Origin of the sequence: Hoeflea prorocentri (assembly GCF_027944115.1) — a bacterium.
Taxonomy (GTDB): Bacteria; Pseudomonadota; Alphaproteobacteria; order Rhizobiales; family Rhizobiaceae; genus Hoeflea_A; species Hoeflea_A prorocentri.
On record NZ_JAPJZI010000001.1, the window covers coordinates 4296728 to 4353895 of the forward strand.

Sequence of the window (57168 nt, forward strand, 5' to 3'; positions counted from 1 at the left end):
ATGACGGCGGCATCCAGGCCTTCGTCAAGTATCTCGACAGGAACAAGAAGCCTCTGGTCGAGGAGCCCATCGCCATTGACGGCGAAAAGGACGGCATCACGGTCGAGGTCGCCATGTGGTGGAACGACAGCTACCACGAGAACGTCTTGTGCTTTACCAACAATATCCCGCAGCGCGACGGCGGCACGCATATGGCCGGCTTCCGTGGCGCGCTGACGCGACAGATCGTTTCCTATGCCGACAGATCCGGCCTGACGAAAAAGGAAAAAGTGTCGCTGACCGGCGATGATTGCCGCGAGGGCCTGACGGCCGTCCTGTCGGTCAAGGTTCCTGATCCGAAGTTCTCTTCGCAGACGAAGGACAAACTCGTCTCCTCGGAAGTGCGGCCGGTGGTGGAAAGCCTCGTCAACGAGGCACTGAACCAGTGGCTTGAAGAGCATCCGCAGGAGGCAAAAATCCTTGTCGGCAAGGTGGTGGAAGCCGCCGCGGCGCGGGAAGCGGCCCGCAAGGCACGCGAACTGACCCGCCGAAAGGGTGCGCTGGATATCGCCTCGCTGCCCGGAAAGCTCGCAGACTGTTCGGAGCGCGACCCGGCGAAATCCGAAATCTTCCTCGTCGAGGGCGATTCAGCCGGCGGATCGGCCAAACAGGGCCGCTCTCGTGAGAACCAGGCCATCCTGCCGCTGCGCGGCAAGATCCTGAATGTCGAGCGCGCGCGCTTCGACAAGATGCTGTCCAGTCAGGAAATCGGTACTTTGATCACGGCGCTGGGCACCGGCATCGGCAAGGACGAATTCAACGCGGAAAAGCTGCGCTATCACAAGATCATTATCATGACGGACGCCGATGTCGACGGCGCCCATATCCGCACCCTGCTTCTGACCTTCTTCTTTCGTCAGATGCCGGACCTTCTGGAGCGCGGGCATCTCTATATCGCCCAGCCACCGCTCTACAAGGTGACGCGCGGCAAGTCCTCGCAATATCTGAAAGACGAAAAGGCGTTCGAGGACTATCTGATCGGCGTCGGACTGGAAGACTCGGCGCTTGAGCTCGACAATGGCGAGGTGCGCACGGGCGAGGATCTGCGCGGCGTAATCGGCGATGCGCTGAAACTGCGGCAACTCATCGAGGGTCTGCATTCGCGCTATGACCGGACGATCATCGAGCAGGCGGCAATTGTCGGCGCGCTTAATCTTGAGCTGATGAACGACGGCGCTCTGGCGCAGCAAAAGGCCGACGAGACGGCGAAGCGCCTCGATATGATTTCGGAAGAAACGGAACAGGGCTGGGCCGGCCATATTGGCGAGGACGGGGGTCTGCGCCTTGAGCGGACCGTGCGCGGCGTCAAGGAATCGCACCTGATCGACGCCAATCTGATTGCCTCGGCGGATGCGCGCCGGATCGATCAGATGACCGAGATTTTGCAGGATGTCTATTCCGGGCCCGCCAGGCTCATTCGCAAGGAAGAGGCTACGGCGATTACCGGGCCGAGCGCTTTGCTTGACACGATCTTCGCGACCGGCCGCAAGGGCCTGACCATGCAGCGCTACAAGGGCCTCGGCGAGATGAATGCCGATCAGCTCTGGGAAACGACGCTCGATCCCAATGCGCGCACGCTGCTGCAGGTTAAAATCAACGATGCGACCGATGCCGACGGCCTGTTTGCCCGCCTGATGGGTGACGAAGTTGAGCCGAGACGCGACTTTATCCAGGAAAACGCGCTGAACGTTGCAAATCTGGATATCTGACACGGCTCCGTCCGGTCTGTTGCATGATAAAGACACCTGCCAACCAAACCGCCTGCTGTGCTGTTGCGCCGCAGCAGAAAACTGCTAGGTTGTCCCACCGAACGCGTTGCGCTGCACAAAAACGTGATGATTCGGGGACTTGTGGGGACAAGCGGTGCCTCCATATGGGGAAGTCCCCGCGTTAGTATCAGGTCACAGGGGCACGGATAGATGTTTTACCAGATCTACGAACTCAGCCACGCTGCCATGTCGCCTTGGCGAGCAGCGGCCGATGCCATGCGCTTGGCCTATACCAACCCGCTCAATCCGATATCGCAAACACCCGCTGGCCGCACCATGGCCGCCGGTCTTGAAGTCTTCGAGCGCACGACACGGCGCTACGGCAAGCCGGAATTCGGCATCAGGGAAACGACTGTGGACGGGCAGATCGTGCCGGTCCATGAAGATATCGTCTGGGAAAAACCGTTCTGCAAACTGATCCATTTTCACCGGGGCCTGCCGCAAAAACACAAGCCGGACCCGAAAATCCTGATCGTTGCGCCGATGTCCGGACACTATGCGACCTTGCTGCGCGGCACGGTCGAAACTTTGCTGCCCAATGCCGATATCTACATCACCGACTGGGTTGATGCGCGCATGGTGCCGATGACCGACGGCTCTTTCGATCTTGACGACTTTGTCGATTACATCATCGACATGCTGCATCACCTGGGCAGCGACACGCATGTCATGGCGGTCTGCCAGCCATCCGTGCCAGTGCTGGCCGCCGTCGCGGTGATGGAAAAGCGCGGCGATCCGCTGGCGCCGCGATCCATGACACTGATGGGCGGACCGATCGACACGCGTATCAATCCGACCGCCGTGAATGCGCTGGCCGAAACCAAGCCCATTGAATGGTTCCGCGACAACGTGATCATGCGCGTACCTTGGCCGCAGCCGGGTTTCATGCGCGAGGTCTATCCGGGCTTCCTGCAACTCTCCGGCTTCATGTCGATGAACCTCGACAAACATGTGATCGCCCAAAAGGATTTCTTCCAGCATCTGGTGGAAAACGATGGCGATTCGGCCGAGAAGCACCGGGAGTTCTATGACGAATATCTGGCGGTTATGGATCTGACGGCGGAGTTTTATCTGCAGACGGTCGAAACGGTGTTCATCGAACACTCCCTGCCGAAAGGCGAGTTCATGCACCGCGACGAGCTCGTGGAGCCTTCGGCGATCAAAACCGTCGCGCTGCTGACGGTGGAAGGCGAGAACGACGATATCTCCGGTGTCGGCCAGACACAGGCGGCCCATCGCATCTGCGTGAATATTCCGGAAGACATGCGCGAGCATTACATGCAGCCACGCGTCGGCCACTACGGCGTCTTCAACGGGTCACGTTTCCGGTCTGAAATCGCCCCGCGCATTCTCGATTTCATCCGCACACATGATGCCGACAAAAAAGCCGCAAAACCCCGCGCAACAAGACGCAGGAAGCGCGGCTGACGTCCTTCTCTTTTTTCTACTTATACGCGAATTTTTTCTGCTATTATAGGTAGTGCTTGCGAGGCGGCTCAACGATTTTCGCACCGTTATATCTTTTATTTTCAAGATCTTAACAATTTTCTTGGCTGTGATTTCTTGAATCGCGCCGGTTTACCCCCACATCAAAAAGCGTAAGCGGCAATGTCTGCCGTTTCCTACTCAAAGGGCTTATCGATGACCAATACCACAATGCTGCGTCCTGCCTGGACTCCCTTGACCATCGGACTGATGGTGCTTGGCTTTGTCGTATTCTGGCCTCTGGGCCTTGCCATGCTTGCCTATATCATCTGGGGAGATCGGCTTGACGGTTTCAAACGGGATGTGAACAAGGCGACGGACGACATGTTTGCAGGCTGCAAACGTTCGCGCCACAGCTATCACGCCCGGACCGGAAATGTTGCCTTCGATGATTGGCGGGCGGCCGAGCTTGAACGTCTCGCTGAAGAGCGCCGCAAGCTTGACGAGGCACGCGAGGAATTCGACGAATATATGCGCGAGTTGCGGCGGGCCAAGGACCAGAAGGATTTCGACCGCTTTATGGCTAAACGCAAGAAAAGCCAGACTGTGGATCTCGATCCGGAAGAATAGTCTTCAACGACTATGCCTTGAAAAGACTGGCGCCCCTCAGGGGCGCCTTTTTTGTGTGGTGAGAATCGCTTAAAGAGCTTGTATGTTCGGCCTGAAGAGACGTTTGAAATCGGCTCAAGAACGACCGGAGCGTGGCCGTGATATTGCGGTTGCCGGGCGTCGCCTGCCGCTCAAAATCAATGAAAACGTGCGCGCGAAACGCATGACCCTGCGTATTGAACCCGGGGGCAGGGCGTTGCGCATGTCGGTGCCGGTGGGCTTGGCCGACACGGAGATCGACAATTTCCTTCACCGCCACCATGGCTGGCTCACCGCGCGGCTTGCCAAACTGCCGAAATCAAGCACCGTGACCGAGGGCGGCTCGATCGATATTCGCGGCGTTGCGCACAGGATTGTCAGAACCGGCAAGCCACGTGGCATCAGCCAGACCGGTGAGATTGATGGCGAGCCTGTGCTCTTTGTCGGCGGTGCGCCGGAACATCTGGGCCGCCGTACGGCGGATTTCCTGAAGAAACTGGCACGCGGCGAACTGGAAGAGGCCGTTGCACGCCATGCGGAGGCATTGGGAAAGACCGTTGCGGCCGTCAGCATGAAAGACACCAAAAGCCGTTGGGGTTCATGCACGGCGCAGGGCCGGCTCTCATTTTCCTGGCGGATCGTCATGGCGCCGGATCATGTGATCGATTATCTGGCCGCCCATGAGGTCGCGCATCTTGAGGAAATGAACCACGGGCCGCGTTTCTGGTCTCTATGCAAACGCCTGTGCCCCCGCACCGACGAAGCCAAATCCTGGCTGAAGCGCAACGGTTCGGCGCTGCATTCGATCGATTTCAAAGGCTGATCTCACCTTTACGGTCCTTCGGCCCGGTGTGAGCCTCTGTCGGGCGGCTAATTTCAGCCCAAAACGGCAAGCAAAATGCTCGACTCTGCAGAAAAATCATGCGACGAGCACCCCATGAGCGTTCCGGTTAAAATATGCGGGCTGAAAACGGAAGAAGCGGTCGATGCCGCCCTCAAGGGCGGCGCGGCCTATATCGGCTTCATTTTCTTCCCGAAAAGCCCACGCAACATAACGCCGCGCGATGCCGGACTTCTGGCAGAGCGGGCACGCGGGCGCGCCAGGACGGTTGCCGTTACGGTGAATGCGGACGATGCCCTGCTTGACGAGATCGTTGCCGGGGTCAAACCGGATTATCTGCAGCTTCACGGCAAAGAGAGCACTGAGCGGGTAGCGCAGATCAAGGAGCGCTTCGGCCTGCCTGTCATCAAGGCCTTCGCCATCCGTGAAGCTGCCGATCTTGCCGCTGTCAGGGACTATGTCGGCGTCGCGGACCAGTTGCTCTTCGATGCCAAACCGCCGCCCGGCGCCGAGCTGCCCGGCGGAAACGGCGTGGCCTTCGACTGGAGCATTCTGTCCGGCCTCGACGGCGGCATCGACTATCTGCTTTCCGGCGGCCTGAACGCCGGCAATATCAGCGAAGCAATCATCGGAACCGGCGCCCCCGCCATTGACGTGTCATCCGGCGTCGAAGGGGCTCCGGGTGAAAAGGACCCCGGCCTTATCGCCGGTTTTTTCGAAGCGGTCCGGCGCGCCGAGCAGCGCTTGCCCGCCTGAGGAGTGTGCATTGAACAAGCCAGCCAAACCCAATTCATTCCGAGCCGGCCCTGATGAAGACGGCCGTTTCGGCATTTTCGGCGGACGCTTCGTCGCCGAAACGCTGATGCCGCTGATCCTCGACCTTCAGGACGCGTGGGACAAGGCAAAGGAAGACCCGGAGTATCAGGCCGAGCTGACAAGCCTCAACACGCACTATACCGGCCGCCCAAGCCCGCTCTATTTCGCTGAACGGATGACGGAGGAACTGGGTGGCGCCAAGATCTATTTCAAACGCGACGAGCTCAATCACACCGGCTCGCACAAGATCAACAACTGCCTCGGACAGATTCTGCTGGCAAAGCGCATGGGCAAAACCCGCATCATTGCCGAAACGGGCGCCGGACAACACGGCGTCGCGGCGGCAACCGTCGCCGCACGCTTTGGCCTTCCCTGCGTTGTCTATATGGGCGCGACCGATGTCGAGCGACAGGCTCCCAACGTGTTCCGTATGAAGCTCCTGGGAGCAGAGGTCATTCCGGTAAGCGCCGGAAACGGAACGCTCAAGGATGCGATGAACGAGGCTCTGCGCGACTGGGTGACGAATGTCGAAAACACCTATTACCTGATCGGCACGGCAGCCGGCCCCCACCCTTACCCGGAAATGGTGCGCGATTTTCAGTCCGTGATCGGACAGGAAACCAAGGAACAGCTCATGGAGCGCGAAGGCCGCCTGCCCGACATGATCGTGGCGTCCGTCGGCGGCGGTTCCAATGCGATCGGTCTGTTCCACCCGTTCCTCGACGATGATTCCGTGCGGATCGTCGGTGTCGAAGCCGGCGGCAAGGGCCTCGACACCAATGAGCACTGTGCATCGCTGACGGCGGGCCGCCCGGGCGTATTGCACGGCAACCGCACCTATCTGCTTCAGGACGGAGACGGTCAGATCGAAGAAGGGCATTCGATTTCGGCGGGGCTCGATTATCCCGGTATCGGTCCGGAGCACTCCTGGCTGAAGGATAGCGGGCGCGTCGAATATGTACCCATTATGGACCACGAAGCCCTGGAGGCCTTCCAGCGATTGACGCGCGTGGAAGGCATTATTCCGGCACTGGAGCCGTCCCACGCCCTTGCCGAAGTGATCAAGCGGGCACCTTCGATGGGCAAGGACGACATCATTGTCATGAATCTGTGCGGACGGGGCGACAAGGATGTCTTTACCGCCGCCAAACACCTTGGAGTGGAGCTGTAACAATGACCACTCGAATGGACAAACGGTTTGCCAAACTGGCCGATGCGGGCCGCCCGGCTCTGGTGACCTATTTCATGGGCGGCGATCCGGACTATGCCTCGTCCCTTGATATCATGAAGGCGCTTCCGGGCGCCGGCGCTGATATTATCGAACTCGGCATGCCGTTCTCGGATCCGATGGCCGATGGGCCTGCGATCCAGGCCGCCGGCCTCCGGGCGCTCAAGGGTGGACAGACCCTTGCCAAGACGCTGCAGATGGCATCGGATTTCCGCAAGGACGACCCGGACACGCCGATCGTCATGATGGGCTACTACAACCCCATTTATATCTACGGTGTCGACCGCTTTCTCGACGACGCGGTTGCGGTCGGGATTGACGGGTTGATCGTCGTCGACCTGCCGCCCGAAATGGATGACGAACTGTGCCTTCCCGCACTGGAAAAAGGCATCAGCTTTATCCGCCTTGCCACGCCGACAACGGATGACAAGCGCCTTCCCACTGTGCTGCGGAACACGTCGGGCTTTGTTTATTATGTGTCCATGACCGGTATTACCGGCTCGGCACTGCCCGATACCGACAAGGTCGGCGCCGCCGTTGCGCGCATCAAAGGTCATACCGACCTTCCCGTCTGCGTCGGCTTCGGCGTGAAGACGGGCGAGCAGGCCCGGGCTATCGGCGCATCGGCGGATGGCGTTGTTGTCGGAACCGCAATCGTCAATGCGGTTGCCGATTCGCTGGATCAGTCGGGTGCAGCGACCGACGCGACCACCGAGCGTGTCGCCGAACTCGTGCGCTCGCTTGCCGAGGGTGTCCACACCGCGCGCCTTGCGGTCGCGGAGTAAAATGCCCACATTACCGGTTCGAACCTGTTGAAGACCTGGAGTACTGCGCCGTGAACTGGATTACCAGCTTTGTGCGTCCGAAGATAAACTCGATGCTTGGACGCCGGGATGTTCCGGAAAACCTTTGGATCAAATGCCCTGAAACCGGGGAAATGGTGTTCCATACGGATCTTGAAGAGAATCTGTGGGTCATTCCCGCCTCGGGCTATCACATGAAGATTTCCGCTGAGGCGCGGCTGAAATACTTGTTCGACAATGGCGCGTTCGAAGAAATCGAACGGCCGCAGGCGGTTCAGGATCCACTGAAGTTCCGCGATTCCAAAAAATATACCGACCGTCTGCGCGATGTGCGGGCCAAAACCGGGCTGGAAGACTCCATCATTGCCGGGGTCGGCACCATCAAGGGTGTGCGGGCCGTGGCCTGCGCGCACGATTTTTCCTTTATCGGCGGCTCGCTTGGCGTTGCGGCCGGAGAGGCGATCATCCGGGCCTTCGAGGTCGCGGTTGAACAGAATTGTCCCGTTGTCATGTTTGCAGCCTCAGGCGGCGCGCGCATGCAGGAGGGTATTTTGTCGCTGATGCAGTTGCCGCGCACGACAGTGGCGGTCGAAATGCTGAAAGAAGCCGGCCTGCCCTATATTGTTGTCCTGACCAATCCCACCACGGGCGGCGTGTCCGCATCCTACGCAATGCTGGGAGACATCCACATCGCCGAGCCCGGTGCGGAAATCTGTTTTGCCGGCAAGCGCGTGATCGAACAGACAATCCATGAAAAGCTTCCCGAAGGTTTCCAGACATCGGAATATCTGATGGAACACGGCATGGTCGACATGGTGGTCTCACGGCACGACCTTCCCGATACGCTGGCACGGCTTTTGAACATCATGATGAAGAAGCCCCCTCACCAGATCGACGCCGCCCCGTCGCCAGATGGTGCGGTTGAAGAGCCCGATGCGGTGATTGTCGAGAGCGAAACCGAGCCGATGCCCGCCGTCGAGGCGGCCGAGGCGGTGGCCAATGGACCGGAAAACCGTGACGCAAACAACAGCGGCTGATGAAATCGAACATCTGATGCGCCTGCATCCGAAAGGTTACGACCTTTCGCTCGGACGTGTCGAACGATTGCTGGAAAAACTCGGTAACCCTCAGGACAGGTTGCCACCCGTCATTCATATCGCCGGCACCAACGGCAAGGGGTCAGCCGGGGCATTCTGCCGTGCCATCCTCGAAGCCGAAGGCCTCGCGGTGCATGTTCACACGTCTCCACACCTGGTGCACTGGCATGAGCGCTTCCGCATTGGCGAGAAAGCCAGGCCGGGCCAGCTTGTGGACGATGCGGTGCTGGCCGAAGCGATCCGCCGCGTGGCAAAGGCCAATGACGGCGAGGCGATTACTGTCTTTGAAATCCTGACCGCGGTGGCTTTTTTGCTGTTTGCCGAACATCCGGCGGACGCAACCGTGATGGAGGTGGGGCTCGGTGGCCGTTTCGACGCCACCAATGTGATGAAGAAACCCGCTGTCAGCCTGATTATGCCCATATCGCTCGATCACCAGGCTTATCTTGGCGATCGCGTGGAACTGATCGCGGCGGAAAAAGCCGGAATCATCAAGGCTGGCGTTCCGGTTGTCGTCGGATTTCAGCAGGAAGACGCGGCCCGCGATACGGTGGTTGCCACAGCCGACCGGCTAGGCTGCACGCTCAGCGTCTATGGACAGGACTACCACGCCCATGAAGAACATGGCCGTCTTGTCTATCAGGATGAAATGGGTCTGTCGGACCTGACACTGCCGCAGCTTCCGGGCCGCCATCAGCTTTCAAATGCCGCCGCTGCGATCCGCGCCCTCAAGGCGGCGGGGTTCAATATTTCAGACAGGGCAATTGAAGAGGGCCTTCAACAGGCCAAATGGCCGGGCCGCATGCAACCGGTCACGGACGGACCGTTGATTGACGAGGCCGTTGCGGGCGCCGAAATATGGATCGACGGCGGGCACAATCCCGCAGCCGGCCATGCCATTGCAGAGATGCTCGCCGAGCTGGAAGAACGCAAGGAAAGACCGCTTTTCCTGGTGAGCGGTATGATCAACACCAAGGACCCGGTCGGTTATTTTGCGGCCTTTGCAGGTATGGCGCGCCACGTCTATACGGTTCCGGTTCAAGGTTCGGACGCCGGGATCGACCCGGTTGTTCTTGCCGAAGATGCCGCCAGCGCCGGCCTGTCGTCTCAACCGGCCTCCGATGTAATGCAGGCGCTCGCCATGATGCGCGAGGACTTCAAGGATATGGAAGCGCCGCCGCGTATCCTCATCGGCGGTTCGCTCTATCTGATCGGCGATATACTCGCCGAAAACGGCCTGGTGCCGTCCTGACAAGCAAAAACCGCACCGCCAATTGGCGGTGCGGTTCACATACAGCTATCGGGTCGGATCAGACCGAGCCGCTGATCCAGTTGGACAGGGCTGATTTCGGAGATGCACCGACCTTGATGTCGGCAACCTCACCGCCCTTGAACATGGCCAGCGTCGGGATCGAGCGCACGCCATACTGAGCGGCAATATCCGGATTCTCGTCGATATTGATCTTCGCGACCTTCACCTTGCCCGCCATTTCGGTGGAAATTTCCTCAAGGCTGGGTGCGATCATCTTGCATGGTCCACACCATTCTGCCCAGAAGTCCACAACGACAGGTTCCGCGGCTTCGAGAACCTCTGACTGGAAGTTGGATGTGTCGACCTTGACGGTGGCCATGGCTTAAGCTCCTTCGTTTTGCATTGTCCGCGGCCTGGCGCAAACATTTTAGTTGTTGCTAATATCTTGTACGCGGTCGCTGATTTCAAGGACCGGCATGTCACTTTGTTGTCAATCGGCGCAAAGTTCTTTTGAAAACCCGGCCGGGCTACGATTCTCGTTCCAGATCGGCAAGGGCGGCTTCAAGCATCTCGCCCGGCAAAGGCAGCAGGACCGGCGCTTCGGTGAAAAGCAGCGCCAATTCGACCGGGCGGTCCGGATAAAGCGGCTGAACGAGAGCACGGTAAAGGGCCATCTGAAGCACATAGAGGGGCGGGACATCCTCAAGGCGCATCACCGGTTGCCGGTTGGTCTTGTAGTCAACAATCAAAACCTTCTCCGGCGTGACGGCAATACGGTCGAGCCGGGCGGACACGGCCCTTTCCTGACCGGCCACGTCGAGCGTACCCATGATCGCCACCTCGGCCTGACTGCCCGGCGCAAAACAGCCTGAAAACCGGTCGTTCGACAGAATATTGAGGACAGATCCGGCAATGGACCGGCGCTCGTCTTCCGGCCAGTCCCGCACAGCGCGATGGAGATAACGCTCGGCGGCGGCGGCGCGGTCGTCCGGCGCAAGACCGGGCAACAGTTGCAGCAGACGGTGGATGATCCGGCCGCGTTCCATCGGTTTGTTCGAAGACGACATTGCTCCGAAGATCGGCGAGGCGGTGACGCCAGCCTGCGCACTGCCATCGATAATGACACCGGCGGCCGAAGGCGCGAGCGGCCGCGGCAGACGCTCTGTTGCCGCCAGCGGCCTGCTCAACCCGGGGGGCAGCGGCTCCCGTTCTCGGGTTTTTTCAGTTTCCTGCCTTTGTCTTTCCGGCAGATCATCTTCGGAAATGGAAAAATGCAGTCCGCCCCACTCCTGACCTGCGGCCCGATAAACCGTATCTTTTGCTTCCGTCCGCGCGCCAAGCGCCTCGGCCACCATTCGGTGCCAGTGCAGGTAGGCCGGCTGCCGCAAACCGTGATAACCGCAGACAATCAGCCGGTCGGCAGCCCGGGTCATGCCGACGTAAAGCAGCCGGCGGTATTCGTCTTCGGAAGCCTCCATGATCGAGGATTTCAGTGAATCCGCTGTGCTGTTGGAGGTTGCCTTTCCCGGAACCCAAAGGATGGCAGGCGGCAGCGGACCGACTGTCTTTTCAAGCGGCAGTGACCGCAATCTTGGAACATGCCGGCTGTCGGCGGGCTGGCCGCCTGAATCCACCAGGAAAACGACCGGCGCTTCCAGCCCCTTCGAGGCATGAACCGTCATGATGCGCACCTCGTCGCGGCCCTGTTCCAATTCGCGCTTAATCTCCGGCGAGCTGCTTTCCAGCGTAGTGAGGAAAGCCTGAAGGCCGGGCAGGGCGGCGGTCTCCTGTTCAAGCGCGAAATTCAGGAACTCATCAAGGACATCGCTGGCCTCATGGCCGAGCCGCGCCAGGAATTTCGCTCGCCCGCCGTCGCGCCCCAGAAGCCGGGCATAGAAGTCGAACACCGGCATGCGGTCAGCGCGCGAAAGCAGCTCGCCGATGCGTTTGTCGGCCTCGGCAAAGCGCCCGCCCCGCTCGGCGGCAAGATCGGCGAGCCTTGAATGAACATCCTGATTTTCAGCCCGGCGGGCCGCCAGTTCGAATATGTCTTCTTCGGAAAAATCGAACAGGGGGCTCTTCAACACCGCGCAGAGCGACAGATCATCGCCCGGGTTCAACATGACGCGGCCAAGCGCCATCAAATCCTCGACGGCAATGTGTTCGACGAGCTTGAGCCGGTCGGCGCCCGCCACCGCGATGCCATTTCGCTTCAGAGCCCGCATGAGCGCGGCGACAAAGCTGTCTCGTTTACGCACGAGGATGAGGATGTCACCGGCGCTGAGCGCCCGCCTTTCGCCATTGCGCGTGAGGGTTTCGCCATTCGCCAGCCAGTCGCGGATCGTTCCGGCAACGCGCGCGGCCAGCAGAGCCGGCGGGGCGGATTCCGGAGTGGCGTCGAAGGGCGCCCTCCAGTCTTCCTGATCGTCGCCTGCCTCCTTCCCGATCACCTCCCAGATATCCACGGAGCCGGGCTCACGCGCCCTGTTGGACGCATGGGTCACACCGTCGCCAGCCGATGTCAGGCCCTTGCTGTTTGCCTTCTCGGAAAAGACGGCGTCGACCGCGGCGAGGACATCGCCGGTCGAGCGGAAAGACAAGTAAAGGCTGAGCGCGTCAAAACGCTTTTCGGCTGCCAATGCCCTTTGGTTGATGTCGTGGCCGGTGGCGAGGAACAGTTCGGGCCGTGCGCCCTGAAAGGAATAGATCGACTGTTTTTCGTCACCGACGGCAAAAAGCGTCCGGTCGTCGTCGCGCGACCCTTTGCCGGCAAAGAATTCTTCCGCCAGCTTTGTGATCACCGCCCATTGTTCGGGGCTTGTGTCCTGGGCCTCGTCGACCAGGATATGATCGATGCCCTGATCGAGCTTGTAATGAACCCAGGGCCCAGCGCCCTCGCGTTCAAGCAGGATTGCCGTCCTTGACACCAGGTCCTCGAAATCGAGCCGTCCGCCGCGCCGCTTCAGGCTTTCATATTCTCGGTCCATACGACCGGCGAGAACCAGCGCCGCGCAGGTTGCCTCGACCATGCGCAGTGTGCGCTGGCGATCGATGAGTGCCTGCAGGTAAAGCGCCGCATCATTGAGCTTGTCCTCAATCTCAGGAAAGACCGCGCGAACGCCTGCGGATGCAGCCTTGGAAAAACTGCGCGGTTGACCGTCCTTCTTAAGAAACAACGCTATCAGGCGTTCAAATCTTTCATTGCTGTCTTTCAGTTCGGCAATGTCCGCCAGTCCGCCGGCCATGGTCATTGGCGTTTTTGCTTTCTGACTGGCCGCCGCGGCACCATAGACGGAGATGTCGCTTGGCGAGATCGAGGGCAGGGGCCATGCTCCGGCAATGATCCCCTCATCGGTTTCGTCGACGCCGAGACTGAGCGCCTTGCGCAATACCGGACCGGGACCGCCGAAGCGCTGCGCGGCGGAGATGAAATCACGCACCGGGCGGCGGCGGCGAACAAGTTCGGCGAGCAGCTCTTCAAGACCCCACTCGCCCGCCGCGTCGAGGACAATGCCGAATGCGTCCACCAGTTCGGCATCGTCACCGGAGGCAACTGTGGACAGCAGGGTCTCGCGCGCCTTGCCCAAAAGCCGCGCGGCATCCGCCTCGTCCATGACCTCAAAATGACCTGCAACATTGGCCTCCAGCGGGAACTGGTGCAGGACAGCTTCACAGAAGGCGTGGATTGTCTGGATTTTCAGGCCACCCGGCGTTTCCAGAGCACGGGCAAAAAGCTGGCGGGCAAAGGCAAGCCGGGCTGCATCGGGTTTTCGCCCCTCAAGTTCGCCAATCCTTTCGGCCAGCTCCGCGTCGGACAGCACTGTCCACTCGGCGAGGCGTTCGAAGACCCTGTTCGCCATTTCGGAGGCGGCAGCCTTTGTGTAGGTCAGACACAGGATGGCCGAGGGCCGACACCCGGCCAGAAGAAGGCGGATCACCCGTTGAGACAATACATGCGTCTTGCCGGAGCCTGCATTGGCCGAAACCCATGCCGACCGTGCGGGATCGGACGCCATGCTCTGCTGGCGCGTCGTCCAGTCGAGATCCCGTTCGACAAATTCTCCGGGATTGGGCGGTGTCTTGCGAGGCATCAGCTATCGCCTCCGCCATCATCACCGGCATCCGCGGAAGACCATTCCCGCAGCCGGGCAAGATGATCGTAATCACGCCCATAAATCGCAGTTGGATCGGGAATGACCTGCGAAGCAAATCCGACACTGCCGTCCGCCAGCGCCATTACAAGATCGCTCAGGCGTTCAATCGATTCCTCGGCCAGATCGGTCGCTGACTTCGTCTTGTCGCTGGACTGAACGGTTCCCTCGATTGCCTCGACCTTCAGCACGGGATCGGGTTTGAGCCTGATATAGGCAAGGCTTACCGGCTCCGGAGCATCAAGCCCTTCAAACGCTCCGGCGCGCAGCGCCGCAGCTTCAAGCGGAAGCTGCGGGTCGAGCAGCGTCCAGGCGACCTTGCGGCTTGGGGACGATCCGGTCTTGTAGTCGAAAATCTCGGCGCGGCCTTGCGGATCAAGATCAATACGGTCGGCCATGCCGGAGAGCGTAATGTTGCAGGCCGCGATGTCCATTTGGGCGCGGCTTTCTGTAAACCGCGCCGTAACGGCTCCGGAACGTCCCTGCTCCCAGTCAACAAAAGCCGTCGCCACCTTGTCGAAATGCGCCCGCCAGATCAAAGCCAAGTGGTCCGGAAGATTTTCGGTCGCAAATTCACGATCTGCAATGGCATTGAGGCCCTCAAGTGCATCCGATGCATCAAGATCGCCGGTTTCCTCGATGAACCGTTCAAGAATGCGGTGATAAAGCGTGCCCCTTTCCGCCGGACCCGGCTCGCGCAGCAAAGGTTCGGCCGGATCCAGCCGAAGCACTCGTTTGGCGTAGATCGCATAGGGGTCGCGTCTGAGGGTGCGCACCTCGGAAAAGGAATAGCGTTTGGGCTGCAGGTCCTTTGGCGGCTTTGGAGCCGGGCGCGTTGCAAGTGGACGGTCCTTGCCTTCATCGAGCATTGCCGCCCAGCGCAGATAGTTTTCGCCGCGCGCGCGCAGGCGACCGGTTTCTTCCTTGCCTAACACTGCCGACAGGCGTTGAAGCCAGCGCGAGGCGACCGTTGGGGCATTTGCGGCCCGGGCCGAACGGCTGAGCACGACGTGCTGAACGCCAAGGCCCATCTGAAAATCGTGAGCGGCAAGGCCGATGCGCCGCTCCGGCGGCTCAAGCCCAACCGCCGCCTTCATGGCCCGCGACAGGAACGGGTCGCCGGCAATGCTGCCCGGCCATGTCCCCTCGTTCAGGCCGGCAAGGATCAGTGTATCGACATGCTGCAATCGCGCCTCAAGGGCACCCCAGATGAAGATATGCGGATGGCCGCCTGCCCGCGGCTTGACCAGTTCACCGGCAATCACCGCCGGCGCAGCCTGCATCCATTCGGGTCCATTGCACGAAAATCCGGACCGGTCTTCCATGGCCGCCGATAACAGCGAGGCGAGCTTTTCACCGGCTTCATCGCCCCACAGACCGGTCAGATCGCCGTTTTGATCGCCTGCGATATGTTCGATAACATGAGCCGTTTCGCAGGCCCAATCGGCGACAGTGCCTTCCTTCAGCGATGCGAGCGGCTGAAACGCTGCGTCGACCGCCTCCGCCAAGTGCCGTGCCGCAGCGATATCCTCCTCGGACAGGCGGCGCTGCCAGTTCGGCGCATGCCGTTTTTCTGCAAGCCGTTCCCCTAACCGGCGCTCAAAAAGGTCAAGGAGGCCTCCCGGATCGGCCCCGCCGGTGCCGCCTCTCAGTGCAATGCGTTCCAAAGACCGAGCAGACCGACGCGCCGCGCCGGCGTTCATGCCAAACCGCGCGAGCGGATGTTTTAAAAGCCCGGCGAGGGCAACCGACCGATCAGGGGCAAAGACCGATTGCAGCAGCAGTTGCAGCAATGTGCCCTGAGGGCTGAGGGCCAGCGGCGTTCCGCCGGAATCATCCGCCTCGATGCCGAAACGCTGCAGTTCGGAAGCGACACGCCGGGCCAGGTTCCGATCGGGGGTGACCAGCGCAATCTGCGGCGGACTGCCTTCAGTGTCTGCCGGGCGATCGGCTGCGAGCCGGATCGCGGCGGCGACGGCCAGCGCTTCCTCCCGCTCGTTGGATGCCTCGATCAATTCAACATCGGTGAAGGCGGCAAGGGTATCCGGCTGTTCGAAGGATGCCCAATCCGCGGTTGCCTCCGCCGGCATCAGAGCACGGGAGACCAGCATATTACGCGAGGCGACAGCAGGTGCCGGTGCGCCGAGAGACAAGACATCTTCACGCGTTGCCCGCAGGCGGCGAAGCAACGCCGCCAGACCATATTGCGGATGCGCGCAAGTGGCCGGATGAAGGCGTTCGCCCTCCCTGGCTCCCTCAACGAGGGCCCACACATCTGCCTCCAACCCGGTATCGAGACCAGGAAGAACAACCGCGCCCAGCGGCAGGGACGCGACAACCTTCATCAGCTCCGCCGTAGCCGGTATCGATCCGGTCGATCCGGCAATAATAACGGGGCCATCCGGCGGATTGTCTGAAAGGCGTTCGGCCTCACGCAGCAAAACCGCATTGCGGTGCGCCGATGGGTCGGACCGCTTGAGTTCGCCTAGCCGGTCCGGCCAGAAGGCGGCGGCGATCTTGAGGAATTCAAGGGTAAGTTGCCACCAGACCGCATGATCTTCGCCAACCACATCACCGAGTGCCGACCAGGGCCTGTCCTCCGTTTCCATGGCCTCCAGCAATTCGGCGAGGCCGCGCGCCAGCCAGATGGCATCGGCGGGATTGGCCGGCGCGATCAGCCTGTTGTCACCATGAAATTCCGAGACGGCCTTCGGCAGGTTCCGCTTCCAGGCCATGATCAGCTGCGCCAGCTCAAGCAGTCTTTCGGTCGCGCCAACCGGCGGCGACAGATCAAAAAGCGCGGGATCGTTCTCTTCGAGGAATTCGGCGTCATCCTCGGCTTCGCCCAATGTCCTGACCGTTGGCAGGATCGCCGATTTATATCCGGCCGCATCGACGAATTCGGACCGCAGGGCGCGGGCCGCGCGACGGGTCGGAACGTAGATTGTCACTCCGGCCAGGGCGAGCGGATTATCCGTTGTCTGCGAGAACCCATCAATCAGTTCTCCATTACACAACGCTTCGGCCAGCCGGCCGAGGAACGGAATGCCCGGCGCGATGGTGAAGAGCCGGGGTCTGCTCATGGGTGCGGGCCTGCTGCCCGCTCGCTGCGAAATTCATCCATCGCTTCTTCTGCCTCGCCGATCGCCTCAGGCGTTCCAATGGTGAGCCAGAGCCCATCGCCGTGCAAGCCGAAAAGACGACCCCTGGCGATCGCTTCGTCATAACAGCGATTGAGAGAAAACGGTCCGGCAGGCGCGTGATCAAATATCGACGGGCTGACGATTGCAGCGCCCATGTTGACGAAGGGATCCCGCGACATGCCGTCATAGCGCGCGATACGATTTTCAGAATCCATCTGAAAATCGCCCTTGCCGCCATATCCGATGACATTGTCCATCGCCGCGACCGTCAAGAGCATGTCCATCCTTTGGGGATCCCAGGCCTCTGCAAGCGACGACAGATGCGGCCTTCCACCTGGACGGTCGAGCCAGAACGTGTCGGCATTGAGAATATAAAACGGCTCGGTTCCCAGCATCGGAAGCGCGCGCACCACGCCGCCACCCGATTCCAGCAACTCGGCGCGTTCGTCCGAAATAATGACGCTGTCGCCCATGCGTGCCGAGATATGCCCGACAAGCTGATCGGCAAGATAGTGGACGTTGACGACAATGCGCCGGACACCGGCCTCTTCAAGGCTGTCGAACAGATAATCGATCATGGGCCTGCCATCCACCGGCACCAGCGGCTTTGGCAGCGTGTCGGTGATGGGGCGCATTCTCTTGCCAAGCCCGGCGGCAAGGATCATGGCTGTATCCGGCATGGCGGTGCCTTCTTTTGGCTCTTGTTTATGATTCGCCTTCGATCAATCCAAGCTGTGCATAGCACGCCCTGAGTGAACTGAGGACAGGATGGGCGAGCGCCTGCCGCAGATAGGCCTCGATCCTCGGCAGATGCCGCATATAGCCGGGCTTCCCGTCGCGTTGCTTGAGACGGATGAAAAGACCGAGGATCTTGGTTGCCCGCTGGGCTTCCATGATGGCGAGAGCTTCGCGGAACCCGGCCGGGTCAAATCCCGTATCGCCCTGGCGGGCGGTTTCATAATGATCAACCAGACGGTCATGCAGCTCGGGTGCGACAGTGACGCGCGCATCCTGGACAAGCGATGCAACGTCATAGGCAGCCGGTCCGATCATCGCATCCTGGAAATCAATCAGCCCGACCCTTCGAATGCCCTCTTCATCGTCCTGCCAGAGAATGTTCGGCGAGTGGAAGTCGCGCAGAATCAGGCTCTTCTCTGCCTCGGAAAGACGCTTGATGAGGTCATCCCAGGCGGCATGAAAGGATGTTTCAAAAGCTGGAAGGGCAGCTTCCCCCAGACGGTGAGGCAGATACCAGCGTGGTAGAAGTTCCACCTCGATCAGCATGGCATCACGGTCAAATGGCGGGATGTCGTGAGCCGCTTCACCCGGCACGGGCAGCGATGCGGGAATTGTCAGACGATGCAGGGCGGCCAGACAGTCAATCGCCGCTTCCCACCGCTCAGCCAACGGTCTGCCTTCCTTGTCGGCTATCAGCGTGCTGCCAAGATCTTCCAGGACAAGAAGCCCGGCGTCGAGATCACCGGCTTTTATGGACGGTGCCCTGAAACCGCCGGAACTCAAAAACCCTGCAATGGCAACAAAGGGGCGAATGTCCTCGGCCACATGAGCGATTTGCGCATAGCGCTTGCCGTCCTTCAGAACCGGTCCGATCAGCCGCTCGGGCGCATTCATCAAAATATAATGCTCGCCGGCAGCGGTTCTGATCTGTTCATAAACACGGGTCGATGCGTCGCCGGAGAAAAAGACCCGGTCGGCATCGGCGAAGCCGGATTTATCAAGAAACGCCCGGATCAGCCGTGAGCGCCCAAACCGGTCCATGAAGGATTGCGGGCCGGTGACGGACACGCGCCGCGCATTGCCTTCTTCTTCCGTCAACGCGATTTCAGCCGTATCGGCCGGCAGTTGCCCGCCGGCCCGTTCGGGCCATTCGATCAGCGCGGCGCCATCTTCCAGGGCCTCATCAAGGCCGAGCTCTTCAAGCTCGTCGGGATCGGAAATCCGGTAAAGATCGAGATGAGAAACGGCAATGCGCAGCCCGTAGCTTTGAACCAGCGTGAAGGTCGGGCTCGGAACGTCCAGTGCATCATCGTCGGCCAAGCATCTTATGATTGCGCGGGCGAGGGTGGATTTGCCCGCCCCAAGATCACCACGCAAAGCCAGGCAGTCACCCGGTTGCAGCGCAAGGGCCAGATCCTGCCCAAGCCGCCGTGTGGCCTGCTCGTCGGTTAGTGAGATATCAATCGGCGGCACGGCCAATCTTGACGGTTTCCTGCTATTCGGCCGCCTGTGACGGAAGCGGCGGGCTTTCGGGCAAACGGCAGGCGACGCGGGTACCTGAACCCTCGTCGCTGCTGACGGTTACCTTACCGTTATGCAGGCTGACAAAACTGTCAACAATGGAAAGGCCAAGCCCCGCCCCGCCACGGCGTCCGGTGCCGTTATGGGCCTCAAAGCGATTGAAGACGGTTTTGAGAATATCGCCAGGGATTCCGGGTCCGCTGTCGCTGACGGCAATGACGATCTCGCCGCCATCGCGGCTGCATTCAAGGCTCACCGTGCTGCCTTCGGGCGCGTAGTTGGCGGCATTGCTCAAAAGCTTGAACAGAATCTGCTTCAGGCGCTGTGCATCCGCGGTGATCGTTTCCGCGCCCTCGCCGATGTCGATCTCAAGTTTTATGCCGTTTTCATTCAGACGGGCGTCGATCAGCTCGGCGACCTCGCCGGTCAGTTCCTTCAGATCGAGACGATGCATATCGAGCTCGATGATACCGGCATCCACCGTGGCGAGATCGAGAATGTCGTTGACGATCGTCAGCAGGAGAGCGGAAGATGTCGAGATGTGATCGACATATTCGGCCTGCTGCGGATTGAGTTCGCCGATCTGCGGTGTCTTCAGAAGATCGGTAAAGCCGATAATGTTGGTCAGTGGCGAGCGCAGTTCGTAGGACACGTGCTGGACAAAGTCGTTCTTCAATGCATCCGCCATGCGCAGGGCTTCGTTCTTGTCCGTCAGCGCCTTTTCGACCTTGGCGCTATCTGTAACATTGACGAATGTCAGCATTATCTGGGCATTGGGTAGCGGCACAACCGCATAATCAAGCACGATGCCGCTGTTGAGCTCCAGACGGCCCTCATAGGTTTCGCGCTCCTCATCGAAACCGGTGATGATGGCGGAGAAGTGTTCCCAGCCATCCGGCTGGTCATAGGACGGGCTGCAGATATCCTTGATTTGATTGATATGGGCGCCTGCCTCGGCCGATTTTTCCGGAATCGCCCAAAGCGCCCTGAAGGCCGGGTTGGACAGTTTCAGCAGGCCGTCGGCACCAAAAACACAAACGCCTTCGGCCAGATGGTCGATCGTCTCGCCCTGCACCTTGACCAGCGTGTTGTAGCGCGTCTCCAGGTCGTATTTTTCGGTCAGGTTTTCAAACACCCAGGTCACGCCGCCGCGCGGATGCACATTGGCAAAGACGTTGAGCGTTTGCCCGTCCGGCAGGTGCCACAGATCCGGCTGCGGATTGACCGACTGATAGACGGACAGGATCGTGTCCTTCCACTCGCGCCAGGCCGCCGGCTCCGGCAAACGGCCAGCCGTGCGCAACCGCTCGAGGAACTCGCCATTGGTGGGTTTTGATTCCAGATAGGGCGTGTCCAGCTCCCAAAGGCTCTGGAAGGCCTGATTGTAAAACTGCAGCCGCTGGTCGCTGTCGAAGATCGCAACCGGGGTTGCCAGATGATCCAGCGTTTCGGAATGGCTGTCGAGAGTGCGCTTGAGTTCCTCGCGCACGGCTTCGATTTCACTGACATCGTGGGCAAGGCCGGCCGACCCGGAAACACTAGTGCAATCGGTGACTTCAAAAAACTTGCGATGGCCGTGTACGACTGTCGAGACCATATCGATAAAGGGTCTGTCGGGCAGTCTTTCGGCCTCGACACGCGAACGGGTCTGCGTGCCAAGCAGTTCCAGATTGCGCTCGACGGCATCGGCTCCGTCCACCGCCTCGACCGCGCTGGCATAGGACTGGTTCACCCAGATCAGGCGGCCCTCTGAATCGCGGTGCCAGGCGGGCATGTCGAGCGAGTTGAGGAGCGTGCGCATTGTGTCTATGGCAGCGACCAGCCGATCGTGCTCGGCCTGCAGGCCGGCAAGTTCCGAGCGGGTGTTGGCCAGCGGTGAAAAGCGCACAAAGGCGCGTCCGCCGGATGTACGGCCCTGAGCCTCGAGGAAATGACCACGGCGGGTTTCGATTTCAATGTCAAACCCGTTGGCATGGCTGCGCAGCGAATCGATCGCATGATCGATACGGGCAGCACTGGCGGGATCAAGCCAGCGGCCAAAAGCCAGGAAGTCGGGATTGGAGGGCGGCGCGCCGGAGTGCATCGGCAAGCTGCCAAGGAACTGGACCGGAGACTGCCCGTCCCAGATCACGTAGCAGCGGTCTTTTTCAACCACCAGCGCGTCGAGGCGCGTCAACTGGGCCTTGGCCTCGCTGAGCGCCGCTGAAAGCCGCTCATTATGCAATGAAACCCGACCGCGTTCCCGGATGACCCAGATAGCGGAAATCATGGCTGCCGACACGGCGCCGAGCACGAGGGCAAAATTCATGACTTCAAATGAATTGACGAACAGGCCGTTGCTGTTTGAAACTGGACCCTCAACCAGGGTCTGCGCCGTGGCGGCGCCCGACAAAAAGGTCGACGCAGTCAGCGCGAGCCCGGCCATGGATTTACCCATCCAGCCTCGTGTGTCCTTTTTACATTCCCCGTACACCACCGATGTGGCGCCCGCCGTCCGAGACGATTCGGTCTCCGGCATGTCTTGTTCCTCTTTGCCGCATCCTGCCAAGACAGCCTGATCCGCAGGCCGGAACATGACAGCCAAGTCCGCGAATCATTGTGACTTTATAGTAACTTGTTCGCGAATCATGGTGAAGATGCGGGCCCAAAAAAGAAACCGCGCCCTTTGTCAAGAGCGCGGCTACTATATATTGTGGGTAAGATTTCGAAAATCAGTATCTGTAGTGTTCCGGCTTGAACGGACCCTCCTGGGTCACGCCGATATAGTCCGCCTGTTCTTCAGAAAGCTGACTGAGATTGGCGCCAAGTTTGTCCAGATGCAGCTTGGCGACCCGCTCATCCAGATGTTTGGGAAGCACGTAAACTTCATTGCCGTATTTCTCGCCTTTTCCGTACAGCTCGATCTGCGCCAGCACCTGATTGGTGAATGATGCCGACATGACAAAGGACGGATGGCCGGTGGCGTTTCCGAGGTTGAGCAGACGGCCTTCCGACAGAAGTATCATGCGCGTTTCATCGGGAAACTCGATCATGTCGACCTGCGGCTTGACGTTCTGCCATTTGAAATTGCGCAACGCCTGAACCTGGATCTCATTGTCGAAGTGACCAATGTTACCGACAATGGCCATGTCTTTCATGGCGCGCATATGCTCAATGCGGATCACGTCCTTGTTGCCGGTTGTGGTGATGAAGATGTCGCTTGTGGCGACAACATCCTCGAGCTGAACAACCTCATACCCGTCCATCGCGGCCTGAAGCGCACAGATCGGATCGATCTCGGTGACCTGGACACGGGCGCCCGCCCCGCGCAACGACGCTGCCGATCCCTTGCCGACATCGCCGTAGCCGCAGACCACGGCGACCTTGCCGGCCATCATCACATCGGTCGCCCGGCGAATGCCGTCGACAAGCGACTCGCGGCAGCCATATTTGTTGTCGAATTTCGACTTGGTGACCGAGTCGTTGACGTTGATGGCCGGGAACGGCAGCAGACCCTTCTGCTGCAACTGGTAGAGGCGGTTGACGCCGGTCGTTGTCTCCTCGGTCACGCCCTTGATGGCGTCTCGCTGACGGGTGAAGAAACCGGGAGACTGTTCCAGCCGCTTGCGGATTTGCGCGAACAGAACCTCTTCTTCTTCCGAGCCCGGATTCTTAAGCACGTCCTCTCCGGCCTCGGCGCGTGCGCCCAGCAGAATATACATGGTGGCGTCGCCACCATCATCGAGGATCATGTTCGATACGCCGCCATCGGCCCACTGAAAGATCTTGTCAGTGTAGGTCCAGTATTCTTCCAGCGTTTCACCCTTGACGGCAAAGACCGGAGTACCGGTTTTGGCGATTGCGGCAGCCGCATGGTCCTGTGTCGAAAAGATGTTGCAAGAGGCCCAGCGAACCTCAGCGCCAAGCGCCTGGAGCGTTTCGATCAGAACCGCTGTCTGGATGGTCATATGCAATGACCCAGAAATACGCGCGCCCTTCAGCGGCTGGCTGGCCCCGAATTCCTCCCGGCACGCCATCAGGCCCGGCATCTCGGTTTCGGCGATCTCAATTTCCGTGCGTCCGAAATCGGAAAGACCGATATCGGCAACAACAAAGTCTTCAGCAGTGCTCATCTCTTACTCCGAATGCGATGTCGGGCGCTTTTGCCCGCGCCGCGCCATTGCGGCAAGCCAATCCTCTCCCCGCCGCCTTTAGCAGCCCGGGCCCAAAAGGGCAACAAGATATAAAGAAGTCTTTATATGACTTGGGTCCTGCGACGCTGACCCCGTCAGCTATCTTCGCCGAAGCGATCCGCTATCAGCTTGTCCAATGCATCCAGAGCCTTTTCCGCATCCGGTCCGGAGGCCGACACATCGATACTGCAACCGGGACTGGCAGCGAGCATCATCAGGCCCATGATCGAGGTGCCGCCGACGCTGACGCCATCCTTGCTCACGGAGACCTCGGCATCGAAGCTCTCCGCCAACTGGACGAATTTGGCCGAAGCCCGGGCATGAAGACCACGCTTGTTGACGATACAGAATGTGCGGACCTGCTGCCCGTTCACAACCTCATCCATAGATTATTTTCCACTGAGGACGCGGCTTGCGACATTGATATATTTGCGTCCGGCCTCCTGCGCTTCGGCCAGTGCCTTTTCCATGTCGTTTTCAGAGCGCACGCTTGCAAGCTTGATCAGCATCGGAAGATTGACCCCGGCCACAACCTCCGTCTGACCGCCATCCATCACCGATATGGACAGGTTGGACGGTGTGCCGCCGAACATATCGGTGAGGATGATGACGCCATCGCCGTCATCAACCTTCGATACGGCCTCGATGATATCCATGCGGCGCTGGTCCATGTCGTCTTCCGGGCCGATGGAAACCGTTTCCAGCAGTTTTTGAGGCCCGACAACGTGTTCAAGCGCGTTGCGGAATTCCTCGGCGAGCTTGCCATGGGTGACAAGCACTAGTCCTATCATCTGCACCTGCTCCTGCGTCCGGCTGGGCCGGATCATATGCCCGATCAAATTCCGCTTCAACAGGCTGCCGACTGCCGCAAATCCGCGCAGCTTCTACGGACTGATCGTTAACGCATAATTGTGCCTGAACCGCATTTCAACTGAATTCGGCGGTTTTCATGCAAGCAACCGGTTTTCCAGCCTTGCCATCACGATTTCATAGGGATCGGGAAGACGGTTCGGCTGGAGATAGAGCAAGGGCAGCGTCAAACCGTCGATCAGTTCGCGGCGAAGCGCCGGATCGGGCAGACGGCTGGCCGTTGAAACGTCACCAACAGCAACGGCAATATGCATAACCGCACGCCTCAGGAACGGCACATGGACAATACCGGCGCCACGGACCTCGAACAGGCCCTGCGTCGGCTCAGGCGCAATGGCGAGGATGCGCCCGCCGGCTGCCTGGAGCAGAACCTGATCGTCCGCCACCAAGGCGGCAAAGCGGCCGGCGACGCCGGCTGCCTGGATAAAACCGGCCGCAAGACGGCTCTTGCCGCTGCCGGCCGGTCCCTGAATCAAAATGCCTGTCTCTCCAACGACTAGCGCGGTCGCGTGAATATTCGGCCGGGTCTTTTCGCCGTCTGGTTCCGCCATGGCGGATCAGCGCTCCGGGCGCCGCATGGGCAGGCGAACGATGAAGCGCGCGCCGCGGCGATCGCCCGTCGTTTCGTCAACGATGTTTTCGGCGGTCAGCGTGCCGCCATGCGCCTCGATAATCTGCCGGCTGATTGAAAGGCCAAGACCGGAGTTTTGACCAAAGGCCTCACCCTCGGGCCGGTCGGTGTAGAAGCGGCGGAAAATATGGTCGATGTTCTCGGCGCTGATTCCGGGGCCGTTGTCCTCGATATAGATAAGACAGTCATTGCGGGTGGCGGTCAGGCGGATTGTTATCCGGCCGCCGATATCGGGTACGAATGAGCGGGCGTTTTCTATCAGATTGGTGATGACCTGCCCGATGCGCAGATCATGACCGGAAACGATAAACCTGTTCTTGGCGGGGCTGGACCGGTCAATCTCCAGCTCAAGGGCAACCGCCTTGGCGCGTTTGCGTATCTGCCCGGAAATGCTGACCAGGTCTTCAAGAAGATATTTGAGGTCAACCGGGGTCGCGTCCTGCCGGGCGAGTTCCGCATCCAGCCGCGATGCATCGGAAATGTCGCTGATCAACCGGTCGAGACGGCGCACATCGTGCAAGATGACGTCCAGAAGCCGTTTGCGCGAGTCTTCGTTGCGGGCAAGCGGCAGGGTTTCAACCGCGCTGCGCAGCGAGGTCAGCGGGTTCTTCAACTCGTGACTGACATCGGCCGCAAAGCTCTCGATTGCGTCGATACGGTCATAAAGTGCGTTGGTCATATCGCGCAGGGCGGCGGAAAGGTTGCCGATCTCATCCTGGCGGGCGGAGAAATCGGGAATTTCCTCGCGAATGCTCACGCCCCGGCGCACCCTTTGCGCCGCATCGGCCAGTCGATGCAAGGGATTGGCAATGGTGCCGGCCAGCAGAAGCGACAATAAAATGGTCACCGCCGCAGCGACGATGAAGACCCGGACGATGGCAAGGCGTTCCGCACGCACGATCTTGTCGATGTCGCCAGCCTGAGTCGACAACAGCAAGACACCCAGAACCGCCCGAAATCGCTGCACCGGGACCGCGACCGAGACAATGAGTTCACCCTTGTTGGTGGCGCGCACGACCGCGCTGCGGCCACCCGTCAACGCTGTCAGAACCTCCTCATAGAGCGTGCCGTCACCGCCCGGCTGTTCCTGATAGATGGGAAGGTCGGCCCTTTGAATGAGCTGGTTGAGCGCCGCCATGACGCGCTCTGCAAAGGGAAGTGTTTCTTCATCAAGCGGCGGCAACTCGTAGCGCAGGATCTGGCCGGCCGAATACAGATGCTGGGAATCGAGCAAAAGGCTCGCATCGCGGTCATAGATACGGGCACGCGTGCGGGTCGGCGATATCAGCCGCCGCAAGACCGGCGCGACACGTTCCGGATTGATCGGAAATTCCAGATCATCAATATCGCTTCCGGGCGAGATGCTTTCTCCGGCCTGAAGTTCAAGCAGCTTTTCCGGATCGATGGTGATCGCATCGGTTTCCACGCTGGCCGAACCGGCAATTGCCGCGGCGATGATCTCACCTTGCGTCAAGAGGCTCTCGACGCGGGCGTCGATCAATCCTTCACGAAACTGGTTCAGGTAGAGAATGCCGGACAAAAGGACAAGCAAAGCGGCAAGATTCAGGAACAGAATGCGCCGGGTCAGGCTGGAAAAAATAACCCGGCTCAGCCCACGGCCGATCAGAACAAAAGGATAGGCCCAGGACCGGGACTCCTTCTCCTCCGGCGTTTCGACTTCGTCTACTTCGCTGGTGCGTTGTTTCGGTGCATCGTCGTGATCAAAACTCGCCGTCATACCTGTCCGGACCGGTGTCAGTCTTCCCGGAACCGGTAGCCGACCCCGTAAAGCGTTTCGATCATATCAAAATCATTGTCGACCATCTTGAATTTCTTGCGCAGGCGCTTGATGTGACTGTCGATTGTCCTGTCATCAACGTAAACCTGCTCGTCATAGGCCGCATCCATCAGTGAATCGCGGCTCTTGACGACGCCCGGCCGCTGCGCCAGCGAATGCAAAATGAGGAACTCCGTCACGGTCAGGGTCACCGGCTGGCCTTTCCACGTGCAGGTGTGGCGCTCCTGATCCATAACGAGCTGTCCACGTTCGAGGCTCGCATTTTCAATGTCACCCGGCTTGACCGGTGCGGCGGCGTCCTTTCCGGTCGAGCGCCTCAGGATCGCCTTCACACGTTCAACCAGCAGACGCTGGGAAAACGGCTTGGTGATGAAGTCGTCAGCGCCCATCTTGAGGCCGAACAATTCGTCGATTTCCTCGTCCTTCGACGTCAGGAAGATAACCGGCGTGTCCATCTTCTGGCGAAAACGCCGCAAGAGCTCCATGCCGTCCATGCGCGGCATCTTGATGTCAAAGATCGCCAGATGCGGAGGCCGCGCAACCAGACCTTCGAGAGCCGATGCGCCATCGGTATAGGTTTCGACACGATATCCTTCCGATTCCAGGGCAATGGAAACCGAAGTCAGGATATTGCGGTCGTCATCGACGAGCGCGATTGTCTGCATTTGCTTTTCTCCGTCAATCATACCCGACCAACCGCTCATGCGGCATCGGGACAAGTCGGCGTGTCATGAGGCCAAAGGTGGAACAAAATGTGGCATAGAACGCATCGATTGTCATTTCAACGGGGCACGGGGCTTCGTGAGGCACAGCGTGTCGGGTCGGGCACGCCAATCCGTTTAAAACGATTTAAAATACTTGCAACTTTTTTAAATCGATTAATATCTTGATATTATTAATCTTTTCGACTTTCGTCTGTTGCGGAATTTAAAATTCATCCCTATGGTCCCGCAAATTTTACTCGGGAACCGGCAGAAAAAAGGCGGCCAGATCCATGCTTGCAAAGGGACAGGAAACAGGAAAACGCAATCTTTCCAATGGTATCGATACGGTCGGTCTGATCGACCCCAAGCATGTCTATTACAATCTCGGCGAAGCAGAGCTCTATGAGCAGGCATTGTGCCGCTGCGAGGCGGTACTGACCGCCAAGGGTGCGCTGCGGGCCCTGACCGGGCAGCACACCGGCCGATCGGCCAATGACAAGTTTGTCGTCAAGGATGCCGTAACCGGACCGGCTATCTGGTGGGACAACAACAAGGCCATGTCCCCGGACCGGTTCGAAACGCTCCTCGCCGACTTTCGTGAATACGCGGTTGATAAAGAGCTGTTCGTTCAGGACCTGATCGGCGGCGCGGACCGTGTGCATGCCCTGCCATCGCGGGTCATAACCGAATATGCATGGCATTCGCTGTTCATCCGAAATCTGCTGATAAGACCGGAGCGCGAAGAGCTCGATACGTTTTTGCCCGAACTGACCATCATTGATTTTCCAGGCTTCAAGGCAGATCCAGGCCGCCACGGATGCCGCACCGATACCGTCATCGCAGTCGATCTTGAGCGCCGGCTGGTCCTGATCGGCGGCACATCCTATGCCGGCGAGATGAAGAAATCCGTGTTCACGGCACTGAACTATCTGTTGCCGCAGCACGGCGTCATGCCGATGCACTGCTCGGCCAACCAGGGTCCCGGCGGTGATACCGCCGTCTTTTTCGGCCTTTCGGGAACCGGCAAGACCACACTCTCCGCCGATCCATCGCGTACGCTCATCGGTGATGACGAACATGGCTGGGGCGAAGACGGGATATTTAATTTCGAGGGTGGTTGCTACGCAAAGACCATTCGTCTTTCACAAGAGGCAGAGCCGGAAATCCATGCCACCACGCAGCGCTTCGGCACGGTGCTCGAAAATGTCGTGCTCGATGAAAACCGGGAGCCGGACTTCGACGACGGGTCCCTGACGGAAAACACACGCTGCGCCTACCCGCTGCATTTCATTCCCAATGCCAGCGCGTCGGGACGAGCCGGGCAGCCACGCAATATCATCATGCTTACCGCAGACGCGTTTGGCGTTCTGCCGCCGATCGCCAGGCTCACCCCCGCGCAGGCGATGTATCACTTCCTTTCCGGCTATACGGCGAAAGTGGCCGGCACCGAAAAGGGCGTAACCGAACCGCAAGCAACCTTTTCGACCTGTTTCGGCGCGCCTTTTATGCCGCGCCATCCGTCTGAATACGGTAATCTTCTGCGCGATCTGATAGCGCGTCACGGTGTCGATTGCTGGCTGGTCAATACGGGATGGACCGGCGGGGCCTACGGTACCGGCACCCGCATGCCTATCAAGGCCACACGCGCGCTGCTTACCGCAGCGCTTGACGGATCGCTCACCGAGGCGCAATTCCGGACCGATCCGAATTTCGGCATTGCCGTTCCGGTCGCCGTCGACGGTGTGGACAGCACGATGCTTGATCCGCGCCAGACCTGGGACGACAAGGACGCCTACGATCATCAGGCCCGGCGCCTCGTGGACATGTTCATCGAGAACTTTGCCAAGTTTGAGGATCATGTGGGCCCGGACGTCATGGGCGCGGCCCCCGGTATGGCGGAAGCAGCGGAATAGCGCGGTCGAACCTGAAGGACAGACCCGCGGAGCAATCCGCGGGTTTTTTGTTTCATTGAGCCCATCTACAATGGCGTGGAATGCCCATTGGAGATCACGACGCGCACGCCATGGCCAGCGACCCGCTTTACATCGATGACGCCATCACCATTGCCGGATGGGAATTGACGGAACAGTTCATCCGGGCCTCGGGTCCGGGCGGGCAGAACGTCAACAAGGTGGCGACATCCGTCCAGCTGCGGTTCGACGCGCGCCATTCGCCGTCATTGCCGCAGCGGGTAAAGTCCAATCTGACGCGGATCGCGGGACGGCGCATGACAAAGGACGGCGTGGTGGTCATTGAAGCGGACCGTCACAGGACACAGGAACGCAACAGGGCCGACGCGCGCGATCGACTGGCGGAGATGATCAGGCGTGCCGCCGCACCGCCGCCGCCCAAGCGCAAAAAGACCCGGCCCACCAAAGGCTCCGTCGAGCGCCGCCTGAAAGCGAAGGCCAATCGGTCCGGCATCAAGAAGCTGCGCCGCTCGGTCGGCGATGACTGACAGGGGGCGTGGACACATGAAGGGACTGCCGGACGGGACCGTCCATCTGCCGGACTATTTCGACCGGCAAGCGCAGGAAGCGCTATTGGAGACCATGCGGCAGGTGATCAGGCAGGCGCCGCTTTTTGTGCCGGAGATGCCACGCACCGGAAAGCCGATGCATGTGCGTATGAGCAATTGCGGCCCGCTCGGCTGGGTGACGGACAAGCACAAGGGCTATCGCTATCAGGCGACACATCCCGAAACGGGCGATACATGGCCGGCCATCCCATCCCAGTTGCTTGCGCTGTGGCGGGATGTTGCCGGATTTGAGGCCCCGCCGGAAGCATGTCTCATCAACTATTATGATGAGAGTGCAAAAATGGGCCTGCATCAGGATCGCGACGAAAAGGAATTCAACGCGCCCGTCGTCTCCGTTTCGTTGGGCGATGACTGTCTTTTCCGGATCGGCGGTACAAAACGCGGCGGGCCGACACAATCCATACGGCTCGCAAGCGGTGATGTGCTTGTTTTGGGCGGCGCCTCGCGATTGCGCTATCACGGCGTGGACAGGATCTACCCGGCAACGTCAACGCTTTTGAAAGACGGTGGACGGGTAAACCTGACGCTGAGGCGCGTGACGTCCGTCGGTTGAAAACCGGCGCTGCGCCCCGCGCTACCCAAATTCGTTCCGGGTGACGGGCACCGCTTTGAACAGGACTGTCGAAAGGGCGGCCAGACCGGCGGCCAGCAGCGCACATATGTGCAGATGCAACGCCGCCGTCAGCGCGGCTTGCGCATCGGCGCCCGACAGGACAAGCACACTCACGAAAGCAGCCTCGAATGGCCCGACACTGGCAATACCATTGACCGGCAGCGCGAATGCGAAGCTGGCCGCAATACATGCCAGCCACGCTACAGCAAAATCGACCTCAAGCCCGGCGGCGCGGATTGAAATGTGGGATGCGACGGCAAGCGTAAACCAGATTGCGAGTGTCAGAAGCACCAGATACGCCTTGTTTCCTGCGTTGATCTGCGCACTCGATGTGGAAATTCTGTCGGCCAGGCTCTTGAAGAGACGGGGCAACAGGCCTCCGGCAACCCCGACAAGCGCCGGAATGACGGCGATGGCGGAGATCAGTACAATGCCGCAGACCACCGCTGCGATCCGCAGACTGTCAGCAAGATTGGCGTAGTCGAGAAGCCCAACGAGAATGAGGCCTAGCCCCGTCAGGGCGATGAGATCCCCCAATCGCACGACCAACAGCAATCCAATGGCCCTGAAAAGATCAAGCTTTGCGAATTTCGACAACGCCAGGGGCAAGACCGCTTCTCCCATCCTTGCCGGCAGCACCGCGTTCGCTATGCCGTGCAGGAAACTTGCCCTGAAGACCGGAGCAACTTGAGCAGACGGTGCAATAAACAAAAGACGGAATGCACGGATGATGGCGATGAGGAGAAAGGAGGCGACAACAAGAAGCCAGGCTTGTGCATGAATGCGACCAAGAGCCTGCCCGCTCCTTGAAACGTCAAAAAGGCCCAATGCCGTCAGACCGAAGGCGGCCGTTACGAAGAAGGCCATGGACCAGCTGATCCAGCGTTGTTTGTTTTTCCGGTCTGACACAGAGATCACCGATGGTTTGTTGAGCTGCCGGGTACTAACGACCACTTGGGCGCGCCGGTCATTTCACGGCTCGGCACAAAGGATCCTCTCTTTGAAGCCGTCAAAGCGTGCGGCGCCTGAGCAAATCCCGATCTCATGCCGATTTTGAATTCGGTATCTTTACATCGCCCGGCACAGCGTCCTTTTCATAGTCCTTCATGCGCCGGGCAATTGCGGCAAGACGCTTTGCCGGAGACTGCTCCCTGTCCGGTCCACCCTCTCCAAGGTTACGCGTGGAGCCGATCGTATATCGGCGCTCCCGGCCAGCACCCTGACGCTGGATAAACTCACCAAGCAAACCAATCGTGACAAACTGGAACGAAGACATGATCAGCAGCATGCCCAAAAAGAGCAGGGGCCTTGAGCCAATGGGCCCGAGACCGGCAAACCAAAGCAGTGTCAGATAGGAAAGAATGCCGAAGCCGGCCAGGCCAAACAGTATTCCGACTCCACCGAAGACGTGCAGCGGCCGCGTCGCATAGCGTGTGTTGAGCATAACGCCCATAAAATCGAGCGCACCCTTCAACAGGCGGCTGTAGCCGTATTTCGATTGACCGAACTGACGCGCGTGGTGGCGGACCGGAATTTCGCCAACCCGGTAGCCGCGCCAATGCAGCAGGACGGGGATAAACCGGTGCAGTTCGCCATAGAGCGATAATCCGTCCAGCGCCTCGGCGCGGTAGGCCTTGAAGCCGCAGTTGAAATCGTTGAGCTTCACGCCGCTTAGCCGGCTGACAACACCGTTGAAGACTTTTGAAGGCAGCGTCTTGTCAACGGGATCGTGGCGGATCGATTTCCATCCGGACACGACATCATATCCTTCGCCCAGTTTGGCGACGAAGTTCGGTATTTCTTCAGGATCGTCCTGAAGATCCGCATCCATCGTCACCAGAATATCGCCCTGGGCGACCGAGAATCCGGCATCAAGCGCAGCGGCCTTGCCGAAGTTCCGCCGGAAGCCGATACAACGCACCCAGTCATGGTTGTCGGCAAGCGCATTGAGTTTTTCGGACGAAGAATCCGTCGAACCGTCATCCACAAAGATGATCTCGAATGGCAGAGACATCTTTTCCATAACGGCCTGGATCTTCCCGCACAACAACTCGACGCTGTCTTCCTCATTGAAGACGGGCACAACGATTGAAATAGCGGGACGCTCCGCCGTGAGGACGCCAATCTCTTCCTTTTCGAGCGGATTGCGGCGCTCGCTTTTCAAGGCTGAAGACTTCATAGGGCTCTCCTCGGCAACCGAAATGCGGTGCGGCCTGCAACTGAAAGACGTTAGAAACCGCGTGCAGGCGTTCGGCCTGATCCCCAAGTGATACCGGATGATTCTTTAGGACGGGTAAACCGGCAAGCCGGCAAAAGAGTGTCTCTGGCGCTAACTGCCGTCCCGTTAGGCATTTGCTTACCCAATCGAGATAATAGTTTGGCAGCACAGTCTTCAGGGGTATCAGTTATGCGTCAAACTGTAGAAACGCTGGTCATCGGCTCCGGGCCCGCGGGTCTGACCACCGCCTATTCGCTCGCGAAAGTCGGTCGGGACGTTCTTGTTCTTGAAAAGGACAGCGAATATGTCGGCGGCATCAGCCGGACCGTCAACTACAAAGGCTTCTTGTTCGATATTGGCGGCCACCGTTTCTTCTCCAAGTCCAAGGAGATCGTCGATCTGTGGGACGAGATCCTGCCCGATGATTTCATCGAGAGGCCGAGACTTTCGCGCATCTACTATCGCGGCAAATTCTTTTCCTATCCTCTGAAAGCATTCGAAGCGTTCTGGAAGCTGGGACCCATCGAGAGCGCGCTTTGCACCCTGTCTTATGTCTGGGCGCGCATGAACCCGGTCAAGGATCCGAAAACCTTCCACCAGTGGGTGCGGAACAATTTCGGCGAACGCCTGTTTTCGATCTTCTTCAAGACTTACACCGAAAAGGTCTGGGGCATGTCCTGCGACGACATTTCCGCCGACTGGGCCGCTCAAAGGATCAAGGGACTGGATCTCGCCGCAGCGTTGTTTGATGCACTCAAACGATCCGCCGGCCTGAACAAGGGCGGTAAAGCAGCCGCAAAAACCCTGATCGAATCGTTCCGCTATCCGCGCAAGGGTCCCGGAATGATGTGGGAAGCGGCGGCAGCGAAGATAACGGACCTTGGCGGAGAGGTCCTGATGGGCCGTTCCGTGACTGGCCTCGACTGGAATGCGGACACAAAAATCTGGACCGTCACGGCAACAAAAGCAGATGGTTCAACCGAGACATTCCAGGCGCACAATGTTGTCTCATCGGCTCCGATGCGCGAATTGATGGGAATGATGCAGCCGGCACCGATCAGCCTGCTGCATGCCAAGGAACTGAAATATCGCGACTTCCTGACGGTGGTTCTCATCGGTACGTCCGACATCGAGCTTGATGACAACTGGGTCTATATTCATGATCCGGATGTCACCGTCGGCCGCGTTCAGAATTTCCGCTCCTGGTCGCCGGAAATGATCCCCGACGCAACATCGACCTGCCTCGGGCTTGAGTATTTCTGCTTCGAAGGCGACGGTCTGTGGGATTCCACCGACGAGGCGCTGGTCGAAACAGCCAAACGTGAAATCGACAAGATCGGGCTGATGCGGGCCGCTGACGTGCGCGATGCCTGTGTTGTGCGCCAGCCGAAGGCCTATCCGGTCTATGACGACGCCTATGCGGAACATGTCGCGACAATCCGGCGCGACCTGGAAATGAACTATCCTCAACTGCACCTGGTCGGCCGTAACGGCATGCACAAATACAACAACCAGGATCACGCGATGATGACGGGCATTTTGACAGCCCAGAACATTATCGCCGGCGAAATCCGGTTCGATACCTGGCAGGTCAATGAGGACGCCGAGTACTCAGAAGCCGGCATATCGGGTGCTGTCGAGGCACTCAAGAGCGAGCGCCTGGTGCCGCAGAAAGTCGCCTGACAATGTCATTGTCCAACATGGCCTATGACGGGCTTACGCGCGCCGGTCTGGTGGAACGTCTGCTGACGCGCCTGGGGTTCGGCCGGGAGTTCATAAAATACGGCATGGGGAGCGCTGTTGCACTCAGTGTCGATTACGGGCTGCTGATCCTTCTGACCGAATGGGCTGGTTTTCACTACCTGGTGTCTGCGGCTATCGGATTTACGGCCGGCCTCATCGTCATCTACGTGCTGAGCATAACGATGATCTTCGAGAACCGGACGGTCGGCAACCGTTGGTCCGAGTTCACTGTCTTTGCGACCATCGGAATACTCGGTCTGGGCTTGAACGAACTGCTGCTCTTCGGGTTCGCGCAGCTCTCGCTAAGCTACATGATCGCGAAAATCCCGACGGCGGGGGTTGTTTTCCTGTTCAACTTCCTGGTTCGCCGAGCGCTTTTATTCCGTAGCCAGAGCGCCGAGGAGCCGGCCTGACGCGCGATTGGCGTAGGGAGCAGACAATGTCTCGATCGCAAGCGGTTACACACCATGGAACTGTTGGATCGCGGGTTTCCACCAGTCTCGACTGGCTGATCCCTGCGGTTATTCTGGCCTCGGTCTGGTTCCTGAGTCATCCCTATACCGGCGTCGCCCATGATGCGCGCATCTACGTCACCAGCGCCCTGCTGAACTCCATCCCCGCCGATGTTTCGAACGACAACATGTTCAAACTGGACGGTCAGCTGGGCTTTACCGTCTTTCCGTCAATTATCCGGTTTTTTTCCTCAATCATGGGGCCATCAACGGCTGCATTGGTCATCAGCCTGGCAGCGCTGAGCGCATGGATCACCGCTTTCTGGTTTTTTGTCAGTCGCATAACGCAAGACCGTTCGCGCTACGTGATGATGATCTTCGTGGCTCTTTTCGCGGTGCCCTATGGCGGTTATCACATTTTCACGATCAGCGAACCTTATGCTGTTCCGCGACCCTTCGCCGAAGTGTTTGTGCTGATTGCGCTGATATTTGCCATCCAGAGCCGTTTTGTTGTTTCCGCCGGTTTTGTGGTCGTTGCAGGCTTGCTTCATCCGATCACCGCGCTGCCGGCAGCCGCCCTTGTTTGGCTGATGGCGGTTACGGACAAGGAACAAACAACCCGGTGGCGGGCAAGCTTGCTGGTTACATCGGGCATCGGCCTTCTTTGCGCCATCGGTCTTGCCATTCTGGATGCACCGATATTCGGTCGCCTTTTTCACACAATCGATCCGGAATGGATGGAGCCTCTTAAAGGGCGAACGCGCTATCTTTTTGTTTTCGAATGGAGACATCTCGACTTAGCGTTGCTCGTTGTGCAGTCCTGTGTCCTGATAATTGCAGGCAGCCTGGTAACGAATCCCAACATACGCCGTTTGTTTCTGTGCGTTCTGGCGGTTGTTGCCGCAGCTTTGGCCGCAACGGCGATACTGGGGGACTGGTTTCACTCGGTTCTTGTCGTTCAGGTTCAAATCTGGCGCGCGACCTGGATCCTCACCGTGCTTTCGGCCCTTTCGCTGGCGATATGCTGCATCAGTCTTTGGAAACAAGACCGTTCAATGAAGCTCGTTTTGGCGATGGTGATCATCGCCTGGTTTGGTTTGCCAATCAACGCGGTCGCCGGCGCCAGCATTGCACTGCTATCCCTTGCAGCGTTCCTTGTATTCAAGAGAACAAAGTTTGAAGTCAGTACCGTGTCGCTTGCCCTGGTGTGGATGCTTGCCGGAGCGACCCTTCTAACGATGTTCGCCATTACAGCGCCCTTGGCACGGATCTATGCCCTGGCGGATACAGCGTCCCTATTTGCCTATCCCAAGGCAATTATCGTGACGAAACTCTTTGCCATTCCGGTTGGCATCATATCGCTGGTCTGGCAGAATATGCCGAAACGCAGCTATCCCCGCGCGGTCGGTGTTGCCGTGGCGCTGATGCTCGCTGTCCTGGCCGTCAGCTCCTGGGACACGCGCAACCCCTGGCAAAAAAAGATGGATCGGTTTGAGCCGGATCAGAGCCTGACGGCAATGATCGAAGACAAACCGGGAAGCGTATTGTGGATTGACGACCGCGGGACCGACGCGTGGGTGCTTGCCGGCAGGACCAGCTGGTGGACGATGCTTCAGGGTGCAAGCCAGGTTTTCTCAAGGCCCCTTGCGATGATCTGGAAAGACCGCCGCGACGCCATGATCGAAGCCGGCATTGTCGATGAGAGGATCAGGGATCCGTATGTGAACAAAAGCGCTGTGGAGGATTACCAGGTCAGCAAATCGACGCTGGCACAAATCTGCTCCGTCCCTGACGGACCGTCCTGGGTGATCGCCGGCCTATGGCAGTTTGACGAACAGGACGTGAAGCGGCTGGATCCGAAAAGCATCTGGACATCGGAACACCGACAACAGCGGTTTTTAAGCAAAGGCGGCGTTTCCAACACACCGATCCATGAAACCGAGTTCTACGTTCACGAATGCATCTAGAGTTTGCGCATGGCGACCTGCTCAACGAGGTGGTCCTCGCCCTTTCGCAGGATAAGATCGGCGCGCGGGCGGGTGGGCAGGATGTTTTCCCGAAGGTTCTTCAGGTTGATATTTTCCCAAAGACCGTGGGCAATCGCCAGCGCGGCGTCATGCGAAATCGTGGAATAACGATGGAAGAATGAGGCCGGGTTTTTAAAGGCCGTCTCGCGAAGGCGCATGAAACGCTCCACATACCATTGATGGATGCGGTCTTCATTGGCATCGATATAGATGGAAAAATCAAAAAAGTCCGAGACGAAGGGGATGATCTTTCCATCTTCCGGAAGATCACGCACCTGCAAAACGTTGATGCCCTCAAAGATGAGAATGTCGGGACGATCGATAACAACGAATTCACCCGGCAAAACGTCATAGGTCAGGTGCGAATAGCAGGGCGCTTTCACATTCGGCCGCCCAGCTTTGATGTCGGAAAGGAATTTCAGCACCGAACCGACATCGTAGCTTTCGGGAAAGCCCTTGCGGTCCATCAGGTTCTCGCGCCGCAGAACCTCGTTTGGCAGTAGAAACCCGTCCGTGGTGACGAGATCGACTTTCGGGCTTCCGGACCAGCGTGTGAGGAGCTCCTTCAAGATGCGGGCGGTCGTTGACTTGCCGACCGCAACCGAACCGGCAATGCCGATAATGAAGGGTGTCTTGGTCACATTGGGCAGCGACAGGAAACTGCGCCTTTGATTAAACAGCAGCTTGGACGACTCGACATGCGCATAGAGCAGTCGCGACAGCGACAGGTAGATGCGGCGCACCTCGTCGAGATCGACAGGGTCGTTGAGCGAGCGCAGCCGGGAAACCTCATCCTCGGTCAACGTAAGAGGCGTGTCGTCCCGGAAATCAGCCCAGCTTTCGGCCGAAAAGAAACGGTAGGGCGAATAGTCGCCCGGCTCAAAATGATTGAGCTCCTCCAGCTGGCGGTTTTTCACACTGTCGTTCATGTCTTTTCGCGGCCGGCTTTTTCTTCAAGGCCCGACCTGCCGGTCCGGCTTTCGAGTTCCGCCATCACATCAGAAAGCGGAACTTCGGCAATCTTGAGAACCACCATCAGGTGATAGAGCAGGTCCGCCGCTTCCGCGGTCAGTTCATCGCGGTCCCCGTCAACAGCGGCCAGCGCCGCCTCAACGGCCTCTTCGCCAAGCTTTTGAGCGGCCTTCTTCTGCCCCCGGCATACAAGTTTTGCCGTCCAGGATTCATCGGCGGGCGCGCCGGCGCGCGCAGCAACGATTTTTTCCAGATCAGCAAGCGTAAAGTTGCTCATGGCTACTCCGCACGGTCTGGCGGCTCAATCGAGCCGCATGGCCACTCCCGCATTGGCCATATGTTCCTTGGCCTCGCCAATCGTATAGGTGCCGAAATGAAAAATCGAGGCCGCCAGCACCGCGGTTGCATGGCCGTCCCGTATGCCCTCAACCAGGTGATCGAGATTACCGACACCGCCCGATGCAATGACCGGGACGCTGACGGCATCCGCAATGGTTCTTGTCAGTGGTATATCGTAACCGACCTTGGTCCCGTCGCGATCCATTGAGGTCAGCATGATTTCGCCCGCGCCGAGGTCAACCATTTTGCGAGCAAATTCAACGGCATCAATCCCGGCCGGCGTGCGGCCGCCATGGGTGAATATCTCCCAGCGGTCCTCTTCGCCCTTGCTTGAGACCTTTTTGGCATCGATCGAAACGACAATGCACTGATTGCCGAACTTGTCAGCCGCCTCGGCGACAAATTCCGGCCTCTTCACCGCCGCCGTGTTGATCGAAACCTTGTCGGCGCCCGCCAGAAGCAGCTTCCGGATATCTGTGACCGCGCGCACACCGCCGCCGACCGTCAGCGGCATGAAACACTGCTCGGCAGTGCGGGCGACAACGTCAAAAATCGTATCGCGGTTGTCCGACGATGCGGTGATGTCGAGGAAACACAGCTCATCCGCACCGGCGGCATCATAGATGCGCGCCGATTCAACCGGATCGCCGGCATCGATCAGATCGACAAAATTTACACCCTTGACGACACGGCCGTCCTTCACGTCAAGGCAGGGAATAATACGGGCCTTCAGGGTCATGCGCCGCTCCCCCGGCCATCGCGTAAAACCGCAAGGGCTTTTTCCGGGTCAATGCGGCCGTCATAAAGCGCCCTGCCGGATATGGCGCCCTCAAGCCGGGCGGCATCCGGCATGGTCATGCGCAGGATATCGGCCATTGAAGCCAGCCCGCCCGATGCAATGACCGGGATGTCGACACTGTCGGCCAGTGAAAGGGTTGATTCCCAATTGATGCCGGTCAGGACGCCGTCGCGGTCGATGTCCGTGAATATGATGGCGGCAACGCCCGCGCCCTCGAAACGGGAAGCGAGTTCGACAACATCGAGCTCCGAGGCCTCGGCCCAGCCCTCAACCGCCACTTTGCCACCCCTTGCGTCGATGCCGACGGCGACCCGGCCGGGAAACTTCCGGCAGGCTTCTTTGACCAGATCGGGATCGCGCACGGCAACGGTGCCGAGAATGACACGGGCAAGACCCTTTGCAAGCCACGTTTCAATATGGTCCAGCGTGCGGATCCCGCCACCAAGCTGTACAGGGTTGTTCGTCGCCGCAAGAATGGCATCGACGGCCGCGCCGTTGATGCTTTCACCGGCGAAGGCGCCGTTCAGATCGACCACATGCAGCCATTCGAAGCCCTGTGCCTCGAAGGCCGATGCCTGGGCTGCCGGGTCGGTGTTATAGACCGTCGCTTCGTCCATATCGCCAAGTTTGAGGCGCACGCACTCGCCGTCTTTCAAATCGATGGCCGGAAACAGGATCATGGCGTCCACCTCAAAAAATTGGCGATCAGGGCAAGGCCCAGTTTCTGGCTCTTTTCCGGGTGAAACTGAGTGCCGGCGCGATTTTCGTGTGCGACAACGGCGGTCAGCGGTCCGCCATAATCGGTCTCGGCAACAATATCGCCACTGTCTTCGGCATCGAGATGGTAGGAGTGCACAAAATAGGCGTGCAACCCGTCCGGCCCGGTGGGTATACCGTCAAACAGCGGATGCGCTTGCCGCAGGGTCAGGGTGTTCCAGCCGATTTGCGGGATTTTCAACTTCGCATCATCCGGCTCTATCAGGCGGACATCGCCACTTACCCAGTCAAAGCCTTCCGTGACGGTCTTTTCCAATCCACGGGACGCCATGAGCTGCATGCCCACGCAGATACCGAGGAAAGGCCTTGCCTTGTCATCAACAGCCGAAAAGAGGGCCTCTTCCATGCCGTTGACAGCGGCCAGCCCGCTGCGGCAATCGGCAAAGGCGCCGACACCGGGCAGCACGATCCGGTCAGCCCCGGCAACCACATCGGGATCGCTGGTCAGGGCGATCTCGGCATCAATGCGGCTTTCAAAAGCGGCGCGTTCGAAGGCTTTTGTGGCCGAGCGCAAATTGCCGGAGCCATAATCGATAATGGCGACCTTCATTGTCTTCAGCCCCTGTTTTCGTAGTCAAGCAGGCCAAGAGCCGGGCCGGATACCGGTTGCGTCCGTTCCGCCGGACCCTTGCCGAATACGGGTTGCGGGGCAGGCGGCCTTTCCGCGGTCCCGGTGGGACCCACGTCACTTGAGAAGAAGATTTCCTCCGCAGTCGCGTGGTTCGGTGCCTCAATGACGCCGCGCATCAGCCAACCCCGGCCCTGGAGTTTCAAGATGCGCCAGCCGTTTCCCTCAAGCGCGATGAACAACGCAACCAACAGGCCCGCCACGGTGAAAACACCGGACCAGGAGGTCCATTGCGCTGTTGCCACCGACAGTGCAGCAGACACGAAGAATATGATCGCGGCGGCCAGCCAGAGCCGGTTCCAGAGCAACCAGAATATCTGGAAGATAAGGGCCCAGAATGAAAAACCGTCGCGTATCAGAACGGCACGCTCATCCTTGTCGCTGCCGTCCGGTGGCGTCAAAACAACATAACTCGCCATTTCATTTACACGCTATGCCAGCGTTCCCTTGGTGGACGGTATACGGTCCGCCTGACGCGGATCGATTTCGGTTGCTGCCCGCAAGACCCGGGCAACCGCCTTGAAACAGGTCTCCGCGATATGGTGGTTGTTGGCGCCGTAACGGTTCGTGACGTGCAAGGTGATACCGGCATTTTGAGCCAGTGCCTGGAAGAATTCGCGGCAAAGCTCGGTGTCGAACGTTCCGATCTTTGGCGACGAGAATTCGGTATTCCAGACAAGAAACGGCCGTCCCGACACGTCGATTGCCGCCATTGTCAGCGTTTCGTCCATGGCAAGGTCAAGCGAGGCGTAGCGGACAATGCCACGCCGGTCGCCCAGAGCCTTGGCAAGCGCCAGCCCGATGGCGATGCCGGTATCTTCCACGGTGTGGTGATCGTCGATATGGAGATCGCCTTTTGCCGTAACATCCATATCGATCAGCGAATGGCGCGAAAGCTGCTCGAGCATGTGGTCAAAAAAACCGATGCCGGTGGCAATATTCGACGCGCCCTGGCCGTCAATATTGACCTTGACCGATATATCCGTCTCATTTGTCTTTCGGGCCACCTCAGCGGCACGATCTTGCCGGTTCTGGACCATTCGGCACACTCCATGGGATCTGATGCGGGCTGCATAACAGGGCGGCGACAAAATATCCAGAAAAGCATGGGCCGCGAAACACAACCAAAGGCGTAAAGCCTTAAGGTAGAATGAAGTTTGCAATGTCGCGCCGACATCTTACATAGGGAAACCGGACGTAGCGAAAGCTGCCATCCAATTGTCGAAGGAAGAAAGCCGATGAGTGAACACGATCCATACGGCACGATGCATGCCACAACCATCATCACCGTCCGCAAGGGAAATCAGGTGGTCATGGCGGGCGACGGCCAGGTCAGCCTCGGGCAGACTGTTATGAAAGGCAATGCGCGCAAGGTGCGGCGCATCGGATCGGCCAAAACGGGCGGCAGCGACGTGATCGCCGGATTTGCCGGCGCAACCGCCGATGCCTTTACACTTCTGGAGCGGCTGGAAGCCAAGCTGGAGCAATATCCCGGTCAGTTGATGCGCGCCTGCGTCGAGCTTGCCAAGGACTGGCGCACCGACCGCTATCTGCGGCGCCTGGAGGCGATGATGCTGGTGGCCGATCCGGCAACGACGCTGGCCCTGACGGGAACCGGCGACGTTCTCGAGCCCGAGCACGGCACGATGGCGATCGGCTCGGGCGGTAATTACGCCTATGCGGCCGCAAGGGCCTTGATGGATACCGACAAGAGTGCCGAGGAGATTGCAAGGCGGGCGATGGAGATCGCCGCCGATATCTGTGTCTACACAAACGGCAACATCATTGTCGAAACGATGGAAAGCACATCATCGTGAGCCTGACATCCGCACATCTTGACGTTGCGGTCGACAAAAACATTATCACCGCGGATCAGCGCGCGGCGCTGCTTGGTCTTGCGGATGAGCAGACCGGGTCCGCATCGCACGGCTCGGCTCGTGAAGAGGAACAGTTCCGTTTCATTTCCGGCTTCAACGACGTGTTTCTCGCTATCGGTGTGGCATTGTTCGTCTCCGCCTGTGTGATGTCGGCAAACATTTTCAGTTTTAGCGCCTCAAGCCTTGCCGCGGCAGCGGTGGGCATGTGGCTGGTTTCCGAGATTCTCGCCGTGCGCATGCGCCGGGCCATCCCGAGCATGATCGCAGCGCTGGCCTTTGTCGGTTTTACCGTTACCGCCAGCCATGCATTTCTGACTGACCCCGTGCGGTTCGGACCGGGCGGTCTCACGCAGGCCTATACCGTCACCATAGCGGCTTTCTTCTGGGCAACGCTCTATTATGTGCGCTTCCGGCTTCCGTTCAGCGTCTTCATGATAGGCAGCAGTGCTGTGGCAATCGGCTTCATCGCCTTCATGCATTTGGTATCCAGCGGGATCGAGACCATTGAAGGCTTCTTTAAAGCCCAGAACCTTGTTGCAATTTATGCACTCGTCAGCGGGCTGATCGTCTTCGCAATCGCCATGCGGATCGACCGGATGGATCCGGAAAGGACCAGCCGTAAAACCGATATCGCGTTCTGGCTGCACCTTCTCGCCGCGCCGCTGATCGTGCACGCGCTGATGTATCTGGCGACCGGGATAGAGCTTGGCGGGCTGACCACGGTCGTCACGCTTGCTTCCGCCTTTTGGGTCATAGCGATTTTTGTCGCCCTTTCGGTCGTCGCCCTCGTTATCGACCGGCGCGCGATCCTGGTGGCGGCCCTGACCTATCTCGGCGGGGCGCTGTGGTTCATTGCCTCCAGCAGCCGATATGCCTCGAGCAATGCCGAACTGGTCTCGGTTCTCATCATCGCCATCTTCGTGATCGGCCTTGGCGTCGGTTGGCATGCCATCCGCCGCACCCTATTTCGTATCCCAGTACTGCGCAGCATCGAACAGACTGTGCTTTCAAAACAGGTTTGAATTCCATGACGAATTATTCACCGCGCGAGATCGTTTCCGAACTCGACCGCTACATCATCGGCCAGAAGGACGCCAAGCGGGCCGTAGCCATCGCCTTGCGCAACCGCTGGCGGCGTCAGCAGCTTGACGACAGCCTGCGAGACGAGGTGATGCCGAAGAACATCCTGATGATCGGCCCGACCGGGGTCGGCAAGACGGAGATCTCACGGCGGCTCGCCAAGCTCGCCGGCGCGCCTTTCATCAAGGTCGAAGCGACAAAATTCACCGAAGTCGGCTATGTCGGCCGCGATGTGGAGCAGATTATCCGCGATCTCGTGGAAGTTGGCATCGCGCTGGTGAAGGACCGCAAGCGCGAAGAGGTAAAGGCAAAAGCCCATATCAATGCCGAGGAACGTGTTCTTGATGCGCTGGTCGGCTCCACGGCCTCGCCGGCTACGCGTGAATCATTCCGCACCAAATTGCGCGACGGGCAGCTCGACGACAAGGAAATCGAAATCGAGGTGGCGGAGACCGGTTCGGGCATGCCGAATTTCGAGATACCGGGCATGCCGGGCGCCAATATCGGGGTTCTGAACATTTCCGAGATGCTCGGCAAGGCCATGGGTCAGCCGCAGAAGAAGATCCGCACGACGGTCAAGGAATCCTATGCGCAACTCATCAACGATGAATCGGAAAAGCTGCTCGACCAGGATCAGATCAACCAGGAAGCGCTGCGCATCGCACAGAATGACGGAATCGTCTTTCTCGACGAGATCGACAAGATCGCGGCGCGAGACGGCGGCATGGGCGCGGGCGTTTCGCGCGAAGGCGTTCAACGCGACCTCCTGCCGCTTGTCGAGGGCACGACCGTTGCGACAAAATACGGTCCGGTCAAAACCGATCATATCCTTTTCATCGCATCTGGCGCATTCCACGTTTCCAAGCCTTCGGATCTACTGCCCGAGCTTCAGGGCCGGTTGCCGATCCGCGTTGAACTGCGGGCGCTGACCAAGGAGGATTTCCGCCGTATCCTCACCGAAACCGAAGCAAGCCTCATCAAGCAATATGTCGCCTTGATGGCGACGGAAGAGGTCACGCTGACCTACACCGAGGACGCAATCGACGCGCTTGCCGATGTTGCCGTCGAACTCAACAGTTCCGTTGAGAATATCGGCGCGCGGCGCCTTCAAACGGTGATGGAACGGGTCCTCGACGACATATCCTACGAAGCGCCCGACAAATCCGGCGATGAATTTGTCATCGATGCCGAATATGTACGCAAACATGTCGGCGATCTTGCCAAGGACGCCGATCTGTCACGCTATATTCTGTGACTTTTACGCATCGGTGCTGAAAAGAAGATTGTATTCCGCCGCCGGTCCCGACCGGCGGCGGAAGAAATACTCGACTTTCCATGTAATTTTCATAGAGTCCCGGCAAAGTTAAGAATTGCCCGGGGAGCCTATGGATGGTGCGTCGCCATCTGTTTCAATTAGCCGCTATTGTTGTCTGCAGTCTTGTGTTTTTTGCGCCGGTCGCCAGCGCGAAACTCGTCATGGTGCCCGAAGGCAACCGCAACGAGGTTCAGCCGACTATACCCGGCGCATCGGTCAAGCGTACGAAGCAGACCAAATCGACCTTTGAACGCAAATACCGGAAAATCCACGATCTTCTAAAACGCGATACCAAGCTGCGCGGCAAAATCAAATCGGTTGCGGCGAAATATGATATCGATCCGCTGCATATCGTCGGCGCGCTTGTGGGCGAACACACCTATAATGTCGATGCCTATGACCGGCTCCAGTCCTACTACGTCAAGGCGATGTCCTACGCGACGGGCGGCATAAATTTCCGCTATGACGGCGAAAATGTCGACACGTTCATACGGCGCGAGGAGTTTTCCGACTGCGAAAACCGGAACGGTTCTTTTGCCGTCTGGTCCTGCCGCGAGGCGGTTTGGGAAAAGAACTTCCGCAATCGCAAGGTCGATGGCAAACGCTTTCCCAACGACCGCTTCAGCGCGGTTTTCTTTCAGCCGTTCTATGCCGGTCAGACCTTCGGCCTCGGGCAGCTCAATCCGCTGACGGCCCTGAAGCTCACCGACAAGGTCAATCGCGTTTCGGGTTACAAGAAGCTCACGCACGAAAACGGTCAGGACGTCTACAAGGCGATCATGAATCCCGACATTACCCTTGCCTATGTCGCCGCAGCACTGCGCCATTCCATTGACGTTTACGGCGACATCGCCGGTTTCGACATCTCTGAAAATCCCGGCATCACCGCGACGCTTTACAATGTCGGCAACCCGGACCGCAGGGCGCGGGCCCTAGCCCGCAAGAACAAGCAGCGCAGGGCGCAGGGCAAGCGTGCGATTTACCCGAAGGAAAACTATTACGGCTGGCTGGTCAACGACAAGCTGGCCGAGCTGCGGCAGCTTTTCTGATCTTCGGTGTTGTCCAAATGTTCAGCCCGCTTCATCCAAGGCTGATTGAAGCCGCTTGATGTCGTCTTTCTTCAGCGCGGCGATCGATCTGGCGAGATTGTTGGCCAGCGCCGTCGCCTCCGGGGAAAGGCCGGCGGTATCGATCGTCACACGCGGGTGCGAAACGGATGCGAGGCGCTGCAGTTCCTCCGCGTCGTCCCAGATGATGTTGAAAAAGCCAATAATGCGCTGAAGCAGCTCCCAGCTCGGCTGCCCCCGATGACCGTGTTCCAGCGCCGACAGATAAGCAGGCGATACGCCAATGGCCCGGGCCATTTGTTTCTGCGTGATGCCGCGTTCCGAACGCAAAGCGCGAATTTTCACACCGAAGGGCGTCATGTCTCCCGAGCCTTCTTTTTTACCCTCACATAAAGTGCGCCATCACCGCCATGGCCGCGGGCGGCCGGTTCGACGCCCGATGCAAGCCCTCGGAACGGCACCGATGCAAGCCAGCGCGGCACAGCACGTCTCAAAACACCGCCACCGGGCGAGGATCCCTTGCCGGTAATCACGAGCACATAGCGCAGACCGCGGGCATGGGCGTTCTGCAGGAACCCGTAAAGCATATCATGAGCCTCATCCTGCCTCAGCCCGTGCAGATCAATCCGGGCCTCCAGCGGCACCCGGCCCTTGGCGATCTTGCCGTAAACCGGTTTGTCGATTGGATGGAGGGTTGGTGAAACATCTGATTTCGGCGGTTTCCGAGCGGCGCTGGGCATCTTTGCCGTGGTTGTGGGCTTCAGCGTTTTCTTAAGCCCGTCCTCTTGTGGAGGCGGTTTATCCGTCTCCGAAGACAGCAGCTCGTCCATGCGGCCCGGAAGCGGATCAACCGTTCGCGCCACCTGGCCCCACAGGATCCGATCCTCGGCGGTCAGCTTCCTTTTCTTCCCGCCGCTCAAGGACCAACCCTCCCGGCCGCTTCGTTTGGCACGAGGACGAAGAACACCGCATCGTTGCGGACCGTTCCGGCCTGTTCGCCGGCGGCCGCGCCGGAGCCAGTGAAGATATCGCCCCTGGCCGGGCCAACAATTGCCGATCCTGTATCTTGCGCAATCATCAGCCGGCGAAACGGGCCATCGGTCAGGTGGGTCAGATCGTCGGCCTGAACAAAGACGGGCGTTCCGAATGTGTGAATGTGCTTGTCAACAGCGAGCGACCGTCCGGCAATTAGCGGAACCTTGGCTGCGGCGACCGGTCCGCGGTCCGGATCGGCGACCGGCGCTGTGCGGAAGAAGATATAGGACCGGTTTTGCCACAATATCTCATCAAGCCGCTCGGGATTTTCGGCCAGCCAGGTTCTCAGGCTCTGCATGGATACGGTTTCGGGATCCTGTTCTCCCATGGCGATGAGAACCCTGCCGATGGCCGTGAACGGATGGCCTGTTTTGGCCGCATAGGTGATGCGCTCGACCGTGCCATCGGCATATCGAAGCCGCGCTGCACCCTGGATATGAGCAAAGAACACATCGATACGGTCCCTGGCCCAGGCGATTTCAAGACCGTGCCCGTCAAGGAAACCGCTTTCTATGGCGGCGCGGTCCGGATATTCGCAAACAGCTCCGTCCGTCCTTCGGCCATAGGCAAAGCCGGGATCCATCGCCTTCGGGCGGGTTTTCATATCAAGGGCGACAAGATCGTCCGGCCGTTTGTGGAAAGCAAACCGGTAGGGCCCGGACCGCTCACGCGCAACCCCGACTTCCGGTTCGTAATAGGCGGTGACAACCCCCCCCGATCCATCACGCGGTACGACCTTGAAGGGGGTAAAATGCCGTTCGAGGAAGCCACGGGCCTCTGCTGCATCCTGCACGCTGGACTTCCGAAGTATTTGCGAGGCAGGCACAAAGTCAGACCATTGCAGGCCGAGCGAACCCGTTTTGTGGGGTTTGACGGTCTGCGCATGATCGGCGCAGTCCAGGAAGCCGGTCAGAACATCACGCGGGTCGTCATGCGACCAGTCCGGCAAATCATCATACGATACCGGGCTCAGGTCTGCTTGCATGCGAGGATCCGATCAGTCTTCCGATTCGGTCGCAATCAGTTTCCAGTTGGGATCACGGGAGCGGGTGTCGCGTGCAAAGGTCCAGACATCATTGACCTCGCCGACGCTGTCAGGGTCGCCATCGACGACATTGCCGTCCTTGTCATAGGTCGCGGTGATCAGCTGGCTCGAAATGCGCATTGTGACATTGGCTTCCGAACCCTTCATCTCGGCCTGGACAATATCGGCCTTGCCGATGCCGACAAAGGACGATTTAATCGTCTCGGAGCGGGAATCGCGATCCTTGATTGCGGAAACGAAGCCTTCGTAGACCTCTTTTGACAGCAACTGCTTCAGCGCCTTCTTGTCACCTTCGGCATAGGCATCGACGATCATCTCGTAGGCCGTTTTCGCACCGGCCACGAATTCGCGGGGATCGAATTCCGGATCGGCTGAAATGACCGAGCGAAGCGCCGTGTTCAGATCGGTGCCGGCGTCGCAATAGGCGTCCGCGGCCGCGAAGCGGTCATCGGCGGAACGGTCGCCGTCACGCCGCGGCAAGGTGATGACCTTGCTGTCATCATCATCGCCTGCGAGATTCTCGCCGTCACGCGCGCTGTAGGGATCAAAGGGCTGCCTCTCATTGCCGGTGCGGCGACCAAGCACGTTACGCAACTGCAGAAAGATGATGACTGCGGCCACGAAAAAAAAGACTGTTACAAAATCAAAGGAGCCCATGGTGCCTGTTACCGGAATGGAAACTGATAGCGGAGGCTGCGCCCCCGTATCCTTCATATAGTCCGTCGACGTCTATCATTCAAATCCTCTTTGCCTTGCAATACAAGCGCGCAACAAAGGGTAAAACCGAGGCATTTCCGCACATTGGCGGCGGTTTTTCCGCAAACAGGCTTAATGCATCTCTATATAGTAGACATTACCTACGAATGACGCTGCGCTTTATGGTAGCGGCTGTCAGTACTCCATGTGCTGAAGGTCACACAGGATTTGCCGTTTATGCCCTTTTCCATTGTCCCGCTTCTTCTTCTGATTGTGCCGTTAGCGGAAATCGGCGCCTTTATCGTGATCGGACGGGAAATCGGCGTCTTCTGGACGCTGGCAATGGTCTTCTTCACGGCGGTTCTCGGCTCCATCCTGCTGCGTGTTCAGGGTTTCGGGCTTGTCAGGCGCATACAACAGGAGATGGAAGCCGGCAGGGTTCCGGGCCGCGAACTCGTTCACGGGGTCATGATCATGATTGCCGGTGTCCTGCTTCTCACACCGGGTTTCATCACCGATGCAATCGGATTTCTGCTATTTGTGCCCGCAATCCGCGATGCCGGCTGGGCAATGATCAAGAGCCGCTTCACGGTTGTTCACGCCGGAGGCTTCGGTTCACGCGGTTTCGAGCGCGACCGCAAGGGCTCCGGACCCGGGACGATCGATCTCGACGAAGCGGATTTCAAACGCGATCCGGATCCCGATTCTCCCTGGAACAAGGAGGGGCCCGACGGAAAGGACAGCTAGACCGAACGATGGCTTCACGCGGTTTTGCGGCTGGCGGGTCAAGCTCCGAACTGCCCAAGCCCGGTCGGAGCCTGCTGCGCCACAGACTGGCGCGCTATCCTTCCGTTAAAGGTGCTCCGTTTGGACAATCGATGAGATACCCCCATCCGCCATTGTCCAGCTTCTTTGCAACTTCTATGGATTGCCCCTCGGCAAGGACGCCCCCATCCGGATCGACGACTTGCCAGGAGGCGCTGGTCAGGGCGATATCGCCTGCGATCACCTCACTGATAATCCTGCTTTTCAATTCAGGCCGCCTGTCGATAAAGCCCTTGAATGCCTGCCGGGCGCCGGCAAGGCCCACACGCGGCGGGTGATCCGGCGGAAAATAGATCCGGCAGTCGGGATGGAACATCGAGACGATGCCATCGAGGTCGCCCTCCTTCAGATAGGCACCGACGCATTCGGCAATCTCACGCGGACGACGCGCAATATGTTTGGCGTTTGACATCATACATCTCTCGGATTGTTGGGGCTTGGCACCTAAAAATCAAACCGGTCAGCCGCACGCACCTCTTCGGGCAGCCAGGTTTCCTGCAGGTGCAGCCACTGGATCGGATCTGCGAGCTTCAGCAGCACAGTAGAAAAGCGGGCATTGCGGGACTGCGCGAAGCGCTGCGCCCCGACCTGCCATTCGCTGTAGGTCGCCAGAACCTGATCCCCGCTCTGAAATCGCACGGCAACGTCGCGGATTTCAATACGAAAGCCCGGATTGGATCCAAAGGTCTGTTCGAAGCCTGTCTTCAAATGGGCCCTGGTATGTGCGGCGCCGTCAGGCGACACAATTGTAAAATCGGGGTGAAGTCGAGAGATAAACCGCGACTCCAGATGATCACGATCCGCAGTGCCGTTGGACCATTGCGTAAAAAAATCATGCAGGCTGACGATCTCTTGGGCGACGGCATTCAGAACCGAACTCATGACTTGTCATCATTGTTGTCGATGTCGATCAGCATTTTCCAACCGTCATCGTGTTTGCGGTACACCAGCAGAAGCCGTCCCTGACCGCCGCCTTCATGGCCCGTAGTCTTGTCTGTCACCTCAACGGTAAAATGGCCGATAATCATGGCGAAACCCTCGAAAACCTGGATATGCTCCAAATCGAAGCCGGATTTGAACGTCGAAGCCTCGATACGAGGAGCGTATTTTTCACGGATGGCCGCGATCCCGTATCCCGTGGGTTGATGCTCATTGCAGGTCACGACATCGGGATCAACCGTGCGGATCATCCGTTCGATATCCCCGCTGTCCAGGCCTTCCAGCCATTCGTTCAGGGCGTGTTTAATGTCTTCAACGTCTGACATATTGTATTCCTTCCCGGTTTGAAAGCTGCAGTTGCCAACGAACATACGGTCTTGCTATTGTAAGAAAATATCCTTTCTTTCTAACATTGTGATCGGTTTTTCTAACAATGCAACGAAGCCAGCTCAGTGATGTTTCGATCTTTGTTGAAGTTGCGCGGCTGAACGGATTTCGTGCGGCCGCTCGCAATCTGAAGCTTCAGGCAGCCTCAGTCAGCGAGGCTGTACAGCGCTTTGAAGACCGCCTGGGCGTACGCCTGTTCGAGCGATCGACACGGTCGGTGGCGCTGACCGCGATCGGCGAGCAGCTCTTTAAACGGAGCTTGCCGGCCATCAACGACCTGGAAGCCGCGATCCGGGACCTGAATGACCAGCGAGAGGGCGTTTCGGGCACGCTTCGTCTGTCAGCGCCCTATAGTGCGGGGGCTTTTTTCCTGGATGATCTCGTCGCACGCTTCGCCATCAGGTTTCCCGACGTAAAGGTTGATCTGATCTATGACGATCAAAAGGTCGACCTGATCGAATCGCGGATAGATGCCGCCATCCGCTCCCAGACTCTGCTGGAAGCCGACACCCATGCGGTGCCGGTGGGTCCGAACTTGAAAATGGTTGTCGTTGGGTCACCCGGCTATCTGAAACAGCACGGTGTGCCGAAAAATCCCGAGGACGTTCTGGGTCATGACGGGATCTGCTTTGCGTTCGGCAGTTCCGGCCGGCTTGCGCCCTGGGTATTTGATGGCGAGGACGGCACACTCAGCGTCATGCCCACGCCTCGCATGACCGTGAATGATCTGCGGTCGATGGTGCTTTACGCCAGTCAGGGCCTCGGACTGGCTTACGTCTATGCCGAGGTTGCAGCGCCTCTGGTCAATGCCGGCGATCTGATCGAGGTGATGGCCGACAGGCTTCCATCCCTGCCGCGCTACTCGCTCAACTATCGCAGCAAGAAGCATATGACGCGACGCCTGAGAGCCTTTATCGACATGGCGAAGGAAACGTCGAAAGGCTCCGATCAATAAGCTGCCAAACCGAAGACGGCCTGGCGGACGGGACCGCTTGAAGCAAGGTGTTGGTCAAGGTGACCGGTTATGCCCGAAAAACACAGTGTGCCGACGGCTACGCGCTGTCGATCGATGAGCGCCGGCAGGCCGGTTTTTTGTTGTATGCGACCAAGTGAAATGCTAGCCAGTGGCCGAAACGCGGCCGCCGGCCGGTATTGAAGTAATCAAGGACAGTTTTATGGCCAAACAGCCCGATCCGACAACACCAGCAGGCGCAGCGCCGCAAGGCACCGAAGCAGGCAACGGCCAGGCGCCGACGCTGAATGTACTGGCTCAGTACATCAAGGATTTCTCGTTCGAGAATCCGAATGCGCCGCAGTCGCTGACCCAACGTGAAAAAGGTCCGGCCATCAACATCAACGTGAATGTCAACGCCAATCCGCTTTCCGAAACGGATTACGATGTTGTGCTGACGCTCAATGCCGAAGCAAAAGACGGTGAAAAAATCGTCTTCAACGTCGAGCTTGTCTACGGCGGCGTTTTCCGCATTCAGGGTTTCCCGCAGGAACACATGCTGCCGCTTCTGTTTATCGAGTGCCCGCGGCTTCTCTTCCCGTTTGCCCGTCAGATCATTGCCGACGCAACCCGCAATGGTGGTTTCCCGCCGCTGATGATCGATCCGATCGATTTTGCGCAGATGTTTGCTCAGCGCATGGCGGAAGAACAGGCAAAGGCCAAGGTCGAGGCTCCGGCCGTCACCAACTAGGCCTGCTATTCGGCGTAGTCGTTCCAGAGGGCCTTTTCACCAAGGCCTTCTTTCATTTTGCGATGAGCGTTGATCTCTTCTTCGCTCAGCCGCGCAGCAAGCGGAACAGGCCGGGCACCGGTGCTTTTTGCCGCATCACCGTTGGATTCTTCCCGCGCTCCGGCATCCTTGTCGGCCATACCCAGCCCAAGAGCGGCCTGCCGGCCACCATTCATCTCGATATAGACTTCCGCAAGGAGTTCGGCGTCAAGAAGGGCGCCGTGTTTGGTCCGGCGTGAATTATCGATACCGTAGCGCTTGCAGAGCGCATCAAGGGAGTTCGGTCCCATGGGGTGGCGGCGGCGGGCGAGGGCAAGCGTGTCCACCACGCGCGACGGATCCACCGGCGGGAGGCCGAGCCGCGCCAGTTCCGCATTGATAAAGCCTATATCGAAACTGGCATTGTGTGCGACGAGCTTGGCCCCGTCGAACAGCGTGCTCATATCCCCGATGATATCGCCAAAGATCGGCTTGTCTTCGAGAAACTCATCCGTGATTCCGTGAACTGCAAGCGCTTCCGGATGGACCTTTTTGCCCTGTGCGTTGATGTAAACGTGGAAGGTGCGCCCGGTCGGGAACTTGTTCGACAGTTCCACGCCGCCTATTTCGATCACGCGGTCAGACTGGTTATCAAGGCCGGTGGTTTCCGTGTCGAATATAATCTCACGCATTGCCGCTTTCCTCTCCAATCAGCCGGTCGACGAGTGCATTGATCTGCTCGCGTGTCTCGTCAAAGGGTCCTGATGTATCTATCACAAAATCCGCCCGTGCGCGCTTTTCTTCGTCCGGTACCTGACGCGCCAGTATGGCCTCGAATTTCTCTTCCGTCATGCCGGGACGGCGCAAAACCCGCTCCCTTTGCATATCCGGCGCACAGGACACGACCACGACCTTGTCCACGGCCTGTTCGCCCTTACCTTCAAACAGAAGTGGAATGTCGAGAACCACCAACGGCGCGCCGGCCTGCCTTTGGCGATCGACGAATTGCGCTCTGTTCTTTTCAACCAGAGGATGGACGATCGATTCCAGTTTCTTGAACGCAGCCTCATTGTTCAACACCGCCGCGGACAGTCTTTGCCGATCGACAACGTTGTCCTGCACTGTTCCCGGAAACTGCGCCTCAATAAGGGGCGCAGCCTCACCGGCATAAAGATCGTGAACGATCTGATCGGCGCTGATCACCGGAATACCGCGCTCGGCAAACATGTCCGCTGCCGTCGATTTACCCATTCCAATCGATCCCGTCAGGCCAAGAACCATCATCAATGCACCTCCAGATCCTGAACGATCCTGTTGCGCAGATCATCGGTGACTGCGGGCCGTATGCCAAACCACTTTTCAAAGCCGGGGACGGCCTGATGAAGCAGCATGCCGAGCCCGTCGACGGTGTGGCAACCTGCTTCAGCCGCCCTTTGCAGGATCGGCGTGACGAGCGGAGTATAGACGATATCCGTGACAACGCCGTTTTTGGCCATGCTTGAAAAATCGATGTCGGGAACCGGACTGCCTTCCATTCCAAGCGCGCTGGTGTTGACAAAGAGGCCGGCGCCGGCGACCGCAGCACCAAGATCATTAAGCGCATGAACGTGAATGGAATCGCCGAACCGGTCCGCGAGATCTTCGGCCCGTGACACTGTGCGGTTGACCAGGCGTATTGTCTTGATGCCGCGATCGCGAAGCGTTTGAAGGATCGCGCGACTGGCACCCCCGGCACCAAGCACGACTGCGGTTTCGGTCTTATCCCAGCCCGGAGCCCTTTCATCCAGATTGGCCGAAAAGCCGTAACCATCGGTATTGGTCGCCATCAGGCGCCCGCTTTCCAGCCACAGGGTGTTGGCGGCGCCGAGCTCGGTGGCAAGAGCATCGGCGGACCCGGCAAAACGAAATGCGTCTTCCTTGTGCGGTATCGTGACATTGCCACCCACAAAACCGCTTGAGCCGTCGGCAAGCCGTTGCATGAATTCGGGAAAGGCGTCCGGTGTGACCTGCGCAAGCTCGTAACTCCCTTCGATACCGGCCTGATCCAGCCAGTAACGATGGATGATGGGCGAGCGTGAGTGCTTGACCGGATAGCCGGCGACAAAGGCGCGTTTTATTTCAGCCATCAATTTCTCCGCGCTCGCGCAAGGCCGCAAGGAGCGGCAGCATCGGCAGGCCGATTATGGTGAAATAATCACCCTCGATCCTGTCGAAAAGCTGGATGCCTTCGCCCTCCAGCTGATAGGCGCCGACACTGGACAAAGCCTTGTCACCGACGCGGGAAAGGTAACGGCCGATAAATCCGGGGTCGAGCGGACGCATGGTCAGGCGTGCCGAAGAGACATGCCGCCAGACGGTTTCTCCTGCCTGCACGAAGACGACGGCACTGTTGAGCTGATGGGTGCGCCCGGATAGTTTCAGGAGATGACGTCGTGCGCCTTCCATATCGGCCGGTTTGTGAAAGACTTCGTCGCCAAGCGATAGTGTCTGATCGGACCCGATCACCAAGGCGCCCGGCATCTTTTCACTGACATTGAGTGCCTTTGCCTCCGCCAGCACCAGTGCCGTATCTTCCGGGCCGACGCCACTGTCGCGCAGCGGTGCTTCAACAGTCCGTTCATCGATCTCAGCCGGTTGCGCCGTGAAGGTCAGCCCGGCATTCTTCAAAAGCGCCTGGCGAAAGGGGCTGGCTGAAGCCAGGATCAGATCTGACGGCATATGATCGTCCCTCAGGGGCATTTGTGATTTCAAACCGGCCTAACGTGACTTGACGCCAAGTGCAAGAATGGCCGCCGCCGTTTCCTCTATCGAACGCCGGCTGACATCGATGGTCGGCCAATTGTGGCGGGCGCAGAGGTTTCGCGCATATTTGAGTTCCTCGGCGATCGCGACCCGGTCGACATACTCCTCACCGGAATAACCCTGCGTCGTGCCAAGCAGGCGATGGCGGCGCACTTGAGAGATACGGTCGGCGGTCGCGACGAGCCCGACAATCAATGGATGATCGGCGGTGGCAAGAACCTCGGGCAATGGCACATTGTAGACAATCGGAATGTTGACGGTCTTGTAACCACGATTGGCGAGATAGATGCTGGTTGGCGTTTTTGATGTGCGGCTGATACCGACAAGCACGATATCTGCGTCCTCAATATTGGCAGGAAGCTGGCCGTCATCATGTTCCATGGTGAAATTGAGCGCTTCCATGCGGCGGAAATACTCGGCATTCAATGTGTGCTGAGCGCCGACACGGTGTTCCGACCGCGGGCCAAGATAGGACTGAAAGAGCGAAATGACCGGATCGAGCACGGATACACAGGGAATGTTCATTTCCCGACACCGGTCATTGATCATCTGCGACAGCTCGGCATCGACGACCGTGTAGAGCACAATGCCTGGCGCACCGTCGATTGTATCGAGAACCGGCTCAAGCTGCTTGGTGCTGCGAATCAGCGGGTAAACATGCTCAAGCGCCCGCGTTCCGGTGAATTGCGCCGCTGCGGCCCTGCCAACCGTAATCAGCGTCTCTCCGGTCGAATCTGAAATAAGGTGCAGATGGAAGTAATTTTTCGGCCGATCCACGAAATTCATCCGCTTCTGTTGATAAGTGTGCATGAACCTGGATGGTTCGGACTTTGATTTCACAGGTACGGGAAAGGGGGCCGGTTTGTCCACATGGACGGTTGTCCGGGACTGAAAACACACAGGCCTGTGGACGGATGTGCATCAACATGTCGCGCAAAGGTGATCACAGCTTACCCACAGTTTCACCGATTGCTTGATAATCCTTTAACTCTTTGTTTTATAATAATTAATATAGGATATACACGGAGTTATACAGGGCGTTTGTATACTGTTGTATAACTGGCGCCGGTTTTCCAAACTGTGGAGGAGCTTGGGATTGTCTTTAATCCTTGATACCCACCGACTCTAAGAAATAGAAGACTCTTAAATAACCTTTCTTTTTTAATGGGTGAGGGATTCAGGATGGTACAGGACCGCAAGGTCATGAGGGTATTGAGTGGTGAAACCGTCTTTCCCCCACCCGTTTGGTTGATGCGTCAGGCAGGCCGGTATCTCCCCGAATACAGAGCGACGCGGAAACAGGCGGGAGGCTTTCTGGATCTTTGCTACTCTCCGGAACTGGCGACGGAAGTCACTTTGCAGCCGATACGGCGTTATGGCTTTGATGCAGCCATCCTGTTTTCCGACATACTCGTCATACCGGATGCACTTGATCGTGATGTGCGTTTTGAGGAAGGCCGTGGGCCACTCATGACGCCGATCGATGCTGCAGGTATTGCGGGTCTCGACGGAACGCGGATGCTGGATCATCTTGCCCCGGTCATGGAAACCGTTACGCGGCTTCGCAAAGAGCTGCCGGATGAGACGACACTGCTGGGTTTTTGTGGAGCGCCCTGGACGGTTGCG

General features: G+C 58.7%; 56 protein-coding genes (2 of these 56 only partly in view). 23 read left to right on the forward strand and 33 right to left on the reverse strand.

The genetic code is table 11. From position 1 onward, the window contains the following. From gyrB to OQ273_RS20275, 9 genes are all read left to right on the forward strand, one after another. Positions 1-1748: the 3' portion of a DNA topoisomerase (ATP-hydrolyzing) subunit B gene (gene gyrB / locus OQ273_RS20235; protein ID WP_267992733.1), read on the forward strand. Its footprint begins 688 nt before the window's first position; only the last 1748 of its 2436 coding nucleotides appear in the window; the start codon falls outside the window, past its left edge; the stop codon is at positions 1746-1748. 210 nt (positions 1749-1958) lie between these two features. Continuing rightward, positions 1959-3236 (forward strand): polyhydroxyalkanoate depolymerase, encoded by a 1278-nt coding sequence (locus OQ273_RS20240; RefSeq protein WP_267992734.1) that lies wholly within the window; start codon positions 1959-1961, stop codon positions 3234-3236. A 213-nt stretch (positions 3237-3449) separates the two neighbouring features. After that, positions 3450-3863: a DUF2852 domain-containing protein gene (locus tag OQ273_RS20245; RefSeq protein ID WP_267992735.1), complete on the forward strand. Its 414-nt coding sequence runs from the start codon at positions 3450-3452 to the stop codon at positions 3861-3863. 82 nt (positions 3864-3945) lie between these two features. Then, positions 3946-4704 carry a M48 family metallopeptidase gene (locus OQ273_RS20250; protein WP_267992736.1) on the forward strand — a complete coding sequence of 253 codons (759 nt, stop codon included), beginning with the start codon at positions 3946-3948 and terminating at the stop codon, positions 4702-4704. A 114-nt stretch (positions 4705-4818) separates the two neighbouring features. Then, positions 4819-5478 carry a phosphoribosylanthranilate isomerase gene (locus tag OQ273_RS20255; protein WP_267992737.1) on the forward strand — a complete coding sequence of 220 codons (660 nt, stop codon included), beginning with the start codon at positions 4819-4821 and terminating at the stop codon, positions 5476-5478. 10 nt (positions 5479-5488) lie between these two features. After that, positions 5489-6709, forward strand: a complete 1221-nt coding sequence (gene trpB, locus OQ273_RS20260) for a tryptophan synthase subunit beta (RefSeq protein WP_267992738.1) — start codon at positions 5489-5491, stop codon at positions 6707-6709. Positions 6710-6711: 2 nt separating this feature from the next. After that, entirely contained in the window at positions 6712-7551 is an 840-nt protein-coding gene (gene trpA, locus OQ273_RS20265) for a tryptophan synthase subunit alpha (protein ID WP_267992739.1), read from the forward strand. A gap of 50 nt (positions 7552-7601) precedes the next feature. Beyond that, on the forward strand, positions 7602-8606 hold the full coding sequence (accD, locus tag OQ273_RS20270) for an acetyl-CoA carboxylase, carboxyltransferase subunit beta (protein WP_267992740.1): 1005 nt from the start codon (positions 7602-7604) through the stop codon (positions 8604-8606). Continuing rightward, a complete protein-coding gene (locus OQ273_RS20275) occupies positions 8569-9918 on the forward strand; it encodes a bifunctional folylpolyglutamate synthase/dihydrofolate synthase (protein ID WP_267992741.1) in 1350 nt (449 codons plus the stop codon). The genes accD and OQ273_RS20275 overlap by 38 nt, the downstream gene beginning before the upstream one ends. A gap of 58 nt (positions 9919-9976) precedes the next feature. Here the strand turns inward: OQ273_RS20275 and trxA are convergent, their stop codons facing one another. The 12 genes from trxA to OQ273_RS20335 all read right to left on the reverse strand — a co-directional run bounded on the left by trxA (position 9977) and on the right by OQ273_RS20335 (position 27607). Then, complete coding sequence (trxA, locus tag OQ273_RS20280) at positions 9977-10297, reverse strand: thioredoxin (protein ID WP_267992742.1); 321 nt, start codon at positions 10295-10297, stop codon at positions 9977-9979. 148 nt (positions 10298-10445) lie between these two features. Continuing rightward, the gene (gene addA, locus OQ273_RS20285; protein ID WP_267992743.1) at positions 10446-14009 is read right to left on the reverse strand and encodes a double-strand break repair helicase AddA; all 3564 of its coding nucleotides are present in this window, start codon (positions 14007-14009) and stop codon (positions 10446-10448) included. Further along, on the reverse strand, positions 14009-17152 hold the full coding sequence (gene addB / locus OQ273_RS20290; protein ID WP_267992744.1) for a double-strand break repair protein AddB: 3144 nt from the start codon (positions 17150-17152) through the stop codon (positions 14009-14011). The genes addA and addB overlap by 1 nt, the downstream gene beginning before the upstream one ends. Continuing rightward, positions 17149-17892 (reverse strand): nucleotidyltransferase family protein, encoded by a 744-nt coding sequence (locus tag OQ273_RS20295; RefSeq protein WP_267992745.1) that lies wholly within the window; start codon positions 17890-17892, stop codon positions 17149-17151. Before OQ273_RS20295 ends, addB begins: the two co-directional genes overlap by 4 nt. A 25-nt stretch (positions 17893-17917) precedes the next feature. Further along, positions 17918-19423 (reverse strand): tRNA (adenosine(37)-N6)-threonylcarbamoyltransferase complex ATPase subunit type 1 TsaE, encoded by a 1506-nt coding sequence (tsaE, locus tag OQ273_RS20300; RefSeq protein ID WP_267993164.1) that lies wholly within the window; start codon positions 19421-19423, stop codon positions 17918-17920. Between the two features lie 22 nt (positions 19424-19445). After that, positions 19446-21908, reverse strand: a complete 2463-nt coding sequence (locus OQ273_RS20305) for a sensor histidine kinase (RefSeq protein ID WP_425493432.1) — start codon at positions 21906-21908, stop codon at positions 19446-19448. Between the two features lie 274 nt (positions 21909-22182). Beyond that, on the reverse strand, positions 22183-23583 hold the full coding sequence (gene ahcY, locus OQ273_RS20310; RefSeq protein WP_267992747.1) for an adenosylhomocysteinase: 1401 nt from the start codon (positions 23581-23583) through the stop codon (positions 22183-22185). Positions 23584-23738: 155 nt separating this feature from the next. Further along, positions 23739-24029 carry an HPr family phosphocarrier protein gene (locus OQ273_RS20315; RefSeq protein WP_267992748.1) on the reverse strand — a complete coding sequence of 97 codons (291 nt, stop codon included), beginning with the start codon at positions 24027-24029 and terminating at the stop codon, positions 23739-23741. A 3-nt stretch (positions 24030-24032) separates the two neighbouring features. Then, positions 24033-24434, reverse strand: a complete 402-nt coding sequence (locus OQ273_RS20320; RefSeq protein ID WP_267992749.1) for a PTS sugar transporter subunit IIA — start codon at positions 24432-24434, stop codon at positions 24033-24035. Between the two features lie 156 nt (positions 24435-24590). After that, entirely contained in the window at positions 24591-25064 is a 474-nt protein-coding gene (locus OQ273_RS20325; RefSeq protein ID WP_267992750.1) for an HPr kinase/phosphorylase, read from the reverse strand. A 6-nt stretch (positions 25065-25070) separates the two neighbouring features. Then, positions 25071-26882: a stimulus-sensing domain-containing protein gene (locus OQ273_RS20330; RefSeq protein WP_267992751.1), complete on the reverse strand. Its 1812-nt coding sequence runs from the start codon at positions 26880-26882 to the stop codon at positions 25071-25073. Between the two features lie 17 nt (positions 26883-26899). Then, positions 26900-27607: a response regulator transcription factor gene (locus OQ273_RS20335; protein WP_267992752.1), complete on the reverse strand. Its 708-nt coding sequence runs from the start codon at positions 27605-27607 to the stop codon at positions 26900-26902. Positions 27608-27936: 329 nt separating this feature from the next. Between OQ273_RS20335 and OQ273_RS20340 the strand changes: the two genes are divergently transcribed. The 3 genes from OQ273_RS20340 to OQ273_RS20350 all read left to right on the forward strand — a co-directional run bounded on the left by OQ273_RS20340 (position 27937) and on the right by OQ273_RS20350 (position 30738). Further along, positions 27937-29559 carry a phosphoenolpyruvate carboxykinase gene (locus OQ273_RS20340; protein WP_267992753.1) on the forward strand — a complete coding sequence of 541 codons (1623 nt, stop codon included), beginning with the start codon at positions 27937-27939 and terminating at the stop codon, positions 29557-29559. Positions 29560-29669: 110 nt separating this feature from the next. Further along, positions 29670-30104 (forward strand): alternative ribosome rescue aminoacyl-tRNA hydrolase ArfB, encoded by a 435-nt coding sequence (gene arfB / locus OQ273_RS20345; protein WP_267993165.1) that lies wholly within the window; start codon positions 29670-29672, stop codon positions 30102-30104. Between the two features lie 16 nt (positions 30105-30120). After that, positions 30121-30738 (forward strand): alpha-ketoglutarate-dependent dioxygenase AlkB family protein, encoded by a 618-nt coding sequence (locus OQ273_RS20350; protein ID WP_267992754.1) that lies wholly within the window; start codon positions 30121-30123, stop codon positions 30736-30738. A gap of 21 nt (positions 30739-30759) precedes the next feature. Here the strand turns inward: OQ273_RS20350 and OQ273_RS20355 are convergent, their stop codons facing one another. Beyond that, complete coding sequence (locus OQ273_RS20355) at positions 30760-31707, reverse strand: lysylphosphatidylglycerol synthase domain-containing protein (protein WP_267992755.1); 948 nt, start codon at positions 31705-31707, stop codon at positions 30760-30762. 133 nt (positions 31708-31840) lie between these two features. Beyond that, the gene (locus tag OQ273_RS20360; protein ID WP_267992756.1) at positions 31841-32977 is read right to left on the reverse strand and encodes a glycosyltransferase family 2 protein; all 1137 of its coding nucleotides are present in this window, start codon (positions 32975-32977) and stop codon (positions 31841-31843) included. Positions 32978-33205: 228 nt separating this feature from the next. Between OQ273_RS20360 and OQ273_RS20365 the strand changes: the two genes are divergently transcribed. The 3 genes from OQ273_RS20365 to OQ273_RS20375 are packed head-to-tail and all read left to right on the forward strand — an operon-like array spanning position 33206 to position 37178. Further along, positions 33206-34699: an NAD(P)/FAD-dependent oxidoreductase gene (locus tag OQ273_RS20365; RefSeq protein WP_267992757.1), complete on the forward strand. Its 1494-nt coding sequence runs from the start codon at positions 33206-33208 to the stop codon at positions 34697-34699. Positions 34700-34701: 2 nt separating this feature from the next. Beyond that, the gene (locus tag OQ273_RS20370) at positions 34702-35172 is read left to right on the forward strand and encodes a GtrA family protein (protein WP_267992758.1); all 471 of its coding nucleotides are present in this window, start codon (positions 34702-34704) and stop codon (positions 35170-35172) included. A gap of 26 nt (positions 35173-35198) precedes the next feature. Next, positions 35199-37178, forward strand: coding sequence for a hypothetical protein (locus OQ273_RS20375; protein ID WP_267992759.1), 1980 nt, complete (start codon positions 35199-35201; stop codon positions 37176-37178). On the opposite strand, the gene coaA is transcribed toward OQ273_RS20375, so the two are convergent. The 7 genes from coaA to hisB are packed head-to-tail and all read right to left on the reverse strand — an operon-like array spanning position 37175 to position 41793. Continuing rightward, a complete protein-coding gene (coaA, locus tag OQ273_RS20380) occupies positions 37175-38167 on the reverse strand; it encodes a type I pantothenate kinase (RefSeq protein WP_267992760.1) in 993 nt (330 codons plus the stop codon). The two genes, OQ273_RS20375 and coaA, sit on opposite strands and share 4 nt — an antisense overlap. Next, complete coding sequence (locus OQ273_RS20385) at positions 38164-38487, reverse strand: phosphoribosyl-ATP diphosphatase (RefSeq protein WP_267992761.1); 324 nt, start codon at positions 38485-38487, stop codon at positions 38164-38166. The genes coaA and OQ273_RS20385 overlap by 4 nt, the downstream gene beginning before the upstream one ends. Positions 38488-38511: 24 nt before the next feature. Then, positions 38512-39288 carry an imidazole glycerol phosphate synthase subunit HisF gene (hisF, locus tag OQ273_RS20390; RefSeq protein ID WP_267992762.1) on the reverse strand — a complete coding sequence of 259 codons (777 nt, stop codon included), beginning with the start codon at positions 39286-39288 and terminating at the stop codon, positions 38512-38514. After that, the gene (gene hisA / locus OQ273_RS20395) at positions 39285-40028 is read right to left on the reverse strand and encodes a 1-(5-phosphoribosyl)-5-[(5-phosphoribosylamino)methylideneamino]imidazole-4-carboxamide isomerase (protein ID WP_267992763.1); all 744 of its coding nucleotides are present in this window, start codon (positions 40026-40028) and stop codon (positions 39285-39287) included. Before hisA ends, hisF begins: the two co-directional genes overlap by 4 nt. Continuing rightward, complete coding sequence (hisH, locus tag OQ273_RS20400; protein ID WP_267992764.1) at positions 40025-40675, reverse strand: imidazole glycerol phosphate synthase subunit HisH; 651 nt, start codon at positions 40673-40675, stop codon at positions 40025-40027. Before hisH ends, hisA begins: the two co-directional genes overlap by 4 nt. 5 nt (positions 40676-40680) lie before the next feature. Then, a complete protein-coding gene (locus OQ273_RS20405; protein ID WP_267992765.1) occupies positions 40681-41172 on the reverse strand; it encodes a DUF2628 domain-containing protein in 492 nt (163 codons plus the stop codon). Positions 41173-41184: 12 nt separating this feature from the next. After that, positions 41185-41793 carry an imidazoleglycerol-phosphate dehydratase HisB gene (gene hisB, locus OQ273_RS20410; RefSeq protein ID WP_267992766.1) on the reverse strand — a complete coding sequence of 203 codons (609 nt, stop codon included), beginning with the start codon at positions 41791-41793 and terminating at the stop codon, positions 41185-41187. A 198-nt stretch (positions 41794-41991) separates the two neighbouring features. Between hisB and hslV the strand changes: the two genes are divergently transcribed. The 4 genes from hslV to OQ273_RS20430 all read left to right on the forward strand — a co-directional run bounded on the left by hslV (position 41992) and on the right by OQ273_RS20430 (position 46074). Further along, positions 41992-42570 carry an ATP-dependent protease subunit HslV gene (hslV, locus tag OQ273_RS20415; RefSeq protein WP_267992767.1) on the forward strand — a complete coding sequence of 193 codons (579 nt, stop codon included), beginning with the start codon at positions 41992-41994 and terminating at the stop codon, positions 42568-42570. Then, a complete protein-coding gene (locus OQ273_RS20420) occupies positions 42567-43652 on the forward strand; it encodes a hypothetical protein (protein ID WP_267992768.1) in 1086 nt (361 codons plus the stop codon). The genes hslV and OQ273_RS20420 overlap by 4 nt, the downstream gene beginning before the upstream one ends. Before the next feature lie 5 nt (positions 43653-43657). Beyond that, complete coding sequence (gene hslU, locus OQ273_RS20425) at positions 43658-44965, forward strand: ATP-dependent protease ATPase subunit HslU (RefSeq protein WP_267992769.1); 1308 nt, start codon at positions 43658-43660, stop codon at positions 44963-44965. A gap of 137 nt (positions 44966-45102) precedes the next feature. Then, on the forward strand, positions 45103-46074 hold the full coding sequence (locus tag OQ273_RS20430) for a DUF1402 family protein (protein WP_267993166.1): 972 nt from the start codon (positions 45103-45105) through the stop codon (positions 46072-46074). A gap of 21 nt (positions 46075-46095) precedes the next feature. Here OQ273_RS20430 and OQ273_RS20435 read toward each other — a convergent pair whose 3' ends face one another. From OQ273_RS20435 to OQ273_RS20450, 4 genes are read right to left on the reverse strand one after another with little or no spacing between them, the layout of a single operon-like run. Next, positions 46096-46452 carry a helix-turn-helix domain-containing protein gene (locus tag OQ273_RS20435; protein ID WP_267992770.1) on the reverse strand — a complete coding sequence of 119 codons (357 nt, stop codon included), beginning with the start codon at positions 46450-46452 and terminating at the stop codon, positions 46096-46098. Further along, the gene (locus OQ273_RS20440) at positions 46449-47012 is read right to left on the reverse strand and encodes a Smr/MutS family protein (RefSeq protein WP_267992771.1); all 564 of its coding nucleotides are present in this window, start codon (positions 47010-47012) and stop codon (positions 46449-46451) included. The genes OQ273_RS20435 and OQ273_RS20440 overlap by 4 nt, the downstream gene beginning before the upstream one ends. Further along, positions 47009-48112 carry a murein transglycosylase A gene (gene mltA, locus OQ273_RS20445; protein WP_267992772.1) on the reverse strand — a complete coding sequence of 368 codons (1104 nt, stop codon included), beginning with the start codon at positions 48110-48112 and terminating at the stop codon, positions 47009-47011. The genes OQ273_RS20440 and mltA overlap by 4 nt, the downstream gene beginning before the upstream one ends. A gap of 12 nt (positions 48113-48124) precedes the next feature. Further along, complete coding sequence (locus OQ273_RS20450) at positions 48125-48829, reverse strand: Tim44/TimA family putative adaptor protein (protein ID WP_267992773.1); 705 nt, start codon at positions 48827-48829, stop codon at positions 48125-48127. 276 nt (positions 48830-49105) lie between these two features. Between OQ273_RS20450 and OQ273_RS20455 the strand changes: the two genes are divergently transcribed. Further along, positions 49106-49615, forward strand: a complete 510-nt coding sequence (locus OQ273_RS20455) for an FxsA family protein (RefSeq protein ID WP_267992774.1) — start codon at positions 49106-49108, stop codon at positions 49613-49615. Between the two features lie 94 nt (positions 49616-49709). Here OQ273_RS20455 and OQ273_RS20460 read toward each other — a convergent pair whose 3' ends face one another. From OQ273_RS20460 to OQ273_RS20470, 3 genes are read right to left on the reverse strand one after another with little or no spacing between them, the layout of a single operon-like run. Further along, entirely contained in the window at positions 49710-50105 is a 396-nt protein-coding gene (locus tag OQ273_RS20460) for a YybH family protein (protein ID WP_267992775.1), read from the reverse strand. A 32-nt stretch (positions 50106-50137) separates the two neighbouring features. Beyond that, the gene (locus tag OQ273_RS20465) at positions 50138-50575 is read right to left on the reverse strand and encodes a nuclear transport factor 2 family protein (protein ID WP_267992776.1); all 438 of its coding nucleotides are present in this window, start codon (positions 50573-50575) and stop codon (positions 50138-50140) included. Then, on the reverse strand, positions 50572-50958 hold the full coding sequence (locus tag OQ273_RS20470) for a YybH family protein (RefSeq protein ID WP_267992777.1): 387 nt from the start codon (positions 50956-50958) through the stop codon (positions 50572-50574). The genes OQ273_RS20465 and OQ273_RS20470 overlap by 4 nt, the downstream gene beginning before the upstream one ends. A gap of 107 nt (positions 50959-51065) precedes the next feature. Here OQ273_RS20470 and OQ273_RS20475 point away from each other — a divergent pair, with 107 nt between their 5' ends. Together OQ273_RS20475 and secB are read left to right on the forward strand one after the other, a co-directional pair. Beyond that, positions 51066-51974, forward strand: a complete 909-nt coding sequence (locus OQ273_RS20475) for a LysR family transcriptional regulator (RefSeq protein WP_267992778.1) — start codon at positions 51066-51068, stop codon at positions 51972-51974. 220 nt (positions 51975-52194) lie between these two features. Next, positions 52195-52722, forward strand: a complete 528-nt coding sequence (gene secB, locus OQ273_RS20480) for a protein-export chaperone SecB (protein WP_267992779.1) — start codon at positions 52195-52197, stop codon at positions 52720-52722. A gap of 5 nt (positions 52723-52727) precedes the next feature. On the opposite strand, the gene dnaQ is transcribed toward secB, so the two are convergent. From dnaQ to OQ273_RS20505, 5 genes are read right to left on the reverse strand one after another with little or no spacing between them, the layout of a single operon-like run. Continuing rightward, on the reverse strand, positions 52728-53432 hold the full coding sequence (gene dnaQ, locus OQ273_RS20485; protein ID WP_267992780.1) for a DNA polymerase III subunit epsilon: 705 nt from the start codon (positions 53430-53432) through the stop codon (positions 52728-52730). After that, positions 53425-54024, reverse strand: a complete 600-nt coding sequence (gene coaE / locus OQ273_RS20490) for a dephospho-CoA kinase (RefSeq protein WP_267992781.1) — start codon at positions 54022-54024, stop codon at positions 53425-53427. The genes dnaQ and coaE overlap by 8 nt, the downstream gene beginning before the upstream one ends. Next, the gene (locus tag OQ273_RS20495; RefSeq protein WP_267992782.1) at positions 54024-54866 is read right to left on the reverse strand and encodes a shikimate dehydrogenase; all 843 of its coding nucleotides are present in this window, start codon (positions 54864-54866) and stop codon (positions 54024-54026) included. The genes coaE and OQ273_RS20495 overlap by 1 nt, the downstream gene beginning before the upstream one ends. After that, positions 54859-55458, reverse strand: a complete 600-nt coding sequence (locus tag OQ273_RS20500) for a Maf-like protein (protein ID WP_267992783.1) — start codon at positions 55456-55458, stop codon at positions 54859-54861. The genes OQ273_RS20495 and OQ273_RS20500 overlap by 8 nt, the downstream gene beginning before the upstream one ends. 39 nt (positions 55459-55497) lie before the next feature. Continuing rightward, positions 55498-56319 carry a pyruvate, water dikinase regulatory protein gene (locus OQ273_RS20505; protein WP_267992784.1) on the reverse strand — a complete coding sequence of 274 codons (822 nt, stop codon included), beginning with the start codon at positions 56317-56319 and terminating at the stop codon, positions 55498-55500. Positions 56320-56745: 426 nt separating this feature from the next. On the opposite strand from OQ273_RS20505, the gene hemE reads away from it, so the two are divergent. Further along, positions 56746-57168: the 5' end (the start) of a uroporphyrinogen decarboxylase gene (hemE, locus tag OQ273_RS20510; RefSeq protein WP_271292123.1), read on the forward strand. Its footprint extends 588 nt past the window's final position; the window shows 423 of its 1011 coding nt (coding positions 1-423); it begins with the start codon at positions 56746-56748; the stop codon falls past the right edge of the window.

Bases quoted from the DNA above. Each gene is read 5' to 3' on its own strand.
- hisF (WP_267992762.1), bottom strand. From the start codon at position 39,288: ATGACCCTGAAGGCCCGTATTATTCCCTGCCTTGACGTGAAGGACGGC.
- OQ273_RS20370 (WP_267992758.1), top strand. From the start codon at position 34,702: ATGTCATTGTCCAACATGGCCTATGACGGGCTTACGCGCGCCGGTCTG.
- trxA (WP_267992742.1), bottom strand. From the start codon at position 10,297: ATGGCCACCGTCAAGGTCGACACATCCAACTTCCAGTCAGAGGTTCTC.
- OQ273_RS20375 (WP_267992759.1), top strand. From the start codon at position 35,199: ATGTCTCGATCGCAAGCGGTTACACACCATGGAACTGTTGGATCGCGG.
- OQ273_RS20255 (WP_267992737.1), top strand. From the start codon at position 4,819: ATGAGCGTTCCGGTTAAAATATGCGGGCTGAAAACGGAAGAAGCGGTC.
- OQ273_RS20295 (WP_267992745.1), bottom strand. From the start codon at position 17,892: ATGCCGGATACAGCCATGATCCTTGCCGCCGGGCTTGGCAAGAGAATG.
- OQ273_RS20305 (WP_425493432.1), bottom strand. From the start codon at position 21,908: ATGGGTAAATCCATGGCCGGGCTCGCGCTGACTGCGTCGACCTTTTTG.
- OQ273_RS20470 (WP_267992777.1), bottom strand. From the start codon at position 50,958: ATGTCAGACGTTGAAGACATTAAACACGCCCTGAACGAATGGCTGGAA.
- dnaQ (WP_267992780.1), bottom strand. From the start codon at position 53,432: ATGCGTGAGATTATATTCGACACGGAAACCACCGGCCTTGATAACCAG.
- OQ273_RS20500 (WP_267992783.1), bottom strand. From the start codon at position 55,458: ATGCCGTCAGATCTGATCCTGGCTTCAGCCAGCCCCTTTCGCCAGGCG.
- OQ273_RS20245 (WP_267992735.1), top strand. From the start codon at position 3,450: ATGACCAATACCACAATGCTGCGTCCTGCCTGGACTCCCTTGACCATC.
- OQ273_RS20405 (WP_267992765.1), bottom strand. From the start codon at position 41,172: ATGGCGAGTTATGTTGTTTTGACGCCACCGGACGGCAGCGACAAGGAT.
- OQ273_RS20340 (WP_267992753.1), top strand. From the start codon at position 27,937: ATGCTTGCAAAGGGACAGGAAACAGGAAAACGCAATCTTTCCAATGGT.
- trpA (WP_267992739.1), top strand. From the start codon at position 6,712: ATGACCACTCGAATGGACAAACGGTTTGCCAAACTGGCCGATGCGGGC.
- hisB (WP_267992766.1), bottom strand. From the start codon at position 41,793: ATGGTCCAGAACCGGCAAGATCGTGCCGCTGAGGTGGCCCGAAAGACA.
- arfB (WP_267993165.1), top strand. From the start codon at position 29,670: ATGGCCAGCGACCCGCTTTACATCGATGACGCCATCACCATTGCCGGA.
- hisH (WP_267992764.1), bottom strand. From the start codon at position 40,675: ATGAAGGTCGCCATTATCGATTATGGCTCCGGCAATTTGCGCTCGGCC.
- addA (WP_267992743.1), bottom strand. From the start codon at position 14,009: ATGCCTCGCAAGACACCGCCCAATCCCGGAGAATTTGTCGAACGGGAT.
- OQ273_RS20315 (WP_267992748.1), bottom strand. From the start codon at position 24,029: ATGGATGAGGTTGTGAACGGGCAGCAGGTCCGCACATTCTGTATCGTC.
- hslV (WP_267992767.1), top strand. From the start codon at position 41,992: ATGAGTGAACACGATCCATACGGCACGATGCATGCCACAACCATCATC.
- OQ273_RS20330 (WP_267992751.1), bottom strand. From the start codon at position 26,882: ATGACGGCGAGTTTTGATCACGACGATGCACCGAAACAACGCACCAGC.
- OQ273_RS20250 (WP_267992736.1), top strand. From the start codon at position 3,946: ATGTTCGGCCTGAAGAGACGTTTGAAATCGGCTCAAGAACGACCGGAG.
- OQ273_RS20460 (WP_267992775.1), bottom strand. From the start codon at position 50,105: ATGTCAAACGCCAAACATATTGCGCGTCGTCCGCGTGAGATTGCCGAA.
- coaE (WP_267992781.1), bottom strand. From the start codon at position 54,024: ATGATGGTTCTTGGCCTGACGGGATCGATTGGAATGGGTAAATCGACG.
- OQ273_RS20455 (WP_267992774.1), top strand. From the start codon at position 49,106: ATGCCCTTTTCCATTGTCCCGCTTCTTCTTCTGATTGTGCCGTTAGCG.
- OQ273_RS20495 (WP_267992782.1), bottom strand. From the start codon at position 54,866: ATGGCTGAAATAAAACGCGCCTTTGTCGCCGGCTATCCGGTCAAGCAC.
- addB (WP_267992744.1), bottom strand. From the start codon at position 17,152: ATGAGCAGACCCCGGCTCTTCACCATCGCGCCGGGCATTCCGTTCCTC.
- OQ273_RS20450 (WP_267992773.1), bottom strand. From the start codon at position 48,829: ATGGGCTCCTTTGATTTTGTAACAGTCTTTTTTTTCGTGGCCGCAGTC.
- OQ273_RS20240 (WP_267992734.1), top strand. From the start codon at position 1,959: ATGTTTTACCAGATCTACGAACTCAGCCACGCTGCCATGTCGCCTTGG.
- OQ273_RS20350 (WP_267992754.1), top strand. From the start codon at position 30,121: ATGAAGGGACTGCCGGACGGGACCGTCCATCTGCCGGACTATTTCGAC.
- OQ273_RS20385 (WP_267992761.1), bottom strand. From the start codon at position 38,487: ATGAGCAACTTTACGCTTGCTGATCTGGAAAAAATCGTTGCTGCGCGC.
- OQ273_RS20275 (WP_267992741.1), top strand. From the start codon at position 8,569: ATGGACCGGAAAACCGTGACGCAAACAACAGCGGCTGATGAAATCGAA.
- OQ273_RS20465 (WP_267992776.1), bottom strand. From the start codon at position 50,575: ATGAGTTCGGTTCTGAATGCCGTCGCCCAAGAGATCGTCAGCCTGCAT.
- OQ273_RS20320 (WP_267992749.1), bottom strand. From the start codon at position 24,434: ATGATAGGACTAGTGCTTGTCACCCATGGCAAGCTCGCCGAGGAATTC.
- OQ273_RS20325 (WP_267992750.1), bottom strand. From the start codon at position 25,064: ATGGCGGAACCAGACGGCGAAAAGACCCGGCCGAATATTCACGCGACC.
- hslU (WP_267992769.1), top strand. From the start codon at position 43,658: ATGACGAATTATTCACCGCGCGAGATCGTTTCCGAACTCGACCGCTAC.
- OQ273_RS20360 (WP_267992756.1), bottom strand. From the start codon at position 32,977: ATGAAGTCTTCAGCCTTGAAAAGCGAGCGCCGCAATCCGCTCGAAAAG.
- coaA (WP_267992760.1), bottom strand. From the start codon at position 38,167: ATGAACGACAGTGTGAAAAACCGCCAGCTGGAGGAGCTCAATCATTTT.
- mltA (WP_267992772.1), bottom strand. From the start codon at position 48,112: ATGCAAGCAGACCTGAGCCCGGTATCGTATGATGATTTGCCGGACTGG.
- OQ273_RS20435 (WP_267992770.1), bottom strand. From the start codon at position 46,452: ATGACGCCCTTCGGTGTGAAAATTCGCGCTTTGCGTTCGGAACGCGGC.
- OQ273_RS20335 (WP_267992752.1), bottom strand. From the start codon at position 27,607: ATGCAGACAATCGCGCTCGTCGATGACGACCGCAATATCCTGACTTCG.
- OQ273_RS20365 (WP_267992757.1), top strand. From the start codon at position 33,206: ATGCGTCAAACTGTAGAAACGCTGGTCATCGGCTCCGGGCCCGCGGGT.
- hisA (WP_267992763.1), bottom strand. From the start codon at position 40,028: ATGATCCTGTTTCCGGCCATCGATTTGAAAGACGGCGAGTGCGTGCGC.
- ahcY (WP_267992747.1), bottom strand. From the start codon at position 23,583: ATGAGCACTGCTGAAGACTTTGTTGTTGCCGATATCGGTCTTTCCGAT.
- secB (WP_267992779.1), top strand. From the start codon at position 52,195: ATGGCCAAACAGCCCGATCCGACAACACCAGCAGGCGCAGCGCCGCAA.
- OQ273_RS20475 (WP_267992778.1), top strand. From the start codon at position 51,066: ATGCAACGAAGCCAGCTCAGTGATGTTTCGATCTTTGTTGAAGTTGCG.